Annotated in this window: 64 protein-coding genes, 2 pseudogenes and 1 riboswitch (1 of these 67 only partly in view); of the genes and pseudogenes, 46 read left to right on the top strand and 20 right to left on the bottom strand. The window is 41.6% G+C overall.

Annotated elements, in window-relative coordinates; all coding sequences use genetic code 11:
• Both DPF90_RS06450 and DPF90_RS06445 read left to right on the top strand, forming a co-directional pair.
• On the top strand, positions 1-171 hold the end of the coding sequence (locus DPF90_RS06450; RefSeq protein ID WP_114785511.1) for a hypothetical protein. The gene continues 1,539 nt to the left of window position 1, outside the view; the window shows 171 of its 1,710 coding nt (coding positions 1,540-1,710); the start codon falls outside the window, past its left edge; it ends in the stop codon at positions 169-171.
• Entirely contained in the window at positions 168-920 is a 753-nt protein-coding gene (locus DPF90_RS06445) for a DUF3726 domain-containing protein (protein WP_114785510.1), read from the top strand. Before DPF90_RS06450 ends, DPF90_RS06445 begins: the two co-directional genes overlap by 4 nt.
• Before the next feature lie 48 nt (positions 921-968).
• Here DPF90_RS06445 and DPF90_RS06440 read toward each other — a convergent pair whose 3' ends face one another.
• Complete coding sequence (locus DPF90_RS06440; RefSeq protein WP_114785509.1) at positions 969-2,204, bottom strand: hypothetical protein; 1,236 nt, start codon at positions 2,202-2,204, stop codon at positions 969-971.
• Between the two features lie 205 nt (positions 2,205-2,409).
• Entirely contained in the window at positions 2,410-2,979 is a 570-nt protein-coding gene (locus tag DPF90_RS06435) for a hypothetical protein (RefSeq protein ID WP_162813994.1), read from the bottom strand.
• A 280-nt stretch (positions 2,980-3,259) separates the two neighbouring features.
• Here DPF90_RS06435 and DPF90_RS20440 point away from each other — a divergent pair.
• Positions 3,260-3,352: pseudogene (locus DPF90_RS20440) on the top strand (GNAT family N-acetyltransferase); the annotation flags it as partial.
• 39 nt (positions 3,353-3,391) lie between these two features.
• Here the strand turns inward: DPF90_RS20440 and DPF90_RS06425 are convergent.
• A complete protein-coding gene (locus DPF90_RS06425) occupies positions 3,392-4,882 on the bottom strand; it encodes a carboxypeptidase M32 (protein ID WP_114785507.1) in 1,491 nt (496 codons plus the stop codon).
• A gap of 226 nt (positions 4,883-5,108) precedes the next feature.
• Here DPF90_RS06425 and DPF90_RS06420 point away from each other — a divergent pair, with 226 nt between their 5' ends.
• Positions 5,109-5,735, top strand: a complete 627-nt coding sequence (locus tag DPF90_RS06420) for a LysE family translocator (RefSeq protein ID WP_114785506.1) — start codon at positions 5,109-5,111, stop codon at positions 5,733-5,735.
• Positions 5,736-5,788: 53 nt separating this feature from the next.
• Here DPF90_RS06420 and pncB read toward each other — a convergent pair whose 3' ends face one another.
• A complete protein-coding gene (pncB, locus tag DPF90_RS06415) occupies positions 5,789-7,030 on the bottom strand; it encodes a nicotinate phosphoribosyltransferase (protein WP_114785505.1) in 1,242 nt (413 codons plus the stop codon).
• 248 nt (positions 7,031-7,278) lie between these two features.
• On the opposite strand from pncB, the gene DPF90_RS06410 reads away from it, so the two are divergent.
• On the top strand, positions 7,279-7,992 hold the full coding sequence (locus DPF90_RS06410; RefSeq protein ID WP_114785504.1) for an NUDIX hydrolase: 714 nt from the start codon (positions 7,279-7,281) through the stop codon (positions 7,990-7,992).
• Positions 7,993-8,010: 18 nt separating this feature from the next.
• Positions 8,011-8,664: an isochorismatase family protein gene (locus DPF90_RS06405; protein ID WP_114785503.1), complete on the top strand. Its 654-nt coding sequence runs from the start codon at positions 8,011-8,013 to the stop codon at positions 8,662-8,664.
• A gap of 56 nt (positions 8,665-8,720) precedes the next feature.
• Here the strand turns inward: DPF90_RS06405 and DPF90_RS06400 are convergent, their stop codons facing one another.
• Complete coding sequence (locus tag DPF90_RS06400; RefSeq protein ID WP_114785502.1) at positions 8,721-10,091, bottom strand: alanine/glycine:cation symporter family protein; 1,371 nt, start codon at positions 10,089-10,091, stop codon at positions 8,721-8,723.
• A 106-nt stretch (positions 10,092-10,197) separates the two neighbouring features.
• Positions 10,198-10,298, bottom strand: a riboswitch (glycine riboswitch).
• A 395-nt stretch (positions 10,299-10,693) separates the two neighbouring features.
• Between DPF90_RS06400 and DPF90_RS06395 the strand changes: the two genes are divergently transcribed.
• Positions 10,694-10,936 (top strand): hypothetical protein, encoded by a 243-nt coding sequence (locus tag DPF90_RS06395; RefSeq protein WP_114785501.1) that lies wholly within the window; start codon positions 10,694-10,696, stop codon positions 10,934-10,936.
• A gap of 42 nt (positions 10,937-10,978) precedes the next feature.
• Here DPF90_RS06395 and DPF90_RS06390 read toward each other — a convergent pair whose 3' ends face one another.
• Positions 10,979-11,317: a 50S ribosome-binding protein YggL gene (locus DPF90_RS06390; RefSeq protein WP_114785639.1), complete on the bottom strand. Its 339-nt coding sequence runs from the start codon at positions 11,315-11,317 to the stop codon at positions 10,979-10,981.
• 247 nt (positions 11,318-11,564) lie between these two features.
• Between DPF90_RS06390 and DPF90_RS20335 the strand changes: the two genes are divergently transcribed.
• The 6 genes from DPF90_RS20335 to DPF90_RS06365 all read left to right on the top strand — a co-directional run bounded on the left by DPF90_RS20335 (position 11,565) and on the right by DPF90_RS06365 (position 15,971).
• On the top strand, positions 11,565-11,723 hold the full coding sequence (locus tag DPF90_RS20335) for a hypothetical protein (RefSeq protein WP_172971825.1): 159 nt from the start codon (positions 11,565-11,567) through the stop codon (positions 11,721-11,723).
• A 19-nt stretch (positions 11,724-11,742) separates the two neighbouring features.
• On the top strand, positions 11,743-12,474 hold the full coding sequence (locus DPF90_RS06385) for a chromosome partitioning protein ParA (protein ID WP_114785500.1): 732 nt from the start codon (positions 11,743-11,745) through the stop codon (positions 12,472-12,474).
• A 132-nt stretch (positions 12,475-12,606) separates the two neighbouring features.
• Complete coding sequence (locus tag DPF90_RS06380; protein WP_114785499.1) at positions 12,607-14,379, top strand: putative bifunctional diguanylate cyclase/phosphodiesterase; 1,773 nt, start codon at positions 12,607-12,609, stop codon at positions 14,377-14,379.
• A 255-nt stretch (positions 14,380-14,634) separates the two neighbouring features.
• Positions 14,635-15,135, top strand: coding sequence for a GNAT family N-acetyltransferase (locus DPF90_RS06375; protein ID WP_114785498.1), 501 nt, complete (start codon positions 14,635-14,637; stop codon positions 15,133-15,135).
• Between the two features lie 43 nt (positions 15,136-15,178).
• The gene (locus DPF90_RS06370; protein WP_114785497.1) at positions 15,179-15,538 is read left to right on the top strand and encodes a YbbD-related protein; all 360 of its coding nucleotides are present in this window, start codon (positions 15,179-15,181) and stop codon (positions 15,536-15,538) included.
• A gap of 91 nt (positions 15,539-15,629) precedes the next feature.
• Entirely contained in the window at positions 15,630-15,971 is a 342-nt protein-coding gene (locus DPF90_RS06365) for a DUF3291 domain-containing protein (protein WP_114785496.1), read from the top strand.
• 41 nt (positions 15,972-16,012) lie between these two features.
• On the opposite strand, the gene DPF90_RS06360 is transcribed toward DPF90_RS06365, so the two are convergent.
• Positions 16,013-17,563, bottom strand: coding sequence for a DHA2 family efflux MFS transporter permease subunit (locus DPF90_RS06360; protein ID WP_114785495.1), 1,551 nt, complete (start codon positions 17,561-17,563; stop codon positions 16,013-16,015).
• Between the two features lie 4 nt (positions 17,564-17,567).
• The gene (locus DPF90_RS06355) at positions 17,568-18,623 is read right to left on the bottom strand and encodes an HlyD family secretion protein (protein WP_114785494.1); all 1,056 of its coding nucleotides are present in this window, start codon (positions 18,621-18,623) and stop codon (positions 17,568-17,570) included.
• A 123-nt stretch (positions 18,624-18,746) separates the two neighbouring features.
• Between DPF90_RS06355 and DPF90_RS06350 the strand changes: the two genes are divergently transcribed.
• Positions 18,747-19,658, top strand: a complete 912-nt coding sequence (locus DPF90_RS06350; protein WP_114785493.1) for a LysR family transcriptional regulator — start codon at positions 18,747-18,749, stop codon at positions 19,656-19,658.
• On the opposite strand, the gene DPF90_RS06345 is transcribed toward DPF90_RS06350, so the two are convergent.
• The gene (locus DPF90_RS06345) at positions 19,655-20,074 is read right to left on the bottom strand and encodes a BLUF domain-containing protein (protein ID WP_114785492.1); all 420 of its coding nucleotides are present in this window, start codon (positions 20,072-20,074) and stop codon (positions 19,655-19,657) included. The genes DPF90_RS06350 and DPF90_RS06345 overlap by 4 nt on opposite strands.
• A 291-nt stretch (positions 20,075-20,365) precedes the next feature.
• Between DPF90_RS06345 and DPF90_RS20330 the strand changes: the two genes are divergently transcribed.
• From DPF90_RS20330 to DPF90_RS06300, 9 genes are all read left to right on the top strand, one after another.
• On the top strand, positions 20,366-20,542 hold the full coding sequence (locus DPF90_RS20330; protein ID WP_420855721.1) for a hypothetical protein: 177 nt from the start codon (positions 20,366-20,368) through the stop codon (positions 20,540-20,542).
• Between the two features lie 209 nt (positions 20,543-20,751).
• A complete protein-coding gene (locus DPF90_RS06335) occupies positions 20,752-21,348 on the top strand; it encodes a GTP cyclohydrolase II (RefSeq protein WP_114785638.1) in 597 nt (198 codons plus the stop codon).
• 164 nt (positions 21,349-21,512) lie between these two features.
• On the top strand, positions 21,513-22,775 hold the full coding sequence (locus tag DPF90_RS06330; RefSeq protein ID WP_114785490.1) for an imelysin family protein: 1,263 nt from the start codon (positions 21,513-21,515) through the stop codon (positions 22,773-22,775).
• Positions 22,776-22,890: 115 nt separating this feature from the next.
• Positions 22,891-24,279 carry a di-heme oxidoreductase family protein gene (locus DPF90_RS06325; RefSeq protein ID WP_114785637.1) on the top strand — a complete coding sequence of 463 codons (1,389 nt, stop codon included), beginning with the start codon at positions 22,891-22,893 and terminating at the stop codon, positions 24,277-24,279.
• Positions 24,280-24,288: 9 nt separating this feature from the next.
• Positions 24,289-25,299, top strand: coding sequence for an imelysin family protein (locus DPF90_RS06320; RefSeq protein WP_114785489.1), 1,011 nt, complete (start codon positions 24,289-24,291; stop codon positions 25,297-25,299).
• Positions 25,280-26,371 carry a DUF1513 domain-containing protein gene (locus tag DPF90_RS06315; protein ID WP_205395170.1) on the top strand — a complete coding sequence of 364 codons (1,092 nt, stop codon included), beginning with the start codon at positions 25,280-25,282 and terminating at the stop codon, positions 26,369-26,371. Before DPF90_RS06320 ends, DPF90_RS06315 begins: the two co-directional genes overlap by 20 nt.
• Before the next feature lie 109 nt (positions 26,372-26,480).
• Positions 26,481-28,034, top strand: a complete 1,554-nt coding sequence (locus tag DPF90_RS06310; RefSeq protein WP_114785488.1) for a L,D-transpeptidase family protein — start codon at positions 26,481-26,483, stop codon at positions 28,032-28,034.
• Positions 28,035-28,212: 178 nt separating this feature from the next.
• Positions 28,213-28,752, top strand: coding sequence for a peptidoglycan L,D-endopeptidase MepK (mepK, locus tag DPF90_RS06305; protein ID WP_114785487.1), 540 nt, complete (start codon positions 28,213-28,215; stop codon positions 28,750-28,752).
• Between the two features lie 84 nt (positions 28,753-28,836).
• The gene (locus tag DPF90_RS06300) at positions 28,837-29,484 is read left to right on the top strand and encodes an MBL fold metallo-hydrolase (RefSeq protein WP_114785486.1); all 648 of its coding nucleotides are present in this window, start codon (positions 28,837-28,839) and stop codon (positions 29,482-29,484) included.
• Between the two features lie 25 nt (positions 29,485-29,509).
• Here DPF90_RS06300 and DPF90_RS06295 read toward each other — a convergent pair whose 3' ends face one another.
• On the bottom strand, positions 29,510-30,184 hold the full coding sequence (locus DPF90_RS06295) for a DUF2982 domain-containing protein (protein ID WP_114785485.1): 675 nt from the start codon (positions 30,182-30,184) through the stop codon (positions 29,510-29,512).
• Positions 30,185-30,403: 219 nt separating this feature from the next.
• Here DPF90_RS06295 and DPF90_RS06290 point away from each other — a divergent pair, with 219 nt between their 5' ends.
• The 4 genes from DPF90_RS06290 (at position 30,404) to DPF90_RS06275 (ending at position 32,247) form a co-directional block, all read left to right on the top strand.
• Complete coding sequence (locus DPF90_RS06290) at positions 30,404-30,775, top strand: MarR family transcriptional regulator (RefSeq protein WP_114785484.1); 372 nt, start codon at positions 30,404-30,406, stop codon at positions 30,773-30,775.
• A 175-nt stretch (positions 30,776-30,950) separates the two neighbouring features.
• Entirely contained in the window at positions 30,951-31,298 is a 348-nt protein-coding gene (locus DPF90_RS06285) for a DOPA 4,5-dioxygenase family protein (protein WP_114785483.1), read from the top strand.
• Between the two features lie 158 nt (positions 31,299-31,456).
• A complete protein-coding gene (locus DPF90_RS06280) occupies positions 31,457-31,933 on the top strand; it encodes a Dps family protein (protein WP_114785482.1) in 477 nt (158 codons plus the stop codon).
• An 89-nt stretch (positions 31,934-32,022) separates the two neighbouring features.
• Positions 32,023-32,247, top strand: a complete 225-nt coding sequence (locus DPF90_RS06275) for a hypothetical protein (RefSeq protein WP_114785481.1) — start codon at positions 32,023-32,025, stop codon at positions 32,245-32,247.
• Between the two features lie 33 nt (positions 32,248-32,280).
• Here the strand turns inward: DPF90_RS06275 and DPF90_RS06270 are convergent, their stop codons facing one another.
• Entirely contained in the window at positions 32,281-32,949 is a 669-nt protein-coding gene (locus DPF90_RS06270) for a hypothetical protein (protein WP_114785480.1), read from the bottom strand.
• A 304-nt stretch (positions 32,950-33,253) separates the two neighbouring features.
• Here DPF90_RS06270 and DPF90_RS06265 point away from each other — a divergent pair, with 304 nt between their 5' ends.
• The 7 genes from DPF90_RS06265 to DPF90_RS06235 all read left to right on the top strand — a co-directional run bounded on the left by DPF90_RS06265 (position 33,254) and on the right by DPF90_RS06235 (position 37,253).
• Positions 33,254-34,129, top strand: a complete 876-nt coding sequence (locus DPF90_RS06265; RefSeq protein ID WP_114785479.1) for an NAD(P)-dependent oxidoreductase — start codon at positions 33,254-33,256, stop codon at positions 34,127-34,129.
• A 156-nt stretch (positions 34,130-34,285) separates the two neighbouring features.
• On the top strand, positions 34,286-34,633 hold the full coding sequence (locus tag DPF90_RS06260; RefSeq protein WP_114785478.1) for a PilZ domain-containing protein: 348 nt from the start codon (positions 34,286-34,288) through the stop codon (positions 34,631-34,633).
• A gap of 324 nt (positions 34,634-34,957) precedes the next feature.
• The gene (locus DPF90_RS06255) at positions 34,958-35,494 is read left to right on the top strand and encodes an AAA family ATPase (protein WP_114785477.1); all 537 of its coding nucleotides are present in this window, start codon (positions 34,958-34,960) and stop codon (positions 35,492-35,494) included.
• A gap of 86 nt (positions 35,495-35,580) precedes the next feature.
• Complete coding sequence (locus DPF90_RS06250; RefSeq protein WP_114785476.1) at positions 35,581-35,997, top strand: MmcQ/YjbR family DNA-binding protein; 417 nt, start codon at positions 35,581-35,583, stop codon at positions 35,995-35,997.
• A 104-nt stretch (positions 35,998-36,101) separates the two neighbouring features.
• On the top strand, positions 36,102-36,431 hold the full coding sequence (locus DPF90_RS06245) for a zinc ribbon domain-containing protein YjdM (RefSeq protein ID WP_114785475.1): 330 nt from the start codon (positions 36,102-36,104) through the stop codon (positions 36,429-36,431).
• 27 nt (positions 36,432-36,458) lie between these two features.
• Positions 36,459-36,890, top strand: a complete 432-nt coding sequence (locus tag DPF90_RS06240) for a GNAT family N-acetyltransferase (RefSeq protein ID WP_114785474.1) — start codon at positions 36,459-36,461, stop codon at positions 36,888-36,890.
• 6 nt (positions 36,891-36,896) lie between these two features.
• The gene (locus tag DPF90_RS06235; protein WP_114785473.1) at positions 36,897-37,253 is read left to right on the top strand and encodes a VOC family protein; all 357 of its coding nucleotides are present in this window, start codon (positions 36,897-36,899) and stop codon (positions 37,251-37,253) included.
• A 31-nt stretch (positions 37,254-37,284) separates the two neighbouring features.
• On the opposite strand, the gene DPF90_RS06230 is transcribed toward DPF90_RS06235, so the two are convergent.
• Complete coding sequence (locus tag DPF90_RS06230) at positions 37,285-37,806, bottom strand: DUF2058 domain-containing protein (RefSeq protein ID WP_114785472.1); 522 nt, start codon at positions 37,804-37,806, stop codon at positions 37,285-37,287.
• A gap of 369 nt (positions 37,807-38,175) precedes the next feature.
• Between DPF90_RS06230 and DPF90_RS06225 the strand changes: the two genes are divergently transcribed.
• The 7 genes from DPF90_RS06225 to maiA all read left to right on the top strand — a co-directional run bounded on the left by DPF90_RS06225 (position 38,176) and on the right by maiA (position 43,885).
• Positions 38,176-38,577, top strand: a complete 402-nt coding sequence (locus DPF90_RS06225; RefSeq protein ID WP_114785471.1) for a putative signal transducing protein — start codon at positions 38,176-38,178, stop codon at positions 38,575-38,577.
• 23 nt (positions 38,578-38,600) lie between these two features.
• The gene (locus DPF90_RS06220; RefSeq protein ID WP_114785470.1) at positions 38,601-39,116 is read left to right on the top strand and encodes a flavodoxin family protein; all 516 of its coding nucleotides are present in this window, start codon (positions 38,601-38,603) and stop codon (positions 39,114-39,116) included.
• Positions 39,117-39,223: 107 nt separating this feature from the next.
• Positions 39,224-39,697: a GNAT family N-acetyltransferase gene (locus DPF90_RS06215; RefSeq protein WP_114785469.1), complete on the top strand. Its 474-nt coding sequence runs from the start codon at positions 39,224-39,226 to the stop codon at positions 39,695-39,697.
• Between the two features lie 304 nt (positions 39,698-40,001).
• Positions 40,002-41,075, top strand: a complete 1,074-nt coding sequence (gene hppD, locus DPF90_RS06210; protein WP_114785468.1) for a 4-hydroxyphenylpyruvate dioxygenase — start codon at positions 40,002-40,004, stop codon at positions 41,073-41,075.
• On the top strand, positions 41,068-42,207 hold the full coding sequence (locus DPF90_RS06205) for a homogentisate 1,2-dioxygenase (protein ID WP_114785467.1): 1,140 nt from the start codon (positions 41,068-41,070) through the stop codon (positions 42,205-42,207). The genes hppD and DPF90_RS06205 overlap by 8 nt, the downstream gene beginning before the upstream one ends.
• Before the next feature lie 14 nt (positions 42,208-42,221).
• A complete protein-coding gene (locus DPF90_RS06200) occupies positions 42,222-43,232 on the top strand; it encodes a fumarylacetoacetate hydrolase family protein (protein ID WP_114785466.1) in 1,011 nt (336 codons plus the stop codon).
• Complete coding sequence (gene maiA, locus DPF90_RS06195; RefSeq protein WP_114785465.1) at positions 43,232-43,885, top strand: maleylacetoacetate isomerase; 654 nt, start codon at positions 43,232-43,234, stop codon at positions 43,883-43,885. Before DPF90_RS06200 ends, maiA begins: the two co-directional genes overlap by 1 nt.
• Positions 43,886-44,019: 134 nt before the next feature.
• Here maiA and DPF90_RS06190 read toward each other — a convergent pair whose 3' ends face one another.
• Entirely contained in the window at positions 44,020-44,937 is a 918-nt protein-coding gene (locus DPF90_RS06190) for a universal stress protein (protein WP_114785464.1), read from the bottom strand.
• A gap of 197 nt (positions 44,938-45,134) precedes the next feature.
• Positions 45,135-45,527, bottom strand: a complete 393-nt coding sequence (locus DPF90_RS06185; protein ID WP_114785463.1) for a hypothetical protein — start codon at positions 45,525-45,527, stop codon at positions 45,135-45,137.
• Positions 45,528-45,847: 320 nt separating this feature from the next.
• On the opposite strand from DPF90_RS06185, the gene DPF90_RS06180 reads away from it, so the two are divergent.
• The 3 genes from DPF90_RS06180 (at position 45,848) to DPF90_RS06170 (ending at position 49,055) form a co-directional block, all read left to right on the top strand.
• Entirely contained in the window at positions 45,848-46,078 is a 231-nt protein-coding gene (locus DPF90_RS06180; protein ID WP_205395172.1) for a hypothetical protein, read from the top strand.
• A 64-nt stretch (positions 46,079-46,142) separates the two neighbouring features.
• Positions 46,143-46,610, top strand: coding sequence for an OsmC family protein (locus tag DPF90_RS06175; protein ID WP_114785462.1), 468 nt, complete (start codon positions 46,143-46,145; stop codon positions 46,608-46,610).
• 252 nt (positions 46,611-46,862) lie between these two features.
• Entirely contained in the window at positions 46,863-49,055 is a 2,193-nt protein-coding gene (locus DPF90_RS06170) for a membrane dipeptidase (protein WP_114785461.1), read from the top strand.
• Positions 49,056-49,125: 70 nt separating this feature from the next.
• Here the strand turns inward: DPF90_RS06170 and DPF90_RS06165 are convergent, their stop codons facing one another.
• From DPF90_RS06165 to DPF90_RS06145, 5 genes are all read right to left on the bottom strand, one after another.
• Positions 49,126-49,311, bottom strand: coding sequence for a hypothetical protein (locus DPF90_RS06165; RefSeq protein WP_114785460.1), 186 nt, complete (start codon positions 49,309-49,311; stop codon positions 49,126-49,128).
• Between the two features lie 146 nt (positions 49,312-49,457).
• A complete protein-coding gene (locus tag DPF90_RS06160) occupies positions 49,458-50,513 on the bottom strand; it encodes a tetratricopeptide repeat protein (protein ID WP_114785459.1) in 1,056 nt (351 codons plus the stop codon).
• Positions 50,514-50,611: 98 nt separating this feature from the next.
• Positions 50,612-51,280, bottom strand: a complete 669-nt coding sequence (locus DPF90_RS06155) for a YiaD family glycine zipper/OmpA-like lipoprotein (RefSeq protein WP_114785458.1) — start codon at positions 51,278-51,280, stop codon at positions 50,612-50,614.
• A gap of 166 nt (positions 51,281-51,446) precedes the next feature.
• Complete coding sequence (locus DPF90_RS06150) at positions 51,447-52,142, bottom strand: DUF2786 domain-containing protein (protein ID WP_114785457.1); 696 nt, start codon at positions 52,140-52,142, stop codon at positions 51,447-51,449.
• Positions 52,143-52,300: 158 nt separating this feature from the next.
• Positions 52,301-52,981, bottom strand: a complete 681-nt coding sequence (locus tag DPF90_RS06145) for a DUF3334 family protein (RefSeq protein ID WP_114785456.1) — start codon at positions 52,979-52,981, stop codon at positions 52,301-52,303.
• Positions 52,982-53,183: 202 nt separating this feature from the next.
• On the opposite strand from DPF90_RS06145, the gene ydiJ reads away from it, so the two are divergent.
• Together ydiJ and DPF90_RS06135 are read left to right on the top strand one after the other, a co-directional pair.
• Complete coding sequence (gene ydiJ, locus DPF90_RS06140) at positions 53,184-56,216, top strand: D-2-hydroxyglutarate dehydrogenase YdiJ (protein WP_114785455.1); 3,033 nt, start codon at positions 53,184-53,186, stop codon at positions 56,214-56,216.
• Positions 56,217-56,281: 65 nt separating this feature from the next.
• Positions 56,282-56,743: a methyltransferase family protein gene (locus DPF90_RS06135; RefSeq protein WP_114785634.1), complete on the top strand. Its 462-nt coding sequence runs from the start codon at positions 56,282-56,284 to the stop codon at positions 56,741-56,743.
• Positions 56,744-56,787: 44 nt separating this feature from the next.
• Here DPF90_RS06135 and DPF90_RS06130 read toward each other — a convergent pair.
• Positions 56,788-57,069, bottom strand: a pseudogene (locus DPF90_RS06130) (IS4 family transposase); the annotation flags it as partial.

Below are 57,069 nucleotides of genomic sequence, written 5' to 3'. Positions count from 1 at the left end.
TTAGCTATGCTCGGAGCCACTAAGTTTGATCCACGTTCTGATCGTTGGGTTCGAGTCACTTTTTTCCAAGGGGCGCCGCTACTTATTGATCTTAAGACAAAACCGCTAAATGATGACTGGCTATTTCCGCTCCTACCAAATTGTGAGTCACAAAAGGGGGCGGTAGTATGATGGTATCCTACAACGAGTTGTTTTCAGCGGTTGAGAAAGCCTTCCGAGGAGAGCTGCGCTTATGTGGTGAAGCGGATATCATAGCCGCTATGGTAGTGGATCTTCAGATGCTTGGTCTTGATGGTATACGCCAATTTAACCAAGCGAGCCGGTGTTATGGCTGGGGGCCAGATAATGCCATGCAATACCGTGATGTCAATGACAATCAGCTTAGCTTTGACTTGGACTATGGCAGTCTTGCTTGTCATTTTCCGGTTGTGATTGATGTCGCGATAGGTCGCCTAACTCGAGCTGAGTCTCTTTTTATCCGTATTGCACGATGTAACCATCCATGGTTCATTCATGGTGAGCTTATACAATTGGCGGCAAAAGGGAAAGCGTCTAGAGCAAGTTGGTTCGACAAGGACAGCGCTAGGCAAATCTTCTATGTGTTAAACTCTGGGCAAGCAGCGCCAGAGATTACTTATAAAAATACCACCGAAAATTATCGATCTATGGGTGATATTGTTGACATTGAAATTTCCGGAAGTGATTTTGAGTTACCTAAAGATGAGATGGAGGCCTCTTGCCATATACATTCTCATCAATTACTTGCAACTAAAGAACTCGCGTGTCGAGATGGAATTTTTGTAGAGGATGCAGAATGGCAGTACCTTGTTAGTCAGTCAAAACGTAATCTTGTCGCCACTAATGAGCGCTCAGAAAAGGGTGCGGGAGAAACTTCGGCTAAACCCGAGTGGACCAGTTAGGAGAAAGTTTTAATAGATATAGCCAAGGTGCTCGCCTTGGCTTTTTTATTAGACAGTAGTTGTTTGGTATTGCGGTGTACTCTGTACGGCGAACTCTCGTCCATCGAGTAGCCCTTTACCCTTCTTAAGTTCATTTAATCGAGCGTTTACCACGCCATCTGTACTGGAAAAATCGATTTTGTAACTGCCGATATATTCTTGTACGTATTTTGTTGACAGTGACTTGAGTTTGTCTATGTAGACAACTGCTTTATCAAATTCGCCTTGTGATACGGCTTCAAGCTTTGGTGTCAAAAGTTGAGCAAACCGATAGGGGTGGCCGACAAACCCGCTTCCCATCACAAGAGCCGCTACGATTGGAGTGGTTACTACCGCGCTTTGAAACCACTCTGAAAACATTTTATGGTCCTTGAGCATGCTGGCATTAGAGGTACGGTTAAGCCACTCTTTTTTCGCACGCTCTAACGTGTTTTGTAACAATGAACGCTGAACAAAAAAGTCGACCAACTTAATGATTCGTTCTAATACGATGACGATGAGACTGACCAAGGAACCAACGCCCACAGCAGTGGCACCTGCAATTCCAGCTACAGTATGCGTAAAGTCTTTTATGCCACCAAGTGCTCCAGACGCAGAGTGGCGGGCGAGAGTTCTCGATATGATACTGGGATGACCACCCAACAATTCAACGCCTCTCCCTTGATAGATTTGGGTGATAAGGTCTCGTGATTTCAATACCGATTTTTTTACATCAGAATAGAGAGCGGATGCACCTCGCACGTAGCCCCACCCGGGAACCACGCTCGCTAGATTGCCTGCGAATTTACTAATTAAATAAGTCCCCATTTCGGCCAGCCATTCTATCCCATGCAGCAAGTCACCATAAATGTGTTTTATCTTATCGAGCAATGAACGAAAAAAGTCTGCGAATAGTTCCTTGATGCTATTTTTCATCGCTGAAGTCACTTCAGATGCTTTCTGAACCGCTTTGGATAATTTTTTTGCGGCTTTGGATTTTTTCAACTTTGCCATTGCTTCGGTGTTACTAAGTAAACTATCCGTTGCTTGCTTAAAATCTGACAGGGGTTCTGTACCCACAACAAATGTACCGAAAAAATGTGCGTTAGATATGGTCGCGATTTTGGCAATTTCGGTACTAGCAAGCATGTACATCGCGCCCATACGAGCATCTGCCATTTCAGCAATCTGAACACCTCTTGCCGATTGAGATGTTTTTCCAAATATTTTATCTTTAATGAACCGCTTGAGTAGATTCATTTTCATATCAGCCTCCAGCACAAAGTACAGCAGCATTAATTATGCTGATTGGGTTTATGTGTTTATCAATAGTCTAGGCTCCTATTGATAAATTTAACAGATTGATGATAATTTGGTTTTGCTGAACTAGCTCAGACTCTAGAAAGTGGCCGTGTTTGAAGCTTAAATATTGTGCCACTAGTAGGCTTAACAAGTAATTGATTACAGGAGTTCACCACATGTATTTCGCATATTCGTGCTGAATCTTTGTTAGATCTGGCCTCTCCATGGTTTTTACTAGGTGAGTTAGATCGGCGTTTGGGTTATGGTTAAGCGCTTGGTCAAGTTGTATGGCCGCATTTACCACGTATCTACCACAGTTGGTTCTATCCGAGAGATCTTGAAACCCAGTACTCAAGGCGGTGATGTTCAAACTGTAATCGAAGTTACGTAAAGGGTTTAATTTTGAATCTAAAATATACATACGCCTTTTTTGGATAAGGCCAAGGACGATGTGGTCGCATGTTCTGAAATGTCCCCTTTCTTTAAGACCCATCGGAATCATTACAGGTATATTGGGATCTTGCGCATCTCTTATCGATTCAAGTTTATAGCTCAGAATACTCAAAGGTATCCAAAAGCCGTTAATGATAGTCAGTTTATGAGAAGATAGCCTTTGGCTCATGATGTTATTCACGTCACCTATAGTTAGCATACGTGTTTTCTTTGACTCTTGGTGGGTTTCAATACTATCTGAAGTCTCAGAAAAATGTGTTTGAGACCTTTCTAAAACTGATTCCATCGATATGACCTGAATGATTTTCGAACAATGAAACCAGACTATTATTTTTGCCGATATTTTTTATATCATTAACTGGTCATGCCAGATTTGGTGGTTGTGTTGTGATAATTAATAGAGTGAGCTGAGTGAGGTTACTGGCTTATGGTAGATTGGGTAGCAGTTGCACTAACGAAAAGAGAGTTGGTGGAATATTAAGAATGCTAGGAGCTTTTTGTTCACGCCGTTATGTTTGGTCTTGGTCGTAATATTGCTCACACCTTAATTAGGCGTTATTCGGTATATGGATATTCAGCTAAAACAAATAAAAAGCGATGAGTTTAATAGTCTGTTTTCAGTTGTGAAACATGGGCTATTCACTCATATTGATTCAGTCTTATATGTGCTCAGAAGGTGGGCGCTCGCGCCCACTTAATCAAGACAAACAGAGATAACGACTTTTTAAATGGTTTTGGAAATGCGCCGCATTCAGGGTTTCGCCTGTTGCTTTTTTGACTAATTCGTCTGTGGTCAACAAGCTTCCCTTGCTCCAAATATTGTCTGATAGCCAGTTAAAGATTGGTGTGAGGTCTCCCGATTTAATGGCAGCATCCACATCGACACTGTTTTGCATTGATGCCATAAATTGAGCCGCATACATAGCGCCTAATGTGTAGCTTGGAAAGTAACCAAATGCTCCGTCTGTCCAATGGATATCTTGCATACAGCCATTGCGATAGTTACCTTCGGTCGAAAGGCCGAGATAGGTTTGCATTTTATCATTCCACAACTCAGGAACGTCTGTGTGCTTAATTTTGCCATTAATTAGGTCACGCTCAATCTCGTAACGCAGTATCACATGAGCAGGGTAGGTGAGTTCATCGGCGTCTACGCGAATAAAATCTTTTTTCACGCGAGTATAAAGCTTGTAAAAATTCTCTTGCGAGAAAAGCTCAGGGTTATGCCCATCAAAACGTTTTGCGGCATAGTTTGCTAAATGGGCGATAAAGCTGTCACTTCGACCTATTTGCATTTCAAAAAACAATGACTGAGATTCATGAATACCCATTGAACGGGCTTCACCGGAAGGAAGACCTGATAGTGATTTGGGCAACCCTTGCTCGTAGCGGGCATGGCCAGTTTCATGAATAATCCCCATTAACGACTGAGCGAACTCATTCTCATCATAGCGAGTGGTAATGCGAACATCTGAAGGTATGCCACCACAAAAAGGGTGCATACTCTCGTCCAAACGTCCGTGGTTGAAGTCAAATTGCAGCATCTTCATGACTTCTAAACCTAACGCTTTTTGTTTCGCTGATGAAAACTCTCCCTCAGGCATTAGGTATTGATCACTGGACTGTTTTTCGATCGCTTGGTTGATAAGGTCGGGCAGCCAACTTTTTACATCGGAGAAAAGCGTATCGAGAGAGGCAGAGTTGGTGCCTGGCTCATAGATATCCAACATAGCGTCATAGGGTGTTGTGCCATTTGCCTCTGCTCGGATCTTCGCTTCTTCTTGAGAAAGTTGAACCACTTCTGCCCAGTTTTTTTCAAATCCAGCCCAGTCATTGTCTTTTCGCTGGGTGCGCCATGCATGTTCACATTTAGAGCCAGCTAGAGACTTGGCTTGAACTAGGGACTCTGGTAGCACGTTGGCTTGTTGCCATTGGCGTTTTAGCTCGCGTAATGTTGCTTTGTCTGCTGAGTCAAGAGGTTCATTTTCTGCTTGGTTAAACCATTCTTCTAATTGAGGTAGTGTGTGCAGACTATGGATGTGGACAGATAATTCAGCCATAGCCTCGGAGCGAGCTTGGTTGCCGCCGCTTGGCATAATCGCCGCTTGGTCCCAGCCGCAGATAGCCGCAAGGTGATTGAAATGAGAAATCTTTTTTGAATGCTGCTTTAGTTTTTCAAATGCGCTCATTAGCGTTCTTCCTTGACTATTAATAAGGCTAAAAGTGTATCAATCTCAAACTCTGATACCAAGTGTTCCCAGTTAATAATGCGATTAATTATCTGTTATATCTCACGTTATGGAATCATATTCATTAACCCCAAATGATTATTAGTGTTTTCCAACAAGACAATTTGGTGTTAAAAATAGCAGTTAAATATCAAAGTACTTCAGATATTGTTGTTTAGGAGTCAGGATGATCGCTAATATCGAAGCCTTTTTAATTGCCATTACTATTTTGACCTTAACCCCAGGCCTAGACACGGCAATAGTGATACGAAACGCCTCCCGTGGAGGGGCGAAAGATGGGATAGCTGCCAGTTTTGGCATCTGTATAGGTCTGTTTGTGCATGCGACCTTATCGGCTGTGGGCATCTCGGCAATTTTAGCCCAGTCAGCACAGTTGTTTAGTATGGTCAAAATGATAGGCGCTGTTTACCTTATTTGGCTAGGGCTAAGTACACTTAAAAATATCTACAACGGAAAATCTGATGCCATCAATTGGTCAGGAACTCAAAACCAAAGCAACATAAAACGCTCGGTTAGAGAAGGCTTTTTATCGAATGTGCTTAACCCCAAAACAGCTGTATTCTACTTGGCTTTTTTACCTCAGTTCATAAACCCCGAGGGTTCGGCAATCGCCCAAACAATCATGATGGCAAGCATTCACTTTGTTATTGCAATGATTTGGCAAAGCAGTTTAGCTGTGTCGCTAAGTTGCGCAAAAAACATCATCGGTAACACGAACTTCCTGCGTAGGATGGAGGCAACGACGGGCGTTGTTTTGGTAGGGTTAGGTATCAAGTTGATGAGCGAAGGCTGAACCAAGTATGATTTAGCGCCTGACTTAAGGCGCTAAAAAGGTGTTTTGTTGACTTAACTTGCTTTATCGAGTGTGTGTGGTAGTCCAAAGCGCTGCTTTAAGTCAGTGAGGAAAATAGGGTCTTCACACATGGCTTTTTCTGGCTCATCGCTAATTTTTGCAACCGAAGAACCATTGCACTCTGTCATTTTTATCACCATAGATAGAGGTTGATAGCTATTCCTATCATTCGACCAATCGCCCATATCATTGGCGAGAAATGTACCAATTCCGAAGCTGATTTTCGCTCTGTCACCAAAGTACTGGCAGATTTCCAACGCTTTTTCGAAGTTCAACCCGTCGGTAAATATCAGAGTCTTGGATTTTGGGTCGATACCGAGCGATTGGTAGTGAGCTAATATTTTATTGCCCCAATCAAATGGGCTGCCAGAATCATGGCGAACTCCCGCATAGGCTGCTGCTCTTTCATAGGTGAAGTCTTTTAAGAACGCATCAATGCCTATGGTATCGGTTAAGGCGATTCCAAGAGTGCCATTAAACGCTTGGTGCCATGTGTCTAAAGCAACTTGTTGCGAAAGCTCAGGATTACCAAACTGTTGATGGGCCATAAACCACTCGTGAGCGACTGTCCCTATTGGTTTTATGCCAAACTGTTTGGCGAGGTGATAATTACTGGTGCCAGACATCAAGTCTGGGGCTTGTTGGTTTAGGTAACGGATAAGCTCATATTGCACTTTTGAGCTGAACCGACGGCGGCTTCCCATCTCGGAAAACTGAAAATTGGCGATTTGCCTTTTGGCTAATTCAGCTCTTAGGAAAGCAATTTTCTTTTCTAGAGTTAGTGTAAATTGTTGCTCTGGAATACATCCCCAACGCGCCTTGTTGCGCACCTCTGAAATAATACTCATCACAAGGGTTTCGTAGAGAATCGTTTCGTGCCAAATGCCACTTATTGAGACACGCAGCTGCCCATTAACGACGCTTACTGCCGTCTGCTGCATGGGCTTGAATCGAAAGTCGCCTAGATAGCGAAAAAAGTCTTCATCGAGATAGGTCGCTTGATTCTTGAGGTAACTAATTTCTTGACCACCAAATTGGTAGTTGGCTAGTTGATTGATTTCTCGAGCTATTTCTGTTTTTAGGTCAGACAGATCTTCTTTGGAACGCACGATGAGCTCATAACGAACTTGAGTATTAGGATAGTACTTACGAGCCGCAAACATCATATTGATTTTGTATACGTCAAGATCTAATGCACTTTGGATAATAATATCGTTAAACAGTGAAGCGCTCATCAAGCCTATCCTAAATGTGTCTGTTATGTTGATTTAGGGGACTTTAATCAAAGAGTACATGGTTTGTCAAATTATGTTACTAACTTATATTGTGTAGATTTGATCTAATTCATAGTAATCATTCTAATTTAACTCATATATATAGTAATGCTATTTAATGAGGTTAGTCACTGTTTGTTACTTTCTTATTGACCCACAACATTTCAGTGGTAAGGTACGTGACAGTTTAAGAACTTTGGGAATCAATAATGATTGTCACAATAGACATGATATGTCTCAGACTAGGTGAGCATGGACTGGAAACCTTGTTGATTAAAAGAGCTAATCCAGAGCGTCCACAGCCAGGTCTTTGGGCTATTCCCGGTGGGTTTGTTTTTGAGCAAGATATGTCTCAAAATGGCGGGCAAAAAGCTGATCAAGATTTCGAGGCAGCGCGCAAACGTATTTGCCGCCAAAAGATTCACACATATCCAAATTACATTAGCGAACCTATGGTTGACGGTAACCCTAAGCGCGATCCAGAAGGTTGGAGTGTCACCATTGCCCATTACGCACTCGTTAATAGGGCCAATATTGAACAAATAGATAATTGTGGCTTGGGGCAAGAACATCTCAAGTGGTTACCGTTGAATACCATCTTAGATAATCAAATGGAACTGGCTTTTGATCACGCAGAGTTAATTCAATTAGCTTGGAAAAAGCTTAGAGCAGCAGTGGAGTATACCTCGGTTGCTTTGTTTACTTTGGATAAAGAATTCTTAGTCTCAGACATCATAGCGGCTTACGCAAAGTTTGGTGTTGAAGTAAACAGAATGACAGTCAAACGACGCCTTATCGATACCGGTGTTATTGTCAGTGCAAATAAAATGGCCTCGACCAATCGAGGAAAAGGTGGAAAACCCGCTCAGGTATATAGTTTGGCTGAAAATACGGTGACGTATTTTCAAACTTGCCTGCGTTAGAGGTGCTAGGAGTAAGTAATGTTTTTACAAACGGTGAAAGTAGAAAAAAATAAAACCGCGTCAATTGATGTTGATCCTCAAAAAGGCTTCAGTGAGCTTTGTCCAAACGAGCTTCCTGTTGCTGGTGCTCTTGAGATAGTGAGCGAGTTAATTGAAAACCACAGCAAGGCTGATTTTTGTTTAGTGTCGAGAGATATGCACCCATCAGGTGCTGCTTGGGAAGCGGAAAAACCGGAAAATATGCTTGAGCCAGTCGGCCTTTCGGAGGTTGATATTAAATGGAATCCGCATTGTATCGTAGGGACGTTAGGAGCAGAACTACTTCCCGGTTTGCCACAGATTCGAGATTATGATTTCCAGATAAATAAGGGGATGGACCCTGACGCCCATCCCTATGGGGCTTTTTATCATGATCAAGCGGATGTTTTGTCGACTGGTGGAATTGAGTATTTGCGAGCTAACAAAGTTGAAACAGTTATCGTGGGCGGTTTAGCGTTAGACTTTTGTGTAAAAAAATCGATAGAACAATTGTTAGACGCGGGCTTTAGGGTGATTTTAAACTTAGCCTCGACACGGGCAGTATTCCCTGAAAATGTAGACCAATTGACTCAAGAATTTTTTGAGAAGGGAGTATGTTTGGTGGAAGGAGCGGCTGGCATAGTCAGCGAATAAAGAGCGAAATAAACAATGCGAAGTTATTAGGCTTCGCATTGTATACACATTATAAATTAAGCGATTGCTTTGTTTGTTGTGGCCCGGTTGAACTGGCTAAAGTAAATTTTGGTCTCTTCGATAACTACATTGCGCAGGGCAAGTAAGCCAATCAGGTTGGGGATTGCCATCAGTCCGTTAACAATGTCGGCAAGTATCCAAATCATGTCGAGGTGCAAAAAGGCTCCTGATGCAACCAGAGCAACAAACACTATTTTGTAAGGTAAAACAGCGTTAGTTCCTAACAGAAATACCACGCAGCGCTCACCATAATAGTTCCAACCTAGAATCGTCGTGAAGGCAAAAAATATAAGGCCAGTGGAAACAATCATAGGACCGAGTGTTGCTGAATCTAGTCCGACAGCAAACGCATGAGTCGTCATTGCTGCGCCTGAGAAATCACTTTGCCATGCTCCAGTCAGAATTAGAGCCAGCCCAGTCATGGTGCATATTATGATGGTGTCAAAGAAGGTTCCTGTCATTGAGATTAGACCTTGCTTCACGCAAGAATCAGTTTTAGCTGCAGCGGCTGCCATAGGAGCGCTACCAAGGCCGGATTCATTGGAGAAAACACCTCTTGCAATGCCTGATTGAATCGCAAGCATGATACTAGCTCCTAAAAAACCACCTGTTGCCGCACTAGAGCTAAAGGCGGAAACAAGCACAAGTTGGATGGCAGGGATCAACTGATCGGCATTTACTATGATGACGCCAACACATGCTAATACGTAAAATACTGCCATTGCAGGGACAACTTTACCTGCCACTTTAGCGATTGATTTAATGCCACCTAAGGTGACGAAAGCGACTAAAAGTGTCAGCGTAATCGCCGCGAATGAACGTGGCACACCGAAAGATATTTCGCTTGCATCGAGAATCGCGTTGACCTGAGGAAACGTTCCGATACCAAAGCAGGCAACGAGTAAGGCAAAAATAGCAAATAAGGTTGCAAGAAGTTTAGAGCCAACGCCATCTTGAAGGTAATACATAGGCCCGCCGATCATTTGGCCATTAGCATCCACTTTTCTGTATTTAACCGCAAGTAGACACTCTGCATATTTGGTGGCCATACCAAAAAGAGCCGCTAGCCACATCCAAAATAAAGCACCTGGACCACCTAATTTAATGGCGGTAGCAACGCCAACGATATTACCTGTACCTATAGTGGCAGAAAGAGCGGTACATAAAGCGGCGAAACTAGATACATCTCCTTGTTTGTCTGAGTCGTGCTTACTAAACAGCATGGTTAGTGCTTTTGGCAGGTATCTAAACTGAAGCAGTCCTAAACGAAACGTGAAATAGACACCAGTACCGACAAGCAGTATCAATAGTGGAGGGCCCCAGACAAAGTTGTCTATTGTGGTAAGTAAAGATTGAAGATTGTTCATGAATTCCCCGTAGTGATAAATGTTACTAAGGAGAAGAGTGAAAGCGCACAGACAATGGCTCAAGCCAAGATTTTGGACAAAAGGTTTAATTTATCTGCGTTATTCTTTGCACTCCTCTGTCCTTTTGCCTGAAAGTTTCACTCACTAATTTGTCGTGAGCTTGCTCCTTCGGCGACCGATTAAACGGTTCTCTCCAGAGGTTCCTCCAATGACAGTCCACGCTGCATGCACAGCACCTGAAAGATTTACTTCTTCGGTAGGTTATTCGGCCATTTGTATGCAAATTGGCGAAAAACCACTCTCCTGCCATCTTCATTGGAACGATTGTTTAATTACTAAACAAAAGTAAGTCGAAAGTGTGGTCACAATCGAAGTGTGAAATTTATCATGTTTATTGTGCAATTCAATGTATTTTTTGATTAAAGATATTGTCTGAAAGAGTCTTTTGAATTTTCCTGTGTTATTTTGACGCATAAATCCTATGTGTCAATATGACTCTTTTTGGGGGTGATTTAATCTAAGCTGTTGATAGTTATTCACTCTTAAAGTTGGCAAGAGAAATGCTATGTATAAAGGAAATGAACGTAAGCACTGGAGTCATTATGTTTAATCAACCAACTCGCGATACATTTAAAACACTATTGGCTGTTTCAAATATCGGTTTAACCATCACTTTTTTAGCACTGGTTGTGAGTGTGATCATTGCGTATCCATATGCTGATGCCTTCAGTTTAGAGGCGCAGGTAGCCGCGCATATCAGTACTATTATCATTGCGGCATTTTTGAAGGTGAGTTATGTCACTCGATGTCTAGCGCAATACAACTTAGGCCTTGAAGTAAGGTGAAGAAGATAGGTAACGCCTGTGTGGCGTTACCAGCGCTTGGTGCTAAAAGTAGTTTGCGTCTACTAATTCCCCAACACGAACCGCTTTCACATCCTGTCGAGCTTCAAGCCAAGATATTACTTTTGCTTGTTGCTCACTGCTAACACTTTTATATCTCTCTGCATGGCAGATAAAGCCTTCAAAAAGCTCTAAGCCACCTCCGCCAAAACTTAAGTCTAAAGCGTCAATATAGTCAATAAACTCATCAACAAAGGTATCGTAGTTATCAAAGTCTTGTATCTTTGTATCACAGCTTACTTCAAATCCGAGCATCGCAAACTCGCCAAGAAATAGTTTCTTTTGAATGCGACGCTTTTTGCTATCTAACTTGAATGGTTTCATCATCATTTCACCTTGGACATAAGATCACTATTTATACCTCATTTTTACTGTCCACCCAAATTTGTGAGCTGTGTTATGTGAAATAACTGATTGATGCACAGTAGTTTGAGACAAAGTTGATATCTTTAAATGATTATTTAGGTCAAAAGCGCGTAAAACAGACTTAGCACTGACCTTAGAACCTCAAAAAATGGTATAACTTAAAGCAAGAAAGAGGAAAATTTGTTTGGTTGGCTAAGGAGAGTGTATGACGAGATTGATCGCTATCGTATTTTTGGCTGCATTGGCCTTTGTATTGATTCGATATCGGACCAATGAAAAACTGCAAAGATATGTCGTTATTACCATGATTTCAGGCTTTTTAATCTACACCTCGGCTTTAGTCGTGACCGAACTAATGCGTTAATTCAGTAGGAGCAAAAACAGTGAATAACGAGTCTGATGTTGAAAATGATGATGTCGTAGTTATCGAAGAAAGAGATAAACGGAGCTACCTGTACATAATCATTGCTGGTTTACTAGGAGCTGCTCTAGGTGGACTGATAGGCTCATCTTTGACTTCTTCCAAATGGCAAGAGGCATACCACGGGTTAGAAACCAAATATCAGGAACTTGTGGAAGAGAAAAAGCAGTTAACTGACGAAGTCGAAGACAAGTTGACTCAGGTCGATGCTGAGATCCAAGCTAAGTTAACTAAGGCGATAGATGAAAAGAAACACACTTTTGATGAAACTATAAAAAGCTTAAATGATCAGGTTGCTGAATTGGAAAAAGTGAACCTTTCTCTAGAAGAGCAACTCAACGAGGAAAAACAAAATATTGCCCAAGCGACACAAGAAAATCGCAAGTTGAATAGACAAGCGGATATGCAAGCGACCATGTTTGAGCGTTCACGAGAGTTATTTCAGCAAGAGCTGAAAGTCAAGCAAGAGCTGGAAGCATTGGAAAAAGAACGTGATGATCTTCAACCAAAGTTGAAGCAATTAAAAGCTGATTGTGATTTGTATTTAGCGGGAACCTCATGGGAAGCTAAGTCGGATGCCTGTGATAAACAAGACGAAGCTAATTCTCGTTTAAGTCATGTTAATCAAATGATTCGTGTGCATCAAATGGATCTAAAGCAAATTAAGGCACTAGCAAGTGAGTTAGGTTTGTAAATCATTCCGCTTGGTTTGAGACAAAAGCCTCCTAATAAGGAGGTTTTTTTATACCAAATTAGTCAAGGGAATAATTAAAGACTAGGTTTAAGTAGTGTGATGACGTCTGTTGAGTAATTGTAGGGTAGTAAGGTGAGCAAAAATGTTGGTGTAGAATGGATGACAATGATCGCAGACCTTGCTTACTTGTGCTCTGTTGCAGTTGTCTCATATGGTTTAGTCACCCAACCCCATGTATGGACTAACGTTTTTCTTCTAGTGCCAATGGCGATGGTTGTTGCATTATGGGTGTCCGATCGACGCATAAAGCATCTATTTGCCTTTTCTGCGGTCGCTTTATTTATTGTGGGAGGGTTGATAGAGCCGCTGGAAGTAGGTGTTATTCGCAGTGGACTCATTCTCATTCCCCTGTGCTATGTTGTCCTTTTCCCTGGTTCTATGTGGCCTATTGCTGTGGCTGCGGGGATCATTAATGGGTATCTATATCAACTGACTTCTCTGGATGTTGGCTTATTTATAGAGATAGCGGCCCAAGCGAGTGCTATCTCTATTTTTGCGACTATGATGGCTTATTTTTATATTGAGACCCGCAAGCAGGCTCAAATTTATCAACTCCAAAGTATTACGGACTTTTTAACAAAGTTGCCTAACCTGCAGGCATTTTACGAGGATATCAAAGAGGTTAATCAAGATAATGCCGAGCGATTTGGAATACTGCACATAGGTTTAGATGGTTTTAAACACATAAATGATCGTCTTGGATACCGATATGGTGATATGTTACTCGTTGCTTTCGCTCAACATATCGACCGTTTGATCGGAGGCTATGGTAAGTTTTACCGCCTTGGGGGCGATGAGTTTGCTTTGGTTGTTGAGAGTACTGAACTCAGACCTACATTAGTCGAAGCTGTTGATGTCCTTCGCCGACATGAAAAAACCTTATTCAATATGGAAAACACCAGTCACCGACTAGGTTTCGGTGTTGGTATTGCTTTGGCAAAAGATGCGCCTAACAACCTTGAGGTTTGGATTAAAAATGCGGACTTTGCTCTTTACAAAGCGCTTTCGCAAGGCGCTGGTTATGTGTGCTGGTTCGATGACCAATTGCTGAATGAGACCATTCGCCAGCATCAGATTGAGACAGAAATAAGAGCTGCACTTCTCAGTGATCAGTTTGTTTTGTATTATCAGCCTAAAGTCTCGATTGGAGATGCAAAGATCATCGGGGCCGAAGCGCTTATTCGTTGGAAGCACCCTCAATTAGGTTCTATTTCGCCCGCAGAGTTTATTCCAATTGCAGAGAAGACCGCACAAATTGTACCTTTGGGTCAGTGGATCTTGCGCAAAGCTTGTGAGCAAGTACAAGCTTGGCATGTTGAAGGTATTGATGTTTGTGTCTCAGTAAACGTCTCCACTGTTCAATTTGATGATGCTGACCTCTTCAAGGCTATCTGCGAAATTCTTAGAGAGGTTCAACTTCCTTCACACCTGCTACAGATTGAAATTACTGAGTCGACATTAATGAAGGATCCTGAAGGTGTGACTGAGATATGTAATCAATTAAGAGCGTTGGGGGTATCAATCGCAGTGGATGATTTTGGTGTTGAATACTCGTGTTTGAAATACCTAAAACATTTGCCAGTTGATGTTCTAAAAATAGATAAGTATTTCGTTAATGAGTGCGCAATACATGAAGCGGATCGGATCTTACTCAAAACAATAGTCCAAATGGGGCATAGCCTAGATATTAGCGTAGTTGCGGAAGGAGTAGAAAATGAGCAGCAGCTCGAAGTATTGCGCCAAGAAAAATGCGACGCTTATCAGGGTTACTTGTATTCTCAACCTCTGACACCGAGCGAGTTTATATCCTTAGTTGAACATCATAACCAAAGCATGAAAGAGTAATCTTTTTTTATTTTCTTGCCTCGACTCAGAGCTGAAAGAAACCATAATTTCGCACGGCAATGTCTTTCATTTATCATGCTTCGTGATGCTTCGTGATGCTTCGTGATGCTTCGTGATGCTTCGTGATGCTTCTTTATTGAAATTAACTGAAATGAATACGTATACATAAAAGTACTGAGCTCGATATGATATTGAGTTTTCTATTTTTATATTGCATCATGGTGTCTATATAGATTTGATGGACTTAAATTATAAATGACAACTAATAACACCTCATGCAATGTTTCTATTTCTCCCTTAGACTCAGCCCACTTAATCGATGTTCAGAATATTACATTGTCGGATGAGCAAGAAAAATATTCAGGAAATGCTGAAAGCTTCCTTAGCTCAGGTAGCGAAACCACGCATCTTTACGTTATTAAAAGTGGCAGTAAACCCGTGGGTTTTTTCAAAATTGACACCCTGTATTCTGATAATTTTTCATTCTGTTCCAAAAATAGCTTAGGTGTAAAAGCGTTTGCAATAGATATTAATTGTCAGGGGAAGGGGATTGGAACTCTGGCAGTCAAAGCTTTATTATCATATCTTGGCGTTAATTATTCCCAATATAAAAGCGTTTATCTTACTGTCAATTGCAAAAATCCAGCAGCCAAAGCGTGTTATCATAAAGGTGGTTTTCTTGATACTCAGCAGCTCTATTTAGGTGGTGAAGCTGGATCTCAGCATATCATGTACGCAGATATAGGTAATCGATAACATCATAGAAAACATTGACTTAATTACACAGAGATTGAGACTAATGAGATTAAAAAAATATTTACTTCCAATAATTTTGCTTACTATGTATGGGTGTAGTGACATAGTTACTAGTGAGTATCCAACATACCAAAGTGCCAAAGAAGATGACCTATTTCAGCGTGGCTGGTTACCTGAAATTATACCAAGATCAGCAACAGATATCGTCGTTAATAACAACCTTGATTCTAATGAATCGTCAGGACGCTTTGTCTTACCCAATGACGCAATGCTTGATTTTAAGGAGAGGCTGAAATCTACCGAAAAGCAAGAGCAACTATTATATGTTAGTGGTGAAACTGAGTGGCTTTTTGATTTTTCTGATAGAAAAGTTATTTATTATAGATTAAGGTCTTTAAACTAATAAAATCGCTTAAAGCTTGACTTTGAAAATAATAAAAAGGATAACATATCTAAGATTAGAAAATTAAATTCGTTTTTACAGGGAAGTTAAAATGAAACTAGCACAACTCAATATCGCGCATGCTAAATATCCATTAGATCACCCCAATATCATAGTCAATATGTCAGTATGGGAAACGGCAGACTCTCTCAAAGACTTTATGTTTCGCACTATTCATAGAGATTTTATGCGCCGAAAAAAAGAATGGTTTCATCAAGTCGCAGAAGACACTTACGTGCTTTGGTGGATAGAAGACGACTATATTCCTACTCCGCAAGAGGCTATAGAAAGACGTGACCACCTTAGAGCAAACGGTGATACCCCTTTCGCTTTTACTTTTAAAACAAATTTTACTGCTGCTGACCTATATGCGGATAGGCATGGAGTCAGCTAAGTTAAGAAGCATTTAAGGACATCTTAACTTCAAGACCTGACTTAATCTTTCATACTTAGTATCAGTACAGCCGCTATCGCTAAGAATATACTCATAATTAAAAACACATCGTTATAAGCCATAATTGCAGCATCACGCTGCATGGTGTTAAGTAACACAGCTTCTGCTTGCTGAATTGCTGTTACAGCGTCACGTCCCGCTTGCATGAAGTATGACTGCTGCTCACGCAATGCATCCCATGCCGTGGTACTAACATAGGGTAGTGACTCTTTAATATGAGATAAGTGCTCACGAGTTTTGTTATCTAACAAAGTTGCAATGATAGCAATGCTAAAAGCGCCTCCAAGATTGCGCATCACATTGGTTAATGTGGATGCATCAGCGGTATTATGATTATCGATATTCTTCATTGCGACCAAAGATAGGGGAACCATAATAAATGGGCTTCCTACCGCCCTAAGAAGCATTGATAGAATAAGTTGCTGTCCGCCAAAGTCTATAGTCATATGTGTATTGACGAAACAACTTAAGCCAAACATAACAAAGCCAAATGTAACCAAGTACTTGGGCTTTATGATTTGGGTGAGCCTTGGTACTAATGGGAAAAACAGTAACTGTGGGAACCCCATCCACATGAGTACTTGGCCTATTTCCATAGCGTTAAACTGTTGAATTTGCGTTAAGTACAGAGGTAGAACATAAATGGAACCCAGTAATGCCATCCCTAAGATCAGGTAAGCGATACATGACAGAGCAAATTGTCGGTCCCTGAGTAATCTGAGATTGACCAGTGGCTTTTGGTGTTGCAGCTCGTTGATCACAAAATAGATTAAACTAATAGCGGAGATAGCGCTCAGAGCAATAATAAATTGAGAGCTAAACCACTCTTCGCGATTGCCTTCTTCGAGTACCACCTCGAGACAGCCGAGTCCTATTCCCATTGTTGCGATGCCAAACCAATCTGCTTTCTTAAATTTTGAAAAGCTAGCTACTTCATCGTCTAAGCCATAACGAACCATAACGATAAGTAGAATTGCTGGAGGAACGTTGATGTAGAAAATGTAATGCCAAGAAAGGTTCTCGGTTAACCAGCCGCCAAATGTCGGCCCAATTGCCGGTGCAAAGGTGGCGGTGACACCGAATAAAGCCATTCCCACGGCACGTTTGTTTAGGGGAAGCAATTGAACAACTAAGGAGAAAGCGAGCGGGATCAATGCACCTCCACTGAAACCTTGCATAGCTCGAAACACTATCATTGATGTCATATTCCAAGACAATGAACACAACAGCGAGGATACGGTAAAAATACTTGTTGTCCATGTGAGGTATCTGCGCTTGCCTAATACCTGAGACAGCCAACCACTGAGTGGGATAGCTATCATCTCTGCGACTAAATAGGATGTTGATATCCAAGAACTTTCATCGAGTGTAGCGGACAGCGCGCCTTGAATATCTTTTAGTGATGAATTGGTGATTTGGATATCTAAAATGGCCATAAAAGCACCAATCAAACCACCAATCAAAGCAATCCAATTTTTGATCGGTACTTCATTCTCAGTGGACGTAGGAGTGTAGGTAGCATTTACAGACATGGGGCTAACCCCGAGTGTCTATTGTGGTGACAACAGACAGTCCGGGTAGTAGCCGGCCTTTAAGACTTTGTTGATTGGGTATGGTGATTTTAACCGGTACCCTCTGAACGACTTTTGTAAAATTACCCGTTGCATTCTCTGGTGGAAGTAGGGCAAATTTTGCTCCTGTTGCTGGAGAAAAACTGTCCACTACGCCTATTAGAGGCTTATCAGGGAAAGCATCAAATTCAATGTTCACTTTTTGCCCCTTATGAATATCACCAATTTGCGTTTCTTTAAAATTGGCTTCCACCCAAATATTACTCGTAGGTACAAGGCTCATTAGCGGGGTTCCGGATTGAACAAGGAGCCCTTGGCGCACACTTCTTTTTCCAATGATACCGTCTGCGGGAGCGTAAATTTTTGTATAACTCAAGTTAAGTTCAGCTTGGTCAACATCCACTTTAGACTCGGTAATAGCGGCTTCAGCTTTACGAATGTCACTGTCAATTACGGACAGTTGGTCATGAGCCGCGACTAAGTTAGCATTGGCTTCATTCAGTTCTGCAAGAGCGACTTTCTGCTGTGCGAGCATATCATCGACTTCGTCTTGGGAAGCATAATTTTTCTTGCGAAGACTACGTGAACGTTCCAACTGCTGAGCGGAACGTTGATATTCAGCTTTAGCTGAATCTACGCGGCTTTCAGCCTGTCTTATTTGACTTTCTTGTAAGGTTCTTTGCGCCGATAGATTGTCGATACTTGATTCTGATACCGCAAGGTGAGCTTTTGCTTGTTCAAGTTCAGTTACATAATCTCGTGGATCAAGCTCAACCAGTAAATCTCCTTTCTTTACTTTCTGGTTATCGCTAACGAAAGACTTGGCAATATAACCGGAGACTTTTGGTCGTATGGTTGTTATGTCTCCTTGCAGGTAGGCGTTATCGGTGGATTTAAAGTATCGAGCGTACCCAAGCCAATATCCAATGCAGAGTATGGCGATAATCATTATCGCACTGGTTGCGATAAACAGGACTTTATTGCTTTGTTTCTGCGGTCTGATATGGGTTGAATCCGTCATGCTGTGTCTCTTATCGTTATTGTTAATGATCACAAATTGTAAATGAAAATGATTAACTGATAAGATAGGAAAAAAGGGAAACACTGTTGCAAATATCTTACCAATTAAACCAAGGAGGGAAGGGTGGATTTAAACGCTATTACTGTTTTTGCTCAAGTTGTTGATTGTGGAAGCTTTACCCATGCGGCTGATGCGTTAGATATGACAAAGTCGACAGTTAGTCGAAAATTGGTGGAATTAGAAAAGCATTTGGGTGTTAGGTTAGTAACACGATCGACTAGAAGTCTGGTTTTGACACCAGAAGGAGAGCGCTTCTATCAATCTAGTTTGCAAATTTTAGAACTATTGAATCAAGCTGAGCTCGAAGTATCAGCTAACCAAGACTTGATCCGTGGCCCACTAAAAGTTGTTTTGCCAGTCGAGCTGGGCCATCAAGTATTAGGTACGTACATCAATACGTTCCTAAAACAATACCCTAATGTCACCATCAATCTTGAATTATCTAATCGAGAAGTGGATATTATTTCCGAAGGGATCGATCTCTACGCACAAGTGGGGGAGATACAAGATTCCTCTTTAATTTCAAGACACTTAACCAAGTCTCAACGTGTCTTGGCGGCTAGTCCAGAGTATCTGGACGAGTTTGGTAAAATCAGCTCACATCAAGATCTCCAGAGTCCTCACCAAATGGTAGACGTGTATAGTCGCGCAGTTAAGTTACCCAAATGGCACTTAATTACACCCAAAGATAAAGACTCTATACAGATAGATTTACCTTATCGTTTACGGGTGAACACGATTACTGCCTGTCTCAAAGCATGTCTAGACGGTTTGGGGATTGCAGTATTACCTGAGTTTATATGCCGAGAGCACTTCACTAGTGGTAAGCTTGTTCAACTGCTACCTGAATATACAATGCCTGAAGTCTCGGTGAGCCTAGTCTATGCTGACCGACAGTTGATGCCAAAACGAAAGAAAGTATTTATTCGCTATCTACTTGAGGCATTTGAGTCTAATACTCGGGCAAATCACTAAACTACATTGACGACCTTGGTTAAGCTTGTTAGCAGATTGTGCGCGCTTGAGCCAGACATGTTATAAGGCTCGAAACTTGCGCTTTCTGAGTATTTTAGAGTAATCGGTCGCGTTATCTCCATCTCAGGAATGTAACCCATAGACCAGTCGGCGAACTCTCTTTCATTAGTTTCTGAGTAATCTAGTAATATCACATCTTTATGTCTGTTGTCGTTTAGGATGTGATGGTAAACTTTATTTACTTGTTCTCTTGAACCCTCCAAGCACTGAAGGAAATACTTTCTGCTAAACAATAATACGCCAGTGACATTTAATGCTGTATTCTTTTTACGTGCTTTATCTAGGATATTTTGAATATCTGACTCTGTCACACCTTCAGTAATCTCACTCGCATACACCAATCTGACTAGAAACATATAGCGCTCCATTGCGTGGGTTATTTGAACGACATGTATACAGTATATGCAACTACATTATTTTGGGTGATGTAATATCACCTGTCATACAAACTGTATTTAAGTAATTCAGCGTAGATGAGGAGCATTGTGAGATAATTCATTGAATTGTAACGGTATGGCATTAAAACCAAATGTGAACTATGTTGCAAAACGCAGTTTGCTGAATTGCTGCAATTATCAAGTTTGTTATCATTTTCAACGTACGTAGCTTTCGTTATTTATTTTTGCAAAGACAGGCAGAGAACCGTGGTGGAAACAAAAATATCTCAGTTGCATAAAGAGTTTTATGCCCAAATTAGCGCTTTGCAGGCCTACTCTTTGCCACATACTAAGCCGACACTCTCTTTACTCACTGAAGAAGAGCTGCAGTTTCTTGCAGATATGTGGGTTGAGCTTTCTGTATGGAAAAACAGTCATAATCACTAAACACAATAAGTATCTTCTTTTGTACACATTAAAAGGCCTCAGTGATAGAATCCGCTGAGGTTTTTATTGCCTAAAACCAAACATGTTATATTATAACATTAAGTGATCTGACCATTGATTTATACCAAATGAATCCTCTTAGTTAGTCACCCGTAAGGTTTCTATAATCAAAGAAACAGACAATAATAATGAATCAAGTGAGTAGGGTTATGGCGGAAGTTAGAGCCAGAGTAGATTTTAAAGTCGGTGTGAATAGCGACATAGAGGCTGAACTCTTATCTTTTGAAGGGCTCAAGACGGATAAAGAACACGTAGCGATAGTATTTAAACAAGCTGACCAAACACAATCTGTTCCTATCGTTCGCATACACTCTGAGTGTTTGACTGGCGATGTTTTTCATTCTTCTCGATGTGATTGCGGTGAACAATTAGATGAAACCATCCGTAAGCTTGGAGAGCAAGGAGGTATAATCCTTTACTTGAGGCAGGAGGGAAGAGGTATTGGGCTGTATAACAAGATTGATGCCTACAAGCTACAGAGTGAAGGGATGAATACTTATGAGGCGAACAATCATTTAGGCTTTGGTGATGATCTTCGTGATTTCTCTGAAGCAGCGCAGATGCTTGAAGCTCTTGGTGTATCGAAAATTCAATTGATTACCAATAATCCCAAAAAGATTCGAGAGCTGAGTGAGCATGGTATTGCCGTAGAGCAATCGATTAACACGTCTGCTCACGTTAAAGACGGTAATAAGAACTATCTCAAGGCAAAAATTGCTCATGGGAACCATGATCTGAAATTATAGTGCCTTGAACCTCCCCTGACAAAAGCCTCATTTTTATGGGGCTTTCTAGTATATGACTTGCAAAAAAAATCCAAGTTTGTATTATTTGCGTCAATGAGTGCAAATGAGAATAATTAGCACTTGTAAATCAGAATAATTATTAAGTTCACCAAGGACGCTTTTAAATGAATGTAAAATCACTTTTGGCCCGTTCTGTGGCTACATCACTTTTGATTGCCAGTGGCTCAGTTTTTGCTGCAGATGTGACAAAAGAACAGGTCGTAGAGCAGTACGCTAATGTTGCTCATGCGGTATTTTCCGATGCACTGACAACTGCTAAGGCGCTAGACAAGTCTATCGAATCCTTTTTAGCCGCGCCTTCACAAAAATCATTAGATCAAGTAAAGCAAGCTTGGATTAAGTCGCGAGTACCATACCAGCAGTCAGAAGTCTTTCGATTTGGCAATTCAATAGTTGATGATTGGGAAGGTCAACTTAACGCTTGGCCTCTTGATGAAGGTCTTATTGACTATGTTGCAACTGGCTACCAATACGAATTAGGTAACGAAGGTGCGAGTGCAAATATTGTTGCCAATAAAAAGCTTAAGATCGGTGCAACTGAATTAGATGTTAATAAACTAACACCAAAAACCATCGCAGACCTTAATGAAATCGGCGGCTCTGAAGCGAACGTTGCTAGTGGTTATCATGCCATTGAATTCCTTCTATGGGGACAGGACTTAAATGGCACTCAGGCGGGAGCTGGCGAGCGTGCTTATACGGATTTTGTAGTTGGTAAAGGTTGTACCAATGGTAACTGTGATCGTCGCGGAGAATACTTAAAAGCGACTGCCGATCTTTTAGTCCAAGATCTGGAGTGGATGGAGAAACAGTGGCAAGCGGGTGTTAAGGGCAATTACAGAGAGCAGCTTCTAAACGAATCTGCGGATAATGGCTTACGCAAGATGCTATTTGGTATGGGTTCTCTTTCTCTGGGAGAACTTGCAGGTGAACGGATGAAAGTGGCGTTGGAAGCTAACTCTACCGAAGACGAGCACGATTGTTTTTCAGATAACACCCACAACTCGCATTACTACAACGAGCAGGGCATTTACAATGTCTACACTGGCTCATACACGCGAATTGATGGAACAGTAGTTTCTGGTGCAAGCATTGCTCAATTAGTGGCTCAAAAAGATGCAAAAGCAGCGAAAGAAATCCAGCAACAGTTCGATACGACTCGTACTCAAGTAGGACAACTTGTTACATCAGCGGAAAAAAATAGTCAGTACTTTGATCAACTGATTGCTTCCGATAATGTAAAAGGTAATGCGTTGGTTAACAAAACTATTATGTCTCTTGTCGATCAAACTGCCTCTATTGAACGTGCCGCAAAAATTGTCGGTATTAGCAGTCTGAACCCTGATACAGCGGATCATGAATTCTAATTAAGATACACGTTTTTATAAGGGCTCTTTTAGAGCCCTTTTGTTGTTTTTAAAGCCATATTTTAATGAGAACTCATCTCAATTATGTGGTGCCATTTTCCTGAGAAACTTTAGTATGAAGTTGTACTTTAAATCCTTGTTAGCCACTTTGATCACCCTGAGTAGCAGTGTACCGGCATATGAGTTAGATTCTGGCGGAGCGACAAGCGTAGCAAAGGAAGGATCTAACGCTTTCTCACTTCCTGCCGCTAATCTCCCCTTGACTAAACGACTTGATTTTAGTGTTGGTAACAGTTTTTTCCGTAATCCATGGATTCAAGCGCCTGCAACGACAGATGCAAGAGATGGGTTAGGTCCGCTTTTCAATACTAATGGGTGTCAGAACTGCCATATTAAAGATGGTCGAGGACATCCGCCTGAGAAAGATGATATTCATGCAGTATCGATGTTAGTTCGTCTGAGCATCCCTGCTATGTCAGCCGAGCAGAAAAAGATATTCATAAAAGAAGGGATTGTACCAGAGCCGACGTATGGTGGTCAGCTTCAAGACTTCGCTCTGCAAGATCAAGTAGCAGAAGGACAGATAAGTATCACTTATACGCAAGTTCCCGTGCGCTTTGCCGATGGAACAGAAGTCATCTTACGTAAACCTGAGCTAAAACTACAGCAGCTTGTCTACGGTAAAATGCACCCTGATACCCAGTTTTCTACTCGTGTCGCACCACCAATGATTGGTTTAGGGCTATTGGAAAGTATCTCAGAACAAACACTCATGTCATGGGCAGACGAAAGTGATAATGATAATGATGGTATTTCTGGCAAAGTGAATAAGGTGTGGGATGTTGAGAAAAACCAATTTGCTATTGGCCGATTTGGTTGGAAGTCAGGTCAACCAACCCTAATGCAGCAAAATGCTGCGGCGTTTAATGGTGATGTCGGTCTGACTAGTCGCCTATTTCCCAATGAAAACTGCACTTCAAAGCAAACCCTCTGCGCCGAGCTGCCCAATGGTGGAGAACCAGAAGTAAGTGATAATATACTTGATTTCGTTGAGTTTTACACGCAACATCTAGCCGTTCCAACAAGACGCAATTTGGATCAACCAAACGTCAAACTAGGACAAAGCTTATTTGTTAAAGCAGGTTGTGACAGTTGCCATAAGAGTCAAGTCACCACATCAGTACGTGAAGGTTTGCCAGCATTATCCAATCAAACCATCCATCCATATACGGATTTACTATTGCATGATATGGGGGAGGGCTTAGCAGACAATCGCCCGGAATATTTAGCTAATGGAAAAGAGTGGAGAACAGCCCCGCTTTGGGGAATTGGTTATACCAAAGAGGTTAATGGACATACCTACTTCCTGCATGATGGTCGAGCACGTAATTTAATGGAAGCGGTACTTTGGCATGGTGGTGAAGCCGAGTCGTCAAAACAGACGGTGCTGACATTTAATCAAAAGCAACGTGATGCTTTGATAGCATTCCTGAATTCATTATAAGGAAAGGAAATGAAGCCTTTATCAATAGCCGCTATTACTTTTCTACTGACCAGTGTAGCAGGTTGTAGTTTGGTGTCTTATGAAGAGGAGCACCCTAGTCAAGGTGTGTATCAGGTAGAATTAGCTTCTGCTAAACATTTCATGCAGCAAGCCAATAAATTAGAAAGCGAAATGCTCACCTTTTGTGAAGATGGGGATTTACAACAAGTTCAACAGCAGTGGCAGCAAACCATGTTGTCCTGGATGGCACTACAAGGCCAAGAAAGAGGCCCAGAGAGCGCTTTGGAAAAGAGTTGGAATATACAGTTTTGGCCGGATAAAAAGAACACAACGGGCCGCAAAATGGCAGCTTTGGTCAATAGTGACAAACATTGGAACCAAGATGATATTGCCGAGCAGAGTGTGACTGTTCAAGGCCTTGGTTCCATTGAATGGTTGCTATATGACCGAGATTCAACGCTTAAGTCTTCAACTAAACACTGTCAAGTCGCAACAGCAATTGCGAGTAATTTGGCCAATAATGCGGCTCTGATAGCTTCTGCTTGGGAAGAAAACCCTTGGTCAGGATTAGATGAAAAGGCGTGGACTTCTGAGTACATTTCTTTGCTGTCCAATCAACTGGAATACAGTATGAAGAAGATGACTCGTCCGCTTGCAAAGTTTGGTAAGCCACGGCCTTATTTTGCCGAATCATGGCGCTCTCGCACGTCAATGAAAAACTTAAAAGCAAATATTACTGCAATGCAAACTTTGTATCTGTCTGATGGTAATGGGTTAGATTATACCTTACGTCAAAATGGGCATATTCAGCTTGCTAATAGTATAACGCGCCAGTTCTCATCTACTTTGGAAACATGGCCCGTTGAAGAAAGCTTATTTGAATTACTTCAATCTAAAGAAGGCTATCGCGTCGCTTATGCCCAATATAACAAATTGGAACAGCTTAAGTATCTTATTCATGAGGAAGTGGCGATTAAATTGGGCGTGGTAATAGGGTTTAATGCAACAGATGGTGACTGATAATACAAGACGTAACCTACTAAAAGCAGCACTGGTGGGGATAGCTGTGCCTGCACTTCCGCTCGGGTGTGCAAACAAGGTTACGTCAACGAGAAAGCCTGCTCTTATTGGTTGTGCCCTACAAGGTAGAGATAAATACTCTGTTGTTATTGCTGACGAACAAGGTTTGCCTCTCAAACAACTGCCACTTCCATCACGTGGTCATGGTGTTGCAACTCATCAAACACTGAATCATGCCGTTGCCTTTGCAAGGCGACCTGGTCAGTACTTTATTGTGTTTGACTACATAACGGGTGAAACAATTACTCTCACGACCGCAACGCCTAATCGACATTATTACGGACATGGTGTCTACTCAAATGATGGTATGTGGTTGTATGCGACAGAGGGAGAGCGTATAACCAGTAGAGGGATCATTGGAGTTTATGATGTGCTCGCTGGCTACAAAAAGGTGGCCGAATTCACAGGCTTTGGTATCGGGCCTCATGAGGTTATTGTGATGCCCGATGATAAACTTGCTATCGGAGTTGGCGGGGTTCATACCGATGGACGCAAGCCGGTGAACCTCTCATCTATGAAGCCAAGTTTGAGTTATTTAGACGCGACTGGTGAGCTAGTAGAACAAATCTCTCTACCTGATCACCACCTGAGTATTCGTCATCTTGCTCACGATGGGTCTGATACTGTCCTTTGTGGTCAGCAATATAGAGGTGAACCCGATGCGTATCCATCTCTATTAGCTATGCACACACAAGGTGGAGAAATGCGCTCTTTACATGCTCAGCCAGAGCAATGGGCTAGGTTTAATCACTATATTGCTAGTATTGCGGCGACGGAAGAGTGGATTCTGGCTACATCTCCAAGAGGAAACTGTTATGGTATTTGGTCCAAACAAACCGGTCTGTTGGAAGAGTTAAATGCATTACCTGATGCATCCGGAGTGATTGCAGATGCGGGGTATTTCAAAATTAGCTCGGGTGCTGGAGGTATTATCACCCAACACTCCCCACACAAAAAGAACAAAATTCAGTCGGGAATTCAATGGGATAACCATTGGTCGAGGATTTTTTAACCTAGCTTATTGTAAAACTTAAAAAAATTAACTTTCTTATCAACATTTACTACTAGCCTCTTATTTCTCTGCCATACTTTCGATCTACATGAAGGAATCGGAGAGTAAGATGGCTAGGTTGTATCCTTTATTGCTGCTAGTAATTTTGATGCCTTTCCAATCTTTAGCTAATAGTTACTTTGAACAAATTGGTTGGTTGGAGAAAGATAGCCATGTTCTTCGTGTCTTGCAGTTCTCAAAAGATGTAGAGAGTATTTATCATGAGTATGATAATCGCTTTATATGGTTCGATCTTCAACAAAGCACTCGTCTTGAGTTCCAGTTGGAGGTTATTGCAAGCGCAGGGTTTAGCCCTCTTTTTTCCCGCCAACTTCAATACTTGGAATACTATCGGAAAAGCAACCGTTGGCATGAATATGACGTTCTAGCAACAGACACTCTGCTTCTCTACATCAGTTATGCCGAACAAGCCAAAGTGTTGGGCTATGATTGGTTTTTCAAATCTATGTTGTATAAGCCACTCCCAAGGTTGAGCAGTGCTGTTCTACAAATGGTGGTGTCATCCATAGTAAACAAGCAACTGAGCGAGCTCATCGAAGCTTATACCCCTGATAGCTCGGACTATCAGAAATTGCTTGATAGCTACCTTCATGTGGTTAAGTTCACTAAATTGGACATTCCAGAATACACGCAGGAAGGGCTTAGAGGGGTTGGTGAGCCTCTGGACAATCGAGAAATTCTTCTTGTGCGAATGGAAATGGTAGATGTTGATTTATCAGGAGTTAGGCGCGATGTTGATTGGTATGACGAAACATTAGAAGCGCCAATCAAAGAGTTTCAGAGACTGCATGGTTTAAAGGATGACGGTGTTATAGGTTCTAACACTTTGCGGTGGTTAAACACATCGCCCCATAAAAGGCTGGCTATCCTTGCTCTAAATGCTGAACGAAGTCGTTTGTGGCCGATTAATTTCGATAACCTGATTATTGTGAACGTGCCCGGTTTCGAGATGAAATACTGGTCTTCTGGTAAAGAAGTGTTCGAGTCCAAGGTAGTGGTCGGACGCAGAGGCCGGCCGACCCCCTTGATGACTATTGAACTTGAATCATTGATTCTCAATCCTACTTGGAACGTGCCTTGGCGGATTATGGTACGTGACATTATACCTAGGGTTAAGAAAGACCCTGAATATCTGGTCAAAGAAAATATTACTATTGTACCAAGGTGGGGTTCTAAAGAGTTAATCGATCCTAACGAAATTGATTGGCAGAACCTTCGTCCGAGTTCATTTCCTTACAAAATGACGCAATTGTCAGGTGATAATAACGCCTTGGGTTTATACAAGTTTAATACGCCAAATCGACGAGCAATTTTCTTGCATGACACGCCAAGTAAAGAACTTTTTGAAGAAGTAAGTAGAGCATTTAGCTCGGGGTGTGTTCGAGTTGAAAATGCTGAGCAGTTTGCTTCAATTTTGTTGAAACGACAAGGAGCCGATATGTCGCTAGTCGATGAAAACGAAGTAGCCGCTAACCAGGCGATTCCTCTTACACGCAAAGTTCCTGTGCACATCATTTACCAAACCGCGTGGTCGGAAGGTGGAAAAATTCAATACAGGGACGATATATATCGTTTTGATAGACGAATCCATGGTAAAAGCTAAATTTGCCAAAAAATAACATTTATTCACATCTTGGTTTTTTCTAACCTTGTCAGATAGTAACCTGACGCAAGAGTATCTGCGCCTGTAAAAACGCGTTTTGGCGTTTGCACTCTCATTCATTGTTAGGTAAGGTCCTCGCTCAAAATATATTCGCCAAAGATATGAATGGGGCCTTATTGTGAACTTCTCTCGCAGAGATTTTATCAAATTTGCCAGTGGCAGTGTTATTGCAGCGAGTTGCACACCATCTGTTGCTTTATCAGCATGTGCCACAGCACCGCGGAGCCTTGCATTTAATAATTTGCATACAGGTGAGGAGCTAGAATCTTGCTACTTCGATGGTCGAAATTATATAAACAGAGAATTGGCTCGAATCGATAATATTTGCAGAGATTTTCGTTTAAACCAAGTTCATCAGATGGATAAGAATTTGTTTGATATGATCTCCCTGATCCAGTCTGAATTAGGTGTGGATACTCAGGTTCAAATTATTTCTGGTTACCGCTCACCTGAAACCAATCAAGCATTGCGTTCAGTATCGAGTGGGGTTGCCAAAAAAAGTTATCACATGCTGGGGCAGGCAATCGATTTTCGCTTAGACGGTGTTAACCTAAAACAGGTACGAGATGTAGCTATGGATCTAAAAGCGGGAGGAGTAGGCTATTATCCAAGAAGTAACTTCGTCCATATAGATACCGGGCCAGTACGCCACTGGTAGACAATAGATTTATGCTATAAGGTTGTCAAAAACCTCCCCAAGTGTCATAGTCTTGCCAGTTTAGTTATTGATTAAGGCTAGGATATGTCTCTTAAGTACCAAGTTGTTCCTGTCACCTCATTTTCTCAAAACTGTTCTATTGTTTGGTGTGATGAAACGATGGACGGTATTGTTGTTGATCCGGGAGGAGATGTTGAGCAATTATCCTCGGTAATCAAAGCCAATGGGATTAACATTGCTCAGCTTATTTTAACTCATGGACATTTAGATCATGTTGGTGGAACTCAATCACTTTCTGTGCTTTTGGGTGGCGTCAATATCATAGGCCCTCACAAAGACGATAACTTCTGGCTCCAAGGACTTGCAGAGCAAAGTCAAATGTTTGGCTTTCCGCCTACTCAGGCTTTTGAACCTACCAAGTGGCTCAACGATGGTGACACAATACATTTTGGTAAAGAGTGTTTGAAGGTTTATCATACTCCAGGACATACCCCAGGGCATGTTGTGCTCTTTAGTGAATCAGCAAAATTGGCGTTTGTCGGAGATGTTTTATTCAACGGTTCTGTGGGACGTACGGATTTTCCTAAAGGTGACTTTGATACACTGATACGCTCAATTAAAACGAAACTTTGGCCTTTGGGTAACGATGTAAGGTTTGTACCGGGTCATGGGCCAGAATCCACATTCGGCTATGAGCGAGCATCAAACCCATTTGTTGCAGATGAATTATAGTGGTTGACGAAGAATGCTCGTCAGGTCAATTCGTACCTTCTGGCTCTGCAGCAGCCATATAGCGCCTTGCTAAGCCGACAAATTCTTCAGCACTTCGGTCGATATCATTGGCTGAAATAAAGATGTCATAGTCAAAATAGCTCCTTTGGTAGTTCATTCGGTTTGCCAGCATTGCTTGTAAGCCTCGATATTCTCTGCCTTGCTCACTTTTATACGGTTTTGAGTCAAGTACTATGTCTTCGAAGTGAGCATTCAGAATACTTTGTTTCATCCCCATATACAGCAGGGCACGTTGACTTAAAAGAATATCCGTAGCAATTCTCGGGCATATACTTTCTAAATAAGGAGAGTATCGCTTTAATTTGATACCAATCCATGGCAAGGGCTGGTGCCATCCTTGGTTGTCATAATGGCAAATACCAATCTTACCGATATTGTTCCATTTCACTACCCAGCCTCCCTTGTGTAGATGTTGCTGAAAGTGAGAAGCAGTCAAGGTGTAGCAAACCGTACTTTTGTGGACTAACCATTGCGCAAAACCGAGAAAAATTAGTACAGCAATTAAGGTAATAATTGCCAGCTGCAAGTTGGGTGCAAGGACTACAAGAGAAATGAGGCCTGCCAGAATAATTGCTGCGAGCAATTTTGCTCCTGGGGAAGATAGTTGGATAGGTTGATGGGTAATATGCAATGTTTCCATAGTTCGCTCCCAGTAAATCTTTTTACCTCTGTTTATATATTCAGTGGCCACAGCATAGATCACATTAGGTGTAGATTAAATTGTAGCCTCCACCTAGTAGAACACGTATTTTTACTGGATTAAGCTTGTTAGATACTGTCAATGTCGTCAGATTTTTGCTATAAAACGCCATTAATTTTTTTCCACTGCTCATAATGCAGTGAAATGGAGAGATACTCGATGAGACTAGCTCATAAGCGCAAAGTGCAGATGAAACTGCAAAAGCACTTGAAGGCGGCGGTTGCTAAAGAAGAAGCGACACCAAGCAAAAAGCCACAGGCTGAGAAAAAAGTCACAGTTGCCGCTACGGAAAAGAAAGCGGCTGTAGCGAAAGTGGTAGACACTAGTTTAACACCTAAGCAGCAGCAAGTACTTGATATTGTCGTTGCCAATGCTGACGGTATCAACCCTAAAGGTATCGGCCTTGCTGCTGGACAAGAGGAATCAAAAGCCGCTTCTTGGGCAACAAGTGCACTTAAAAAATTACTAGAAGAGAATCTAGTCGCGAAAGAACAGCTAGCTGGTAATAAAGTTATTTATAAGACCGTTTAAAAAACGCTAGCTAGTAGACATCTATGCGAAATGATACGCAGTACCAGTTGGAGCTTCGATAATATCGAGGCTCTTTTTGTTGGTACACTACCTGTGATCTGTTTGAGAAGTGAGCTCTTCCCACGCTGATATGGTATATTAGGGGGATTACACACCTATCTAAAGTGAACTTTTCATGACTTTCCCAACCAATATTCATCAGTCCTACCATGCTCATGTTTATTTTGATGCTCAAACAAGTGATTTTGCCGCGCAGCTACGGTCAAAGGTTACTCAAGATTTCACTTTAGCAGTAGGGCGCTTTCATCAGAAATTAGTTGGGCCACATACGATGTGGAACTTTTCTATCAGTTTTGAGAAAGCAGATTTTGAGCAATTAATCCCTTGGCTAGATAACGCTCGTGGAGGCTTGTCTATTCTAGTCCATGCCGTTACTGGTGATGACATTACTGATCATACAGAGTATGCCTATTGGTTAGGAAAACCCGTTGAGCTTAATCTCTCAGCACTTGATAACAACTAACGGCGCCTACCTCTTTTTCTCTTCTAACCATTGAATGTTTTTTGATAGTTTATGACTATCAATTATATAGATATGAATGCCTTCATCAATTGTAAACTAATGTGTATATTGAACTCAAAGAAAGGGTAAAACCCGAATAAATTGATGAGGAATAGATTATGACCAACCAAGTAAACTTAATCGGCCTAAATAACGAAAAGTCTCAAGCTCTTGCAAACGAGTTAAATGCTTTGTTAGCGCACTACCAAGTATTATATATGAATACACGAGGTTATCACTGGAATATTAAAGGTCAGCAGTTTTTTGAACTTCACGAAAAGTTTGAAGAAATATATGTTGATTTACAAACCAAGATTGATGAACTGGCGGAGCGTATTTTGACGATTGGTTCTACACCAGATCATAGCTTCAGCCAATATCTGAATAAAAGTAGTATTCAAGAACACCAAAATTCAACCACAGGACAAGAGTGTGTTCGGGGCTTAGTACACGGATTTAGCGCTCTACTTGTTCAACAGCGCCAAATTTTAGCCCAAGCTGAAGATGCTGACGATGAAGGTACTGCAGCACTCATGGGTGATTATATTCGCGAACAAGAAAAATTAATGTGGATGTTTAATGCATATATGAACTAAAGTGTATTTGGTTAAATAACCAGTTCTTTCTTGAGTTGTAGTTGGAGATGTGTATACTGTATATGTAACCAGTTATTTGGAGGTGAATTATGTTATGGGATACCCTTGAACGTGTTAACCGCCTGCGCCAAGTGGCGTTAAATAACCCTGAGTTTATTCGCTCAGCTAAAGCACATGAAAAAGCGTTAGAGTTACAGGGGGGGGATAATATCAAACCCCTGAAAAGATCAACGAAGTTGAGAAAAGAAAAGGCTTTATCAGATATTTACCAACAATCAGAGTTTGGGTACGACCCTTGTGACTCTCCTCATTAAATGAAAAAGCAGGGCAACGCCCTGCTTTCATGTTTAAGACGTATAGAAATAAGCTTCCATGGTTGCGTCAGTCCCTGGGCTTTTTCTGTCACGCCTTGCCTTCAGAAAAGCTTTTAGGTCTGCTGCAAATTTTTTCTTGTTGCGGTATTCGAACAAGCCTCCATTGGGTTCCATAATAAAATACCTATAATTTTTATAACCGATTCCGATTGCATGAGCGTAGGCTGAAAGATAACCTGCCCAGTAACCTTGTTCGCCTGGTAACACAGAGGTGATTTTTTCAGGTGTCATTGTTTCTGAGGAGTTTGCTTTATTAGTGTTTTTAAGGCCGAACCCAGCGAGTAAGCTTTTTATTGATGAAGAATTGCCTTTAAAGTCTTTGACATAGCCCCCTTGAAACCTTAGTGGACCTTTAAAAAAACTGGTGAACTGGTTATGTGCTACGGCTTCTTCATTTCCGCCTAGTAGAGCTACCATCCACCCAGCGGTAATACCGCAACATATTCCTTGAATTCTGCCTTTGTTGGATCCAGCGACTTTTGCGCCCGTGTCTATATTTTTATAACCGATACGGCCAGCCGTATCGCTATCTATTCCTCCGCTACCCGGAAGTCCAGGTGCGTTATTTAAACTTTGAATAACTGTAGATTGAATACAGTCTCCAAAAAGATACTTGTTATAGAGTGTCACACCATTTGGCATAGTATTACGTCCTTAGTTGTTGTAGAGAAAATACTCATGGATAGGTTCTAACGGTGTTACGCTTAGTAATTATCATACGTAAACAGCGAAGATGATTTTTGCGAAAGTATGCATTGAGTTTTATAAAAGATTAACTCAAAATATTTCCTACAGCCAATCGCAGAAGATAATTTTTTGCACTTTATAGACCCATGCCTCAGTGAAACTATATGGTTTGTTCACTATTCAACTAACTTAGTAAAAACAAAAGTATATGTGATATCATACTCAGTTAGTTGAACCGCCTAACATAAGGATGTAGTACATGAAAATAGAGACAGTGGCATTTATCGGCTTAGGTGTAATGGGCTTCCCCATGGCGGTGCATTTGTCGAATGCAGGCTTTGTTACTCGTGTGTATAACCGTACTATCGAAAAAGCAGAGCAGTGGACCGAGCAGCATTCGGGCCAATGCTTTGCCACGCCTTATCTGACTGCGCAAGGTTGTGATCTTGTTGCTGTATGTGTGGGTAATGACGATGATGTTCGAAGTGTTGTGCTTGGTGACAATGGCGCTTTAGCGGCCATGAAACCAGGGTCTATTTTAGTAGACCACACTACGACTTCAGCTGAGCTGGCTGAGGAATTAGCAAAAGCTTGTAATGATAAAAACGTACATTTTGTCGATGCTCCAGTCTCAGGAGGGCAAGCTGGCGCTGAAAACGGAGCTCTGACTATTATGTGTGGAGGAGAAACACAAGTATTTGAAGCTCTGTCTCCGGTATTTGATACATATGGTAAGCAAGCCGTTCTTCTTGGAGAAAATGGTCAGGGGCAGCGCTGCAAAATGGTCAATCAGATATGCATAGCGGGTATTTTGCAGGGGTTGAGTGAAGCCCTTCAGCTTGCACAGTCTGCGGATTTGGATATAGAAAAAGTAGTGAACGTTCTGCAACATGGAGCTGCAGGTTCATGGCAGATGGAGAATCGTGCCGTGACAATGTCTCAAGGAAAATTTGACTTTGGCTTTGCTATTGACTGGATGCGAAAAGACTTGGGTATCTGCTTAAATGAAGCATCAAGTAAGAATATATCCTTGCCTATGACAGAGGAAGTCGATGGTATGTATGCTGCTCTTCAGAAGCAAGGTTTGGGCCGAATGGATACGTCAGCCCTGATTAAAGCTTATGATTTAGCCTAGTTTTATAAAAGGGGGGAACTCGACTATCTTCTGCTCGAATTGGAATATTCTAAAGTTATTGTCACTGAGGTCGATACTAGATGTAGGAATTAATTGTTTTCATATCAGGAGATAGGACCGCAAGAACAAGCTATTTGTTGTGGTAGGAGACTGCTTATGATTGAACAGAATCAAAAACGAGAATTTTATCGCTTGAAGTATCCTAAGAAAGCTCGGCCTTGTATACGTATATACGATCAGATTTTCTATGTCACAGAGGTGTCAGAAGGAGGTATACGTGTTGTGATGAACATGTTTACCGACTGGTATAAAGGTCTGTTGATGTCGGGCACTCTTGAGCTTCACAGCCAAGAGAAAATAGAGTTCAAAGGGGCGGTTCTGCGCTTTGATAATGGCGAAGTTATTCTTAAACTGAATGAAGGGCCAACCTTTAAAAATATGGTTGAAGAACAACGTCATATCATCCAAGAGTACCCATCGCATTTTGCAAGATCTATCCATTGAGCAGAGTATTGCACAGCGACTGACTGTGCCATTGCTGTGTCAAGGATACATATCTCAAAACGTCAGACAATACATTTACCTATTACATTCTTTTTTGCTAACCTGCTGTTTATTTTACAAAAATAGACGGTGTGTAATGGATGCGAAAAGTGTAGTTCTTGCTTACTGGGAAGCGATGAATACCAATGACTTTTTCAAGTTGGGTCTCTGTCATTGAAAACTGAGTCATAGCGATATTATTTACTCGGTTATCCTATTTACCCATGATTTTGAGCACAGACATTAGAATAGGCCGATGAATACTCATCAGAAATCAGAAGATATATGAATAACAGAATTGTGTTTACTGGTGGCCCTGGTGCGGGAAAAACATCCGTATTAGAGCACCTCAGCGACATGGGATATACGTCAGCACCAGAGTCCGGACGTAAAGTGATTCAAGATCAAATAAGGACTGGCGGTACAGGCCTTCCATGGGCAAATAAAACAGCGTTTCGCGATCTAATGATTATTCAAGAAGTGCGTAATCACAAAATGTATACCGATCCTAATGTAATGTTTTATGACCGTAGCATTATAGATTGTTACGGATATAGCCAACTTGAGCAAATTTTCCTATCTACCGAACTAATAAATCGATGTAATGAGCTTATGTATAACTCAAAGGTTTTTATCTTTCCTCCTTGGGAGGAAATTTATAAGAATGATGAAGAACGTAAGCAAGACTTTAGTCAAGCGGTTGCGACGTATCAGCAGATGGTAAATGCATACGAAAGGTTTGGTTATCAATTGGTTGAGATGCCTAAAGCTTCAATAGCAGAGCGAGCAAACTTCGTTATTAACAACCTACCATCTATCTGAGCGTGTTAGTGACGACGCTTTACTTTCTTCCTCATTTTTACTCGGCCTTTTCTCAGGGTTAGTCGTAAAATAAAGAGGATTTTAACTTGAATTATGACCAGTTTAATGCATTTTGTCGCTCGCTACCTGATACCACCCAAGTGGCTCAAGGTGGTAATGGCCATGTTTGGAAAATCAATGGAAAAGTATTCGCTTTTGGTGGGAGAGGCAGAAGTGGAAAGCCTGCATTTAGTTTTAAAACGTCAGACTCAAATTATGAGTTTCTAAAAAGCCATAAAGGCTATACACCCGCGCCTCATGCCTCGGGTCGTGATGGAAAGTGGATCCAACAACTTGATACGATTTGGTATCGAGATGATGAGCTTAAGCATTATATTACTGAATCTTATCGTATGGTTTCAAAAAGCAAAACTAAGACACCGCAAACGGATTCTGGCGATGTTGCCCTTAGTATCGGCAATTTCAGCGGTTTGGGGAACGCCGCAATCAAACCCATAGATTAGGTGCTCACCTATATAATGTTGTTTATCCCCAAATTTTGCACCTAGCTAGCGCTTTGAGTGCTAGCTAGGTATTATTGCAGGATATCGTAACTGGAGTACTTTTTATGTCTTATCCCTCATGCCCAAACTGTCAATCTGACTATGTTTACCAAGATCAGAACCACCTTGTGTGTCCAGAATGTGCCTATGAGTGGAACCCAGACGAAAAGCCAGAAATTGTGACCGTCAAAGATGCGAATGGCAATGAGTTGGTAGAAGGCGACAAAGTCACCTTAGCAAAGGATCTCAAAGTGAAAAGCAGCTCCTTGGTATTAAAAATCGGTACCAAGGCTTTAATAAAGCGGATAGTCGAAGGTAAAGACCATCAGTTAGATTGCAAAGTAGATGGAGCAGGAGAGATGATGATCACGGCTCATTTTGTTAAAAAGTCATAATCTGTATCGGAGTCGGGGAGAAGCGCGGTGCCAGATGAAATCATTATTACCTCAAATCAAAATAAATTCTTACCAATACTGAGGCAGATTTATCTGGCCTCGAGAACAACGACTTTTAAATGGCTAGATAGCAAGCAGTTTTGTCTTGCTGATTTTGATATTGATGTGGAAGGTGAGCAAATATGGGTAGCTCTTTGCAAAGGTAAGCCGGTTGGGTTTATTTCTATTTGGGAGCCTGAGAACTTTATCCATCACCTTTACATCTCGCCTGAATATACGAGAAAAGGCATTGGTGCTCGGTTACTTGAGTTTGTTAAATCCCGATACACTAGCTTAAATTTAAAATGTATGCAGCCAAATAAATCAGCGTTAAACTTCTATCAATCTCATGGCTTTATAAGTCAATCACAACACATGGACGAGTTTGGTGGATACCACTACCTAACCTATGAGGAATAAAATATTCTGTATAATCCAATTGCACTTCTTGTTCACGTACCTGACGTCTCTGTAGGACTTGAGTGGTACCAGAAAGCGTTTCCTCTTGCCTCTCCCCGTTATCTGCCCGAGTTTGATTTTACTGTACTCGATATTGAAGGGTTTTCGCTGGAGATTGTCCAAGCCGATAACAAGGTGTCGTCTGGGAAGTCAGGAACCGTCCTTTACTGGTTGGTGGATAATATCAGGGAATCAATCGACTTTATGCAATCTATAGGGGCAACCTTATATCGAGGTCCAATGGAGATTGAACAGGGGCAATCTATCTGCCAGATGGAAGATCCCTTTGGTAATCTTATCGGCTTGCGAGGTAAAATGGGGTAATTAGCCACTCATGTATGAGTGGCACAACCGATCACCACATAAGATCATCAGGTACTACAAAGTCAGCGTATGGATCGTCTTCTGCAGGGACATCAGATTCAGGCTCTTTTAGGTCAATAATGATATCGCTATCGCGCTGCGAAATTTTGTTTGCCACCACACTAGGAATGACCGCATAACCTTCACCAAAGCGTGCAATAGCTAATATCCCTTTAATAAGTTGTTCACGCATTAGGCTATCGACATATAGAGATTTAACTAATGTGCCATCGGTAAAATTATACTTAATGTCGCCGTCACTATTAGCAAGCTTATTCATTTCAATGAGTTGCTTAATCTGCGACTGAATTTCTTTGTTGAGGCGCTGCTCATTTTTTTCTGTACTGAGTGCCTTGTCGCGCTCTTGCTGCTGACGTTTTTGCTCTTCTACAGCGGCTTTAACCTCACGAGCTTGAGTGCGAGATTTTTTGGATCCTTTCTTCGCCTTCTTTAGTTTCTTTTCATTCACTAAACCAGCTTTCAACATTTGTTCTTGCAGCGATAGCTTTGCCATGGTTTTTCCACATTTAATAAATAAACCCCGCTATTTTATAGATACATGACGAGCAAATAAAGATGCTTTAACTAACTCAATTCTATGACTTCTTTGAATCTAATGTGGACGTGTTTCATTTGGTTCTTTTGGGATGACGCCAGAGCCGGACTTAAATCTCTATCAGGATTGCGACGAACTCGTTACATTTTCTATCGATCCCAAAACGGCGTTTGATATACAAAACTAGCTTTCGGTTGGGCCTTTATGTTTGAGGAATGTAAAAATTTCACCCAAGCCAGCTTTACTATTGCTAGGGTCGGTACGAATCGCTTTAATAGTGATTAATGCTATCTTTTGTTCTAAAGGCCTAGCACCGGAGGGTGAAGTATGATTGTTGTCGCGCGCTTTTCGTTTCCGCATGAAGCGCATATTGCGAAAGCGAGTCTTGAGGCGGCTGGTATTGAGACTTGTATTGCTGATGAGCATACGATCAATACGCAGTGGTTGTACTCTAATGCAATCGGGGGTGTGCGCTTGATGGTTGCTGAGCAAGATCTAGAGCAAGCCGAGAATATTCTGAGCACTGACTTTTCAGATGTATTATGTGCTGAACAAAGCGCCACTTCACAAGATCATTGTCCAAAATGTGATAGTGTAAAAATTGAGCCGTTTACCAAAGGTAAACGCTCTGCGTTTTTGGTATTTATACTTCTTGGATTTCCATTGTTTTTCTGCAAACATGGATATCGATGCAAGGAGTGCGGGCATTTTTGTGAAAATGCGAAATAGCTGAATTATTGGAGGGATTTCCAATGAAGATAGCAGTGGTGTTGGGGACGTCAAAAGCAGATGGGAATACACTTTATTTGGTCAATCAGTTCGTTGAACTGACCCAAGCTGAAGTGTTTGATTTAGCGGATTACAAAATATCGTATTACGATTATTTTCATGAAAATCGCAATGATGACTTTATCCCACTGATTCGCATGCTAAAGAATTATGATCATATTGTCTTTGCTTCCCCTGTTTATTGGTACTCGATGTCCGCACAACTCAAGGTCTTCTTTGACCGACTTTCTGATTTATTGACCATAGAAAAATCTCTCGGGCGCAAGCTACAAGGGAAAGAAATTTCTGTGCTTTCTACTGGTCATGAGCAAGAATTACCAGATTGTTTTATTGAGCCATTTGAACTGACCGCTGAATATATGCAATTTGTGTTCAGGGGCTTTGGCTACCTTCCAGTCAATAAAGAAAATAACCTCTCGAAAGCGAATGCAATCGCGCAATGGTTCAGTGAAAGTATTTGCCACGAATCGGTTGATTAACTTTCGTCTGTCTTTCGATATCTATATACGGCTCATGGTAATGTATTGATTTTTTGTTACTTCTAGCACAAGATGCGAGTCTTGTATTAAGACTTAAAGAGCGGTTAATGATTACAATTCGTCAATACAAGCCTGAAGACGTACAGGCACTATGGGAAGTGTTTTTCTTCACTGTTCGCAATATTAATATTCAGCATTACTCTCAGCAGCAAGTTGAAGCATGGGCGCCAGATAACTGGAATCAAGAAGTTTGGCAGGAAAAAATGCTGCAAATCAGTCCCTATATTGCTGAAATCAATGGTCAGGTTGCAGGCTATACAGATTTGCAAGATTCTGGGTTGATTGATCACTTTTTTTGTCACTATAAGTTTCAAGGGAAAGGCGTCGGTCGTGCAATGATGGAATATGTTATAGAGCAGGCCAAGCAACGTGGTATCTCAAGACTTTATTCCGAGGTCAGTATTACCGCTCGCCCTTTTTATGAGCGTATGGGATTTAAGCTCGTGCGTGAGCAACAAGTCGAAATGCGAGGCGATTTGCTGACTAACTTTGTTATGGAGTTATCACCATTACCCAAATGAGATTCGATATGTAGAACTCATTAACGGTTGGGGTAACAAGTTATGTGAGCAAATCGAATTACTTGAAAGTACCTCGATCAATTCAAGTATAGAAAATTAATTGTAAAATAAATGTTACAATGAAGGCCTGTATTTCCCTTATCCTCATGAAGTTTTTTGACAAGATAACTCTGTGTTACGTTTTGTTTACAAAATCCACGTGTTTTTCTGATTTAATAATTTGATGGTCTTTTATTCCCTTAACGTAAAAGTTAGTACAAGTTAGATAGAAAAGGACGTCAATAAAATCACAGAGGAAAAAACAATGACTCAGGAATATAACCCACTAGGAACCGATGGATTTGAATTTGTCGAATACACAGCCGCAACAGAAGAGGGTATTGGACAACTAAAAGACTTGTTTGTTTCTTTGGGGTTTACAGAGATTGCTAAGCATCGCTCGAAACAAGCATGGCTATATCGCCAAGGAGACATCAGTTTCATTGTTAATGCTCAACCACATAGCCAAGCCGAAGAATTTGCCAAAGTTCATGGCCCGTCAGTCTGTGGTATGGCATTTCGTGTAAAAGACGCCTCTATTGCTCTTAAGCACGCACTTGACAACGGCGCAGAGGAATTTAAAACCGAAATTGGGCCTATGGAGCTGAGTATTCCCGCTGTCTATGGTATCGGACAAAGCTTACTGTACTTTGTTGATCGCTATGGGAAGAAGAGTATCTATGATGTTGATTTCAACTTTTATGATGATGCCGACGATCGCTTGAAAAAAGCGGACGTGGGTATGTTTGAAATTGATCACCTCACTCATAACGTTAAGCAAGGCAATATGGATACTTGGGCCGGTTTCTATGAACGTATCGGTAACTTCCGTGAAATTCGTTACTTTGACATTGAAGGCAAACTAACAGGTTTAGTCAGTCGAGCCATGACCGCACCTTGTGGCAAAATTCGAATTCCTATCAATGAATCTTCTGATGACAAATCGCAAATTGAAGAGTTTATTCGTGAATATAATGGTGAAGGTATTCAACATATTGCAATGTCAACAGACGATATTTACCAAACGGTGCAGACACTGCGTGACCGAGGCATGGATTTTATGCCAACCCCAGATACTTACTATGAGAAGGTGAACTCTCGAGTTGAAGGTCACACTGAAGATGTTGATAAGCTTAAGGAACTACAAATCCTAATTGATGGTGCACCTATGAAAGATGGGATCTTACTACAAATATTTACTCAAACTGTGATAGGGCCAGTCTTCTTTGAAATCATTCAGCGTAAAGGGAATGAAGGATTTGGTGAAGGCAACTTCAAGGCACTGTTTGAATCAATTGAAGAAGATCAAATTCGCCGAGGAGTGTTGAGCGATGCATAAGTGGATTACATTCCCTCACCGGGAGGGAGTGTGCTCGAAGCAGGCGCATGCAGATTTTCCGCAAGAGGCTATTTATGAGCGTGAAACAGGCCGAAGTGGTTTCTTCGGACCTGCCTCACATTTTCATCATCAACATGCTCCAACGGGTTGGATTGAGTGGGAAGGTGATTTGCGCCCAAGAGCGTTTAACTTCAATTTGGTAGAAAAAGCGGCGCAAATTTCGCCGTGGGCTGTACCAGACCTACTGTTCAATAACGATTGTAAGATTCGCACTTGGCGTCTTGAAGAAAAGATGGACTTTCTGGTGCGAAACGCTGATGGTGATGAACTGCTTTTTATTCATCAGGGTAAAGCGGATTTGTACAGTGATTATGGCCATCTGACGGTTGGTGAAGGCGATTATGTTGTCATCCCGCGTTCGACTAACTGGCGGATTGAACCTTTAGAACCTTTGTTCATTTTGATGGTTGAAAACACTGATGCTGCATACTCACTGCCAGAGAAAGGTATGGTAGGTAATCATGCGGTCTTTGATCCTGCAGTGTTAGAAGTACCATCAATCAATCAGCAGTTTAAGGATCAATATTCCGAACAAGAAACACAGGTTCAAGTCAAAAGGCATGGTCAGGTGAGCGTGATCACTTATCCGTTTAATCCTCTTGACGCTGTTGGTTGGCATGGTGATTTGGCAGTAGTGAAACTGAACTGGCGTGATATCAGACCATTAATGTCACATCGATATCATTTGCCGCCTTCTGCACATACAACGTTTGTTGGTGCAGGTTTTGTTGTCTGTACCTTCGTCCCTCGCCCAATAGAAAGTGATCCTGGTGCTCTGAAAGTACCTTTCTACCATAATAATGATGATTATGATGAAGTCCTTTTCTATCACGCGGGTGACTTTTTCAGCCGAGATAACATAGAAGCAGGTATGGTGACATTCCATCCGGCAGGTTTCACTCACGGCCCTCATCCAAAAGCATTTCAAGCAGGCAGAGAGTACAAGAAAAAGTTCACTGACGAAGTGGCTGTAATGATAGATACTCGCCATGCACTGAGCTTTAGTGATGAAGCGCAATCGGTTGAGAATCAGGAATACGTGTACAGCTGGAAATCACACCCTAATAAATAACAAAGAGAATTATAATGAAGTTAGCCACCCTAAAAAATGGAACTCGTGACGGCCAGCTGGTGGTCGTAAGCAAAGATCTTAGTGTTTGTTCGGCAGTCAAAGATATTGCACCCACGCTGCAATTTGCGCTCGATCAGTGGGCTAAAGTTGAGTCACAGTTGAATGAAGTTTACCTTGCCTTGAATGAAGGGCGTGTTGCTGACTCAATGCCTTTTAACCAAGAAGCTTGTGAGTCACCATTACCGCGTGCCTATCAATGGGCCGATGGCAGTGCCTACGTCAATCATGTCGAACTAGTACGCAAAGCGCGCGGCGCAGAAATGCCGCCAAGCTTTTGGACGGATGCGCTGATGTACCAAGGTGGTTCCGATGCCTTTATCGGTCCTCATGATGATATTCCGGTTGGAAGTGAAGAGTGGGGAATCGATTTCGAAGGCGAAGTTGCGGTGATCACCGATGATGTACCCATGGGCGCAAGTCTTAAGCAAGCGGCTAATTCAATTCGCCTTATCATGTTGGTCAATGATGTCTCTTTACGTGGTTTAATTCCTAATGAATTGGCTAAAGGGTTTGGATTCTTTCAATCAAAGCCTTCGTCAGTCTTCTCTCCAGTTGCAGTGACGCCTGATGAATTAGGTGAAGCATGGGATGGAGGCAAAGTTAACTTACCTTTACTTTCCTATTACAATGATGAGCCATTTGGCTGCCCTAACGCTGGCGTGGATATGACCTTTGAGTTTCCGCAGCTAGTCGCGCACGCAGCCAAAACTCGACCTCTTTCCGCTGGTGCGATTGTAGGATCGGGTACGGTATCGAATAAGCAAGGCACTGAATTTGGTACTTCAATCCAAGAAGGTGGAGTAGGATATTCATGTATTGCAGAAGTACGTATGATAGAAACCATTCGCGATAGTAAGCCTTCTACGCAGTTTATGAAGTTTGGCGATACCATCAAAATAGAAATGAAAAACAAAGCAGGTGATTCCATTTTTGGCGCTATCGACCAGACAGTGGTGAAGTACTAATGTCTAATATCACGCTTTATGGCTATTGGCGTTCATCAGCGGCCTATCGAGTTCGAATCGCATTAAATTACAAAGGGCTTGCGTATCAACAAAAGTCCATTCATTTAGTCAAAAATGGCGGCGAGCAGCATGCGAGTGATTTTAAGTCTTTAAATCCAAGCCAGCTTGTTCCCGTCTTAATTGATGGTGATATACAACTTAATCAGTCTCTAGCGATCATCGATTACCTTGATGAAACGTATCCAACAGCTTTATTGACTCCGTTGGATAAACAGAAGCGCTACCTAGTTAAGGCTATGGCTCAGGATATTGCAGTCGATATTCATCCATTAAATAACCTCAGAGTATTACAATACTTGACGGCAGAATTGTCGCTGGAAGAATCTTGCAAGTCCGATTGGTACAAACACTGGATCCTACTCGGATTCGAAGGTTTAGAGCAAAAACTGGCTAAAAGCAGAGGAACGTATTGTGTGGGCAATGAAGTGAGTTTGGTTGATATTTGTTTGATTCCACAAGTATATAATGCCGAGCGCTTTGATGTTGACCTGACTGGATTTCCAATAATAAGAGAAGTTTCTGCTGCATTAAGAGAGCTATCCGCATTCATTGATGCTGCGCCAGAAAATCAGCCTGATGCTGTTATTGGATGAAGGCTGATTTGTAGCAAACGTCTTCTTGCCATAACATGATTAGCTAGCCATCTTTCACTATCTTGATAGGTGGCTGCCCATCTACACTTTACGTCCTGCACTAAAGCTATACCTGGCGACTTAGGTGATTTTCTCTATGAGCTGAAATTTTTGGGTTTTAATGCAACCAATGAGCACCTTACGCTTTGTACGATATTTTCAGCCGTATTACCTATGATTACCCCTTCTATTCCAGTACGTGCCAATGTGCCCATAACCAGAATATCAACCTCTTTTTCTTCAACACATGCTGGAATTTCATCATCTGGAGCACCATGAAGTCGATGAGTAGTGATATCACCTCCAATACCAGAATCATCGATTAATGCTTGTAATGCGACTGAATGTTGCTGCTTAGCTGACGTTATATGATTATCCAGCTCTTCTTCCGAAGGTTTAAACCATACATTATCTTTTAAGTAGCTTTCTAAAACATATTCCCAGCAAGAAACAATGTGAAGCTGGCCATCACAATTGTCGGTAATTGTGCGACCCAGTCTAAGAAGATCAATGGAAAGCCTACGCTCTTCTTCTGTTGTTGCATTTGCATCAATAGCTACGGCAACTCTTTGCTGATCAGTAGGTTTATTGGTTGGACGATTTAGCCATACTGGGCATGGACATTTACGCAATAAGTTCATATCAATAGCACGCAAGCCCAAACTATTATTTTTGCCAGTTTCTGCCTCTTTGATGACCAAATCAATCTTGTGTTTTTCGACATAACGAATGGCTTCAACATCCGGCTTTTCGGCCACAATCAGCTCGACTGCAATATCCATATCGTTTATGGATAGCAATAAGCTACTTTGGATTTGACTTTGCAATGATTCAATCAGCGAACCTTCATAATGTTCTCGATATTCGTGCATATCATCAGGAAGGTGCGGGCAAACGACAAGGCCTGTCAATTTAGCTTGGTTCCTATTGGCAATGTGGATGGACTGAGCAAGAGGCTCGTTATGATCCATCACACCTTTGGTTAAGAACAGTAGATTGTTGAACTTTTCCATATCCACCTCCGTCTCGTTTAAGTTTTACCGCTCCAGGACCAAATTGCCATTTTTAAAAACAATATTATTAATATTAGGATGGTTCTATCCTATGAAACCATAAGTTGGATATTCAATATTGGAAACACTATGAAGAGTTGCAACATGATAGTTATGAGAAACGCTATATTGCTCAAACTACAATATAGCGCTGATTTTTATGAAGTAAGTTCAATTGCCTTGTTTTCATTTTTCTCATGACTTATTGCTTGCTCATAGCAATACGAAGACAACATGCCCCAAGCAATTACATTGACTATAAATGCTTTGATAAGATTCATTGGATTGAGAGGGATGGCTTGAAAAACAAAAAACGTACATAGACTTGCTGCAACGCCAACTAAGATACCTCTAATGTGCCATCTTTGCGTATTAAACCAAGGCGTACAGTACAACAATGCCCACAAGCTGCCCCAAAAGACTTGTTTATAAACAAAAAGGTGATCCGGTGACGCTAGTCCTTGCAAGGGATTAATAAGGTAGATTGCTAGTGCATTGGCTAGGCTTCCGATAAAACCAGCTCCTAGCGCGATAATGATGTTCTTGGTCATAGTTCTTGTTCTCCCTAATTAAATAAATTGTCATCGCGACCACAGTTTTCGGCTCATACAAGTCACCAAGTAGACGGTGACTAATACCTCGAACTCAAATACAAGAATTAAGGTAAGAGGGAACAAGATAATTCGTTTTTAATTTCATATAGTTATATAAATGCCACGAAAACTTGATGAGCATCTAATTTTTGGTCTAATTAAATGGGTAAGAGATATAGACTTGCAGTAAATTTGGTCCTTATAAATCATTTGCCATCTAGCTTTGTATTAATCGCTCGATGAAAATTACCATTTTTGAGGTAATGAAATTGGTTCAAATATACGGCGCTGAAGAAACTAAAGCGTTCTGTTGCAATTGTAAAGAAGTGACGTCTCACAAGTACTATGGTTTTTCTGAGCCTGAACAAAGTATGGAAACAGAAGTTAAAGGATTCTTTTCTGGATTATTCGCCAGAATAGCCAACATCTTAATGTCGGGTGAGCCAACAGGTGATTATAAATGTAAGTTGTGCGGAACGAACTTGCACACCCCCGATTATCTAGATTGAAGGTGACCAAGATATATTTAAAAATTAGCAACAAATTCTATTTATTACCGTTAGGAATCATAATATGTCACAGCATTTAGCCGTTATTCGCTGGGTACGAGATGAAGACGAGACATTTACAGATAATCAATATAATCGGGCGCACATTTGGGAATTTGATGGTGGACTATCGATACCAGCATCTCCGTCCCCACATGTTGTGCCATTACCATTATCTAATGAATCTAACCTTGACCCCGAAGAAGCATTTGTTGCAGCTTTATCTAGCTGTCATATCTTAACCTTTTTGTCGATTGCAGCTAAACGTAAGTATGTGATCGATAGCTATACGGATGAAGCGATTGGCATGCTTGGCAAAAATAGTGAGGGTCGGGAAGCCATAACTAAGGTCGTTTTGCGCCCACATATAGTGTTTTCCGGTGATAAAATTCCCACCAATGAACAACTGACAAAAATGCACCATATATCTCATGAAAACTGCTTTATTGCCAATTCAGTAAACACTGAAGTGGTAACCGAAGTTGTGAACTGATAAAACTCGGCGCCAATAACTGGTTTTCCTGGCGCACCTCTGTCCTCCATTGCCCTACTAACTAGCCACTGATAAGGCCATAAGATTGATCATGTCACTTTAAATCTAATTATTTGTGATTAAAATCTAGCCATTGCACTTATTCCTGACTATTTTGTTAATGTTGATATGAGCTATATCTCATATTAGGCGATTCATATCAACTCGAACGTCAGTAGTAAGATTTAATGCAAACAACAAGGAAAGAGCGCAATGAAAATTACTCTCTGCTCTGGCTTGGTGATCTGCGCTGTTGCTGTTTCTGCAAATACTTATGCCGAACCAAAGAACGAAGTCGTAAACCAATTAGCACTGGGGTGCTACTCCATCCAATCGCCTCACAATGGAACTTTTCTAACCAAGTATGATAAAGGAGGACCTGTAAATGATGGTCTGAGTTATCGGTTTGAGGCTGTCCCAATAGCTGAGGCAGAGCGGTTTTACATGAAACCGACATCATTTACGAATTATTTTTTGACCGATAGAGAAGGGCGATTTCTTGCCAGCCATTTGCCGTCGCAGATAAGCGCAGGACAATATGTTGGAAGTTTTGCTGAGTGGAGTGTCTCATCAACTGAAGTTGCAAATGAACAGCGGTTTGGATTGTATAATAAAGCTTTGAATATGGGACTAAGGCACAATTGGCAAGATGGAGACCTCTATTTCTTCGACTTACTGAACCCAAGACATAAAACCAGCGAAAGAGAGTTTTTGCTGGTTGAGCAAACGGGTTGTAAAGCCTTTCCTGAAGTTGAGGTCAATGTTACTGGCGACCGAACTGCCCTAGCCGGAGATGTTAATAAACCGATTAGAGGGTATGTGGATCCTCACACCCATGTTACATCATATGAATTTATGGGTGGCAAAATGATGCATGGCAAGCCGTTTCATCTATGGGGAGTGGAAGAAGCTTTAAAAGACAGCGCTGAAGCGCATGGCCCTGATGGATCGCTTGACATTATTGGTAACTTACTGGCTTTCAATGATATTACGCATAGATACGATACCCGAGGTTGGCCTGATTTCCCTTTTTGGCCGAACCATAAAGAAATGAGCCATATGGGATACTACTACAAGTGGATCGAACGGGCGTATTTATCTGGTCTTAGGTTAATGGTCAGTCATTTAGTGGAAAATGAAGTGCTTTGCCATATTCAATCGACAGTAAATCCTGGTTCTTGGATAAATCCAAACAGTTGTAACACTATGGACAGCATACGCTTACAGATCCAAAGACTCAATCAGATGCAGGACTATATAGATGCTCAATCAGGTGGGGTTGGCAAGGGCTTTTTTCGTCTGGTGACTTCACCCAGTGAAGCTCGCCAAGTGATTGCAGACGGAAAGATGGCGGTGCTGATGGGTGTTGAAGCGTCTGAAACTTTTAACTGTGGCAAGAAGGATATATGTAATCTCGAGACTATCGAAGCTGGGCTTAATGAGCTTTATGACTTGGGAGTAAGAATCGTCTACCCCACTCACAAGTTTGACAATCAATTGGCGGGCTCTCGGGTTGAACATGAGTTTATCAATATTGGCCAACTACTATCGACAGGTTACTTTTTTGAAACTAAAGAATGCGATGCTCAAACTGGAACGGACAAACAGTTTTACCCAGGTTTCCCTTTAATCGGCCAACTTCCTTTCATCAAACCCATTCTCGATGCAGCTGGTTTAAACCCTCAATATGATGAGACCATTTTGCATTGTAACCAGCATGGCTTAAGCACACTTGGTGAATATTTAGTTAATCGAATGATAGATAAAAAAATGCTGATTGAAATGGACCATATGAGCCCAGACACAGCCACGGCTGTGATGGATATTGTCGAGCAGAGGCAATACAGTGGGGTCATTTCATCTCACAGCTGGATGAATACATCAAGAGGTGACGGACTTCATCCTAACACCAAGCGTTTGATTCATGCTGGTGGCTTTGTTGGACCCTACAATGGTGACGCTTATCAAATGCAAATTATGGTATCTAGGTATCTTGATGAGTTAGAAAAGACGCCTTACTTAGCTGGAGTTGGTGTTGGCACAGATATGAATGGCTTAGGCACTCAGCCGGGACCTAGGTTTGATGTATCCACTAATCCTCTCAATTATCCTTACGTGTCGGAATTTGGATTAGTGTTTGACAAGCAAGTTTCAGGAAATCGGGTATTTGATTTTAATCAGGAAGGAATGGCTCATTACGGTATGCTGGCCGATCACATTCAAGATATGCGAGAGCAAGGATCTGCTCGAGTATACGAGGCGGTTATGAACTCGGCAGAAGCTTATATACAGATGTGGGAGAGGTCAGAAGTGAATAACAGCGAGCCTCATATAGAAGCTGTTAAAGTTAACACGTCTGCACAGCCTCTATTGAGTTCGACATCCACAAAACAAGCCATTTATTAAAGCCTAACCTGCAAGCGTACATACTATTTGGTATGTACGCGTTCCAATCTCTACCATTATTATGCTTTATTTAACTTGATGAACGAGCGTCTTTTTCTTGCTGCTGGATCTCAGCTGCATTAAATTGGCGAACATCTAATTTAGCAATGTCGTTACACTCTTCACAAGAGTGATGGCAAAGCCCATCTATATATTCATGTTTGGTGACCATACTGAGCTTTTTGCACCAATCGCAAACACCTTCAATAGTAAACATCCTTCACCCCTAAACCTATTCTGCGGTGTTATTTTTGGCGCGAATTATTACACGGCCAATAAATTAAAGTTAACTATTTGTTATGTGAATTGCGAAAGGAATCGATTACGTAACGTCATGAATTGACTAGAAGAGGTTGGGGCTTGTCACCTTTGAAGTGGGGCATTAACGTGGTGAAGGATGATTTTAAGTGCGCCATTCAGCCTCTTCATCTCTTCATCACTCCCTTTTAAGTCTGGATGATAAATCTTACACAACTGCTTGTAGCGAATCTTGATATTCTTTTCACTGGGAATGGAATTAATCTTAAACCCAAACAGTGCGCAGGCGAGTGATAGCTTTTGATCTTTTTCCGGAGCTGTAGGATTGAGTCTCGCCTTAGCTTGCTGCGAAGCGGAAGAGGACTGAATCTTTTTGAATTGTCTGTAGAGGGTTTCTAATTGCTTCTTTTGCTGCCTAAGCTGATGGTTTCTCTCTGCTAGCTTTGTTTGTAATTCACGTTTTTCGTAATCTAAGTCTATTTCTAGGGCGCTTGATTGAGTCGAAAAGTTACGTAGCTTTAAGTGGTACCAGATGATTACCATTAAAAGGATCAGGGAAAAACCCAATAGCGCATAGATTAAGCTGTCATTATTGACCGATGAACCTAATACTTTTTTAGCAATAGGATCAATCTTAAGGCTGAGATCGTCGAACTGAATCTCTAATTGCTCTATTGATGATATTTGCTTGGCTCTCTGAGCATTAAATTTCTTTTCCAGCACTCCCGAGTAGGCTTCATCCGCCTTTTCATTGCCAGCAGATGCGGTTCGATACCACACTTCAGCTAAATCTAGTGTCTTGGGTAGTTGAGGCAAGCTTTCATAGACTTTACCCAAATTAATTTGCGCATCTGTACTGCCTTCAAGAGCTAAACGGGTCAACCAGTAGATGGCTTCTTGGACATCACGTTTTGACGCTCCGTCTTCAAGATACAGAGAAGCTAACCGAGCGGCTGCTTGTGAGCTACCATTGTTGGCGGCTTGTTCAAACCAATATAACGCATCGACACGTGAGGTAGGCGAAGAGGTAGTGAGATATTGCTCAGCAAGGAGAATTTGAGCCTCAACGTCGTTGTTCTGCGCTTTAGCTGTTAAAGCGTCGATGGATTCTGCCATACAAAAAGAGCAGAACAGAAGCAGTGAAAGGCTAACAAATTTCAATGTATTCCTTTACGAAATAAGCAGAATGACCTGACCTATAGTGTAATGTATTTATTGGGTAATGAGAAAGGTACAGTAGTAAGTCAGGTCAATACGTTTTATTTAAGCGGAAGAATTTTAATTTCTACACGACGATTACAAGCTCGACCTTCGGTGGTAGTGTTAGTGCAGATAGGGAAGCGTTCTCCGTTGCCGCGTGCGATGGCACGGCCGGAGGCTACGCCTTGTGAAATTAGGTAGGAACGCACAGATTCTGCTCTCTTTTCAGATAGTACTTGGTTGCTAGTATCGTTACCTGTGCTATCGGTATGCCCCTCAATAACGAGGCTTGTGTCAGGGTACTCAACCAATATTTTGGCGACACCTTGCAGGGTTTTGTGAATGCTAGTGTCGAGGTTGTATGCACTACTTTGAAATCCAATACCATTTTCCATGCGCAGAAGAAGCTGGTTCTCACCAACACGCTCTACTTGTACGCCGGAATTGAGTAGTGATTTTCTTAAAGCGGCTTCCTGCTGATCAAAATAATAGCCCACACCACCACCTATGGCAGCACCACCTGCTGCACCTATTAATGCATGCTGACGGCGTTCGGTAGCGTCATCCCCTGTCGCAAGACCGACAGCCACGCCTGCTATTGCACCTAGTAAGGCGCCCTTGGTTGCAGAGTTGGTCTCACTATCACCTGTTGTTGCATTTTCACGTTGGGTTGCTTGGCAACCGGAAAGAAGAGTTGTTACCACCACTGCTAAAGCTAATTTATTCACAAAAAATCTCCATGTAGAATCATTGATTGAATGCGCCCACACTCGACAGTGTGAGCAAAGCAATTAATGCTCTAGATGATATTTGTGTCAATTATATATGTATCAATTTACTGAATATTTGCTTACTTCAAACATAAGTGGATGAAATTTAACCACCTCGTACTGATTACTGGGAATGTTTTCGTAACATTTTGGGTGCTTGCGCGCCGTCGATAGGTCTGCTTACTGATACAGAGCGACCTTTTTTCAAGCCGACCTCATAGTCTTCGGTTAGGTTTTTCATGGCTTCCTTCAACTGTTTCTTGAAGGTTTCGCGATCTATGTTTTTAAACTCTTTGTCTATGTAATCGTCGATTTTTTTGCAAGAGTCTTCATCAGGGTTGATCATCGGCAGCTTTTCGAGTGCCCCTTCGACCCACCCAGAGATAAATGAGTTCACGCGGCGGGTTACTTCGGTGTTAGAGGTCCCTGTTCCCGCAAAGCTGTTACGAAATTTTCCAGTCTGTTCGTTAAGCTCTCGATAAACGATATCAAATGCGAAGGCTGCAAAGATAGCGCGGTCTGCTTCGCCAATAAACTCAGCTCTTTTCAATCCTTTATGGTTTGTAAGCACTGCCTCAACGCCAAATTTTGTGTTAATTCCGCGAATAATACGCAATAAGGTAGAGCTGATATTGGAGGGGAGCAGGTGTGTCGATTGAGTTTTACCCATTTTGATGAATTCAATATCATCTTTGTCTAAGCCATATTTAAGCATCAGACGATGTGCCATTTTTATTGCATTGGCAGCTTCGTTAACATTGGCAGAGTTACCAAGTTCAAGACATTTAGCGATCTTTTTTAGGGCTTTTTGTTTATCCATCGACAACAGAAAATCTCACCGTTTCTAAAGAAGTCGGGTATTTTAACTCTTCTGACATTAAAACGGAACTCTTGAAGCAAGAATCTTAATGAAGGTGCATAATTAAGACAAACAAAAGCCGCTCAGTATGAGCGGCTGTAGATATAGTGTGTGAGAACCTAAATACCAAGGTCATCCATTAAATCAGAAGCTTGTGTATTTGATTTTTCTTTACCTTCTTTTTCTTCCCTCACATCCAAGAGTGCCTGTTCCAAGATAGCGTCAGGGCTTTCCTCTTCATGTGATTCGAACTCTTCAAGCTGAATAAACTCTGTCTTGTCCATGGCAAGTTCAAGATAGAAAATATTGCCTGTTTCGGTGGAAAACGTTACTCGTCTCGCTTGTGGGCGATCAAGGTTTGTATCAACTGACAGAATGACTTGTTTATTTAGCGTAAGCATTTTGGGTTGGTTTTGAGTAATGTGCGTCTGGAGGTCTTTACGTATTTGGTTGGTGAAGCCTCCAACTATCTGGTTCATCAACTCACCGAGAACATCTGCCACTTCGTCTGAGGTGTGTAATGTAGCTAATTCTTCTTCTGGCATGCCCATATGGCGCATATAATTCGTATACAGTTCTAATGCAGCTTTTGAAGTGAAATTGATGACAACCAAACCGGAGAAACCACCATCAAACAGAACAAAGCAGCCGAAATCAGGCTTTAAACCTGTTTTAGTGATTTTTTGCACCATGGCAGAGTAATGGATATCTGAATTACTCGCTTCGCTCAATATGGTTGATACGGATTGGCAAAGTTTTAAAAGAATATCTTCTGTAGTGATGATTTGATTTTTTTTCATTGATGGCTCTCTTATAAAAGACATGTGCTAACTAATCCATAATGACTAAGTGTGGATAAGAAATTAGATAAGCGCCATTTTCAAATCGTATTTATGTTTTATTCGCCGTTTCAAATGTTGTAAAGTGACGAAAATCAAAAAATATTATCCGTTTATTAGGACCCTTTACTGTTAGGAATAGTGAAGTAGGGGCAGGAAGCAAATGTTACCAAGATTACACTCACAGTCTGATGTTGATCCGATTGTACTCGGTTTTCTCAAAGACCTCAAAAATGAGGGTTTTGAAGGCGACATCGAAAGTCAATATTCTAGCCGTTTGGCGGTCGCCACTGATAACAGCGTATATCAACAGCTCCCTCAGGCTGTTGTGCATCCTAAATCGACTCGAGACGTCGTTTTATTGAGCAGGCTCAGCACACAAGAAAATTATGAGCGGATTACTTTCTCGCCTCGTGGCGGTGGAACTGGGACGAATGGTCAGTCTTTGACTCAAGGAATCGTTGTTGACCTTTCTCGCCATATGAACAAGGTACTTGAAATTAATCAAGAGGAGGGCTGGGTAAGAGTTCAGACTGGAGTTGTTAAAGATCAACTAAATGATGCCATAAGGCCTTATGGGTATTTTTTCTCACCGGATCTTTCAACCAGCAACCGAGCAACGATTGGCGGCATGATCAATACCGATGCGTCTGGACAAGGCTCGTTAAAATATGGAAAAACGTCAGATCATGTTTTGTCCGTCCAGGCGGTCTTTGCAGATGGTTCGTTGCTCGAATCCGATATGTCTGGTGGTAGACCGAATGAAGAAGGTTTGGCTCATCGTGCCTTGCAAGTCACCGAAAAAGTATGTCGTGAAAAGCGAGACCAAATCAAAGCAAAATTCCCACCACTTAACCGTTTTTTAACCGGATACGATTTAAATAATGCCATTAACGAGCAAACTGGCGAGTTTGATATCACCCGAGTTCTCTGTGGTGCTGAGGGGTCTTTAGCATTTCTCACTGAAGCCAAACTCAATCTCACCCCGATCCCTAAAGTAAGAGTTTTGGTGAATGTTAAGTACAACAGTTTTGATTCGGCACTGCGTAATGCACCTTTTATGGTTAAAGCAAGCGCATTATCGGTAGAAACTATAGACTCCAACGTGTTGAATTTAGCCAAACAAGACATTGTATGGCACACGGTAAGTGATTTATTGACCGATGTCCCTGGTAAAGATATGCAAGGGATTAACATGGTGGAGTATGCTGGTCATGATGTTGAGGAAGTTGATCGCCAACTCAAGGCTTTGACCGAAAAGCTCGACAACATGATTGCCAGTGAAGAAGCTGGGATCATAGGTTATCAAGTCTGTCGAGACTTATCGAGTATCGGACGGATATACAACATGAGAAAGAAAGCCGTAGGTTTACTCGGCGCTGCTAAAGGGCGTGCTAAACCAGTGGCTTTTGCTGAAGACACTTGTGTACCTCCCGAAAACTTAGCCGATTTTATTTCTGACTTTCGTCAATTACTTGATTCTAAATCACTGTCTTATGGCATGTTTGGTCATGTTGATGCAGGAGTTTTACATGTACGTCCAGCTTTGGACCTGTGTGATCCTAAGCAAGAAGTGCTCATGCATGAAATTTCTGATCAGGTAGTTAAGCTCGTCTCAAAATACGGTGGTTTGATGTGGGGAGAGCACGGTAAAGGCTATCGCTCTGAATATGGTCCCGAGTTTTTTGGCGACGAGTTATTTACGGAATTAAGGCGAGTGAAAGCCGCTTTTGATCCACATAATAAAATGAATCCAGGTAAGATTTGCACACCTCTTGATAGCCAAGCTGAATTGGTCAAAGTGGCAGGGCTTAAACGGGGTTATTACGATCGTCAGATCGATGTAAAGGTTCGTGACAGTTTTAAACAAGCGATGGAATGTAATGGCAACGGGCTTTGTTTTAACTATGATACGTCCTCGCCCATGTGCCCTTCAATGAAAGTGACGGCCGACAGACGCCACTCACCAAAAGGGCGAGCTGGCCTTGTGAGGGAATGGTTAAGGCAGCTCACCGAGCAGGGTATCGATATTCTTGATCTCGAGAAGAAAACGCTTGCTGATACGGTGTCGATAAAGTCTATGATTGAGCGAGTAAAAAATTCTCTTACCAAGCATAGAAACTATGATTTCTCGCATGAAGTGCTCGAAGCTATGAATGGTTGCTTAGCTTGTAAAGCGTGCGCCAGCCAATGTCCGATTAAAGTTGATGTACCAAGCTTTCGCTCTCGATTTCTGAATATTTATTACTCGCGATATCAACGCCCCGCAAAAGACTATCTTGTTGCTAATATTGAGTCTCTACTGCCGTTAATGGCAAAGACACCGAAGCTTATAAACGGTGTTTTGGGTCAGAATTGGGTGCAGAAATTGACTACTTCTGTGGTCGGCTACACAGATCTTCCTCTGATGTCTGTACCGACACTTAATGCAAGAATGAGCATCTATAAAAGATTTAATTTGGACGAAATGACACGCCTATCTGCTGATGATAAGGCTAATCATGTGGTTATTGTCCAAGATCCGTTCACCAGCTATTACGATGCGGATGTCGTCGAAGACTTTGCAAAACTGCTTATTAAACTCGGAAAAACACCCGTGTTACTGCCATTTAAGCCTAATGGCAAAGCTCAACACGTTAAGGGCTTTTTGAAGCGATTTGCTCACACAGCAGAAACTACAGCGAACTTTTTGCGACAAGTAGCTAATTGCAACCTATCCATGGTTGGTGTTGACCCCGCACTTGTCCTTTGTTACAGAGATGAATACAACGAAGTCTTGGGAGAAAAACGAGGGGATTTCGAAGTGCTCAATGTTCACGAGTGGCTAGAACCGAGACTCGACGAGTTTGAAGTTGCTGCTTCGAAATTTATGGAACCTTGGTATTTGTTTTCTCATTGTACTGAGAAGACAAAAATGCCCAATGCTGAAAAAGAATGGGGTAGGATATTCACTCATTTTGGGGCAAGTCTAAACACTGTCCCCGTGGGTTGTTGTGGTATGGCTGGAACCTTTGGCCATGAGGTCGACAAACTTGAAATGTCGCGGGATATCTATGGCTTAAGTTGGAAACCCCAGATAGAGCAGTTGCCTAAAGATCGATGCCTTGTTACGGGCTATTCTTGTCGAACCCAAGTTAAGCGGTTTGATAGCACCAAAATGCAGCACCCATTGCAAGCATTACTAAAGATTGTTTGAATGATCTGGCTCAGCACACTGTGCTGGGCTATTTTTTATTTAAGTCAGTCAGGTTGGTATGGGATATGAAAAGTCTTGAAAGAAAGCTTCCTCCACCACTTGTTTTTATCATCTTGTGTTTAGCGATTAAGTTTACCAGCGAAGAATTTAATACCCTGTCTGTTAATTTGCCGTTCGCTCACATCGTATTGATAGCATGTCTTGTCGTATCGGTGCTTGTTGGTTTTGCGGGTGTTTATGAGTTTAGAAAAGCGAAGACAACTATTAATCCTATTCAGGTAAAGCAAGCGTCAAAGGTAGTCGATACAGGTGTATTTTCGTTTACTAGAAATCCAATGTACTTAAGTATGTTCGTTTTGCTGTTTGGTTTTGCTTACTGGCAGCAAAATATCTTAAGTATGTTGATTACATTTACTTTTGTATTCTACATTAATAGATTTCAAATTTTGCCGGAAGAAGCGGCTTTAGAGGAGTTATTTGGAGCAACCTATGTGGATTATAAGCAGCGTGTTAGGCGTTGGATATAAAAGAAAAGCCCCACATGTTTGTAGTAATGCCGTTCGGATAAGTATTAACACTTATATCTAAATGGATATTTGGCCCGAACAAAGAGGACTGAACGTGGAAACGTTCGGTCCTTTCTTTTATCTGGCAAAATGAAATGGCTGATGCTCTCTCGCATTTGTTTGAGCCTGACAGGTAAAGTGCCATCGGGGCTGAGCGCTAGCCATCGCAACTGGGCATCTATCAAATTTATTGCTGCTGTGAAGCTAACCCGAGTTGGGCTTACATTGGCATCTTCGGCAATATGAATCATTTCTAAACGTACTAAATTATAGGCAAGCAAAATAAT

The organism is Vibrio tetraodonis (assembly GCF_003350295.1).
Taxonomy (GTDB): Bacteria; Pseudomonadota; Gammaproteobacteria; order Enterobacterales; family Vibrionaceae; genus Vibrio; species Vibrio tetraodonis.
The sequence above is the reverse complement of the archived record's forward strand: the minus strand, read 5'-3'. Positions and strand labels throughout refer to the sequence as shown.

Coding starts and splice junctions, on each gene's coding strand:
- DPF90_RS06445 (WP_114785510.1), top strand. CDS start 168: ATGATGGTATCCTACAACGAGTTGTTTTCAGCGGTTGAGAAAGCCTTC.
- DPF90_RS06440 (WP_114785509.1), bottom strand. CDS start 2,204: ATGAAAATGAATCTACTCAAGCGGTTCATTAAAGATAAAATATTTGGA.
- DPF90_RS06435 (WP_162813994.1), bottom strand. CDS start 2,979: ATGGAATCAGTTTTAGAAAGGTCTCAAACACATTTTTCTGAGACTTCA.
- DPF90_RS06425 (WP_114785507.1), bottom strand. CDS start 4,882: ATGAGCGCATTTGAAAAACTAAAGCAGCATTCAAAAAAGATTTCTCAT.
- DPF90_RS06420 (WP_114785506.1), top strand. CDS start 5,109: ATGATCGCTAATATCGAAGCCTTTTTAATTGCCATTACTATTTTGACC.
- pncB (WP_114785505.1), bottom strand. CDS start 7,030: ATGAGCGCTTCACTGTTTAACGATATTATTATCCAAAGTGCATTAGAT.
- DPF90_RS06410 (WP_114785504.1), top strand. CDS start 7,279: ATGATTGTCACAATAGACATGATATGTCTCAGACTAGGTGAGCATGGA.
- DPF90_RS06405 (WP_114785503.1), top strand. CDS start 8,011: ATGTTTTTACAAACGGTGAAAGTAGAAAAAAATAAAACCGCGTCAATT.
- DPF90_RS06400 (WP_114785502.1), bottom strand. CDS start 10,091: ATGAACAATCTTCAATCTTTACTTACCACAATAGACAACTTTGTCTGG.
- DPF90_RS06395 (WP_114785501.1), top strand. CDS start 10,694: ATGTTTAATCAACCAACTCGCGATACATTTAAAACACTATTGGCTGTT.
- DPF90_RS06390 (WP_114785639.1), bottom strand. CDS start 11,317: ATGAAACCATTCAAGTTAGATAGCAAAAAGCGTCGCATTCAAAAGAAA.
- DPF90_RS20335 (WP_172971825.1), top strand. CDS start 11,565: ATGACGAGATTGATCGCTATCGTATTTTTGGCTGCATTGGCCTTTGTA.
- DPF90_RS06375 (WP_114785498.1), top strand. CDS start 14,635: ATGACAACTAATAACACCTCATGCAATGTTTCTATTTCTCCCTTAGAC.
- DPF90_RS06370 (WP_114785497.1), top strand. CDS start 15,179: ATGAGATTAAAAAAATATTTACTTCCAATAATTTTGCTTACTATGTAT.
- DPF90_RS06365 (WP_114785496.1), top strand. CDS start 15,630: ATGAAACTAGCACAACTCAATATCGCGCATGCTAAATATCCATTAGAT.
- DPF90_RS06360 (WP_114785495.1), bottom strand. CDS start 17,563: ATGTCTGTAAATGCTACCTACACTCCTACGTCCACTGAGAATGAAGTA.
- DPF90_RS06355 (WP_114785494.1), bottom strand. CDS start 18,623: ATGACGGATTCAACCCATATCAGACCGCAGAAACAAAGCAATAAAGTC.
- DPF90_RS06345 (WP_114785492.1), bottom strand. CDS start 20,074: ATGTTTCTAGTCAGATTGGTGTATGCGAGTGAGATTACTGAAGGTGTG.
- DPF90_RS06335 (WP_114785638.1), top strand. CDS start 20,752: ATGGCGGAAGTTAGAGCCAGAGTAGATTTTAAAGTCGGTGTGAATAGC.
- DPF90_RS06330 (WP_114785490.1), top strand. CDS start 21,513: ATGAATGTAAAATCACTTTTGGCCCGTTCTGTGGCTACATCACTTTTG.
- DPF90_RS06325 (WP_114785637.1), top strand. CDS start 22,891: ATGAAGTTGTACTTTAAATCCTTGTTAGCCACTTTGATCACCCTGAGT.
- DPF90_RS06320 (WP_114785489.1), top strand. CDS start 24,289: ATGAAGCCTTTATCAATAGCCGCTATTACTTTTCTACTGACCAGTGTA.
- DPF90_RS06315 (WP_205395170.1), top strand. CDS start 25,280: ATGCAACAGATGGTGACTGATAATACAAGACGTAACCTACTAAAAGCA.
- DPF90_RS06310 (WP_114785488.1), top strand. CDS start 26,481: ATGGCTAGGTTGTATCCTTTATTGCTGCTAGTAATTTTGATGCCTTTC.
- DPF90_RS06300 (WP_114785486.1), top strand. CDS start 28,837: ATGTCTCTTAAGTACCAAGTTGTTCCTGTCACCTCATTTTCTCAAAAC.
- DPF90_RS06295 (WP_114785485.1), bottom strand. CDS start 30,184: ATGGAAACATTGCATATTACCCATCAACCTATCCAACTATCTTCCCCA.
- DPF90_RS06290 (WP_114785484.1), top strand. CDS start 30,404: ATGAGACTAGCTCATAAGCGCAAAGTGCAGATGAAACTGCAAAAGCAC.
- DPF90_RS06285 (WP_114785483.1), top strand. CDS start 30,951: ATGACTTTCCCAACCAATATTCATCAGTCCTACCATGCTCATGTTTAT.
- DPF90_RS06280 (WP_114785482.1), top strand. CDS start 31,457: ATGACCAACCAAGTAAACTTAATCGGCCTAAATAACGAAAAGTCTCAA.
- DPF90_RS06275 (WP_114785481.1), top strand. CDS start 32,023: ATGTTATGGGATACCCTTGAACGTGTTAACCGCCTGCGCCAAGTGGCG.
- DPF90_RS06270 (WP_114785480.1), bottom strand. CDS start 32,949: ATGCCAAATGGTGTGACACTCTATAACAAGTATCTTTTTGGAGACTGT.
- DPF90_RS06265 (WP_114785479.1), top strand. CDS start 33,254: ATGAAAATAGAGACAGTGGCATTTATCGGCTTAGGTGTAATGGGCTTC.
- DPF90_RS06260 (WP_114785478.1), top strand. CDS start 34,286: ATGATTGAACAGAATCAAAAACGAGAATTTTATCGCTTGAAGTATCCT.
- DPF90_RS06255 (WP_114785477.1), top strand. CDS start 34,958: ATGAATAACAGAATTGTGTTTACTGGTGGCCCTGGTGCGGGAAAAACA.
- DPF90_RS06245 (WP_114785475.1), top strand. CDS start 36,102: ATGTCTTATCCCTCATGCCCAAACTGTCAATCTGACTATGTTTACCAA.
- DPF90_RS06230 (WP_114785472.1), bottom strand. CDS start 37,806: ATGGCAAAGCTATCGCTGCAAGAACAAATGTTGAAAGCTGGTTTAGTG.
- DPF90_RS06225 (WP_114785471.1), top strand. CDS start 38,176: ATGATTGTTGTCGCGCGCTTTTCGTTTCCGCATGAAGCGCATATTGCG.
- DPF90_RS06220 (WP_114785470.1), top strand. CDS start 38,601: ATGAAGATAGCAGTGGTGTTGGGGACGTCAAAAGCAGATGGGAATACA.
- DPF90_RS06215 (WP_114785469.1), top strand. CDS start 39,224: ATGATTACAATTCGTCAATACAAGCCTGAAGACGTACAGGCACTATGG.
- hppD (WP_114785468.1), top strand. CDS start 40,002: ATGACTCAGGAATATAACCCACTAGGAACCGATGGATTTGAATTTGTC.
- DPF90_RS06205 (WP_114785467.1), top strand. CDS start 41,068: ATGCATAAGTGGATTACATTCCCTCACCGGGAGGGAGTGTGCTCGAAG.
- DPF90_RS06200 (WP_114785466.1), top strand. CDS start 42,222: ATGAAGTTAGCCACCCTAAAAAATGGAACTCGTGACGGCCAGCTGGTG.
- maiA (WP_114785465.1), top strand. CDS start 43,232: ATGTCTAATATCACGCTTTATGGCTATTGGCGTTCATCAGCGGCCTAT.
- DPF90_RS06190 (WP_114785464.1), bottom strand. CDS start 44,937: ATGGAAAAGTTCAACAATCTACTGTTCTTAACCAAAGGTGTGATGGAT.
- DPF90_RS06185 (WP_114785463.1), bottom strand. CDS start 45,527: ATGACCAAGAACATCATTATCGCGCTAGGAGCTGGTTTTATCGGAAGC.
- DPF90_RS06175 (WP_114785462.1), top strand. CDS start 46,143: ATGTCACAGCATTTAGCCGTTATTCGCTGGGTACGAGATGAAGACGAG.
- DPF90_RS06170 (WP_114785461.1), top strand. CDS start 46,863: ATGAAAATTACTCTCTGCTCTGGCTTGGTGATCTGCGCTGTTGCTGTT.
- DPF90_RS06165 (WP_114785460.1), bottom strand. CDS start 49,311: ATGTTTACTATTGAAGGTGTTTGCGATTGGTGCAAAAAGCTCAGTATG.
- DPF90_RS06150 (WP_114785457.1), bottom strand. CDS start 52,142: ATGGATAAACAAAAAGCCCTAAAAAAGATCGCTAAATGTCTTGAACTT.
- DPF90_RS06145 (WP_114785456.1), bottom strand. CDS start 52,981: ATGAAAAAAAATCAAATCATCACTACAGAAGATATTCTTTTAAAACTT.
- ydiJ (WP_114785455.1), top strand. CDS start 53,184: ATGTTACCAAGATTACACTCACAGTCTGATGTTGATCCGATTGTACTC.
- DPF90_RS06135 (WP_114785634.1), top strand. CDS start 56,282: ATGAAAAGTCTTGAAAGAAAGCTTCCTCCACCACTTGTTTTTATCATC.